Source organism: Streptomyces sp. NPDC051315 (assembly GCF_044455165.1).
Classification (GTDB): domain Bacteria; phylum Actinomycetota; class Actinomycetes; order Streptomycetales; family Streptomycetaceae; genus Streptomyces.
Genome location: NZ_JBITEN010000018.1, coordinates 57173 through 105905, shown reverse-complemented (window position 1 = coordinate 105905; position 48733 = coordinate 57173). Strand labels below are relative to the sequence as shown.

General features: G+C 70.8%; 35 protein-coding genes (1 of these 35 only partly in view). 22 read left to right on the top strand and 13 right to left on the bottom strand.

Annotated features, from left to right (window positions below):
• Nucleotides 1-230: 230 nt before the first annotated feature.
• Nucleotides 231-1010 (bottom strand): transcriptional repressor LexA, encoded by a 780-nt coding sequence (lexA, locus tag ACIBBD_RS29875; RefSeq protein ID WP_399422672.1) that lies wholly within the window; start codon nucleotides 1008-1010, stop codon nucleotides 231-233.
• 584 nt (nucleotides 1011-1594) lie between these two features.
• On the opposite strand from lexA, the gene nrdR reads away from it, so the two are divergent.
• Both nrdR and ACIBBD_RS29865 read left to right on the top strand, forming a co-directional pair.
• Nucleotides 1595-2164 (top strand): transcriptional regulator NrdR, encoded by a 570-nt coding sequence (gene nrdR / locus ACIBBD_RS29870; RefSeq protein WP_399422671.1) that lies wholly within the window; start codon nucleotides 1595-1597, stop codon nucleotides 2162-2164.
• Nucleotides 2165-2329: 165 nt separating this feature from the next.
• On the top strand, nucleotides 2330-5218 hold the full coding sequence (locus ACIBBD_RS29865; RefSeq protein WP_399422670.1) for a vitamin B12-dependent ribonucleotide reductase: 2889 nt from the start codon (nucleotides 2330-2332) through the stop codon (nucleotides 5216-5218).
• Nucleotides 5219-5369: 151 nt separating this feature from the next.
• On the opposite strand, the gene ACIBBD_RS29860 is transcribed toward ACIBBD_RS29865, so the two are convergent.
• Complete coding sequence (locus ACIBBD_RS29860; protein WP_399422669.1) at nucleotides 5370-5903, bottom strand: TerD family protein; 534 nt, start codon at nucleotides 5901-5903, stop codon at nucleotides 5370-5372.
• A 154-nt stretch (nucleotides 5904-6057) separates the two neighbouring features.
• On the opposite strand from ACIBBD_RS29860, the gene ACIBBD_RS29855 reads away from it, so the two are divergent.
• The 3 genes from ACIBBD_RS29855 to ACIBBD_RS29845 all read left to right on the top strand — a co-directional run bounded on the left by ACIBBD_RS29855 (nucleotide 6058) and on the right by ACIBBD_RS29845 (nucleotide 8360).
• Nucleotides 6058-6663 carry a YdbC family protein gene (locus ACIBBD_RS29855; protein ID WP_399422668.1) on the top strand — a complete coding sequence of 202 codons (606 nt, stop codon included), beginning with the start codon at nucleotides 6058-6060 and terminating at the stop codon, nucleotides 6661-6663.
• A gap of 119 nt (nucleotides 6664-6782) precedes the next feature.
• Nucleotides 6783-7442 carry a histidine phosphatase family protein gene (locus ACIBBD_RS29850; protein WP_399422667.1) on the top strand — a complete coding sequence of 220 codons (660 nt, stop codon included), beginning with the start codon at nucleotides 6783-6785 and terminating at the stop codon, nucleotides 7440-7442.
• Nucleotides 7443-7454: 12 nt separating this feature from the next.
• Nucleotides 7455-8360, top strand: coding sequence for an ADP-ribosylglycohydrolase family protein (locus tag ACIBBD_RS29845; RefSeq protein ID WP_399422666.1), 906 nt, complete (start codon nucleotides 7455-7457; stop codon nucleotides 8358-8360).
• A gap of 405 nt (nucleotides 8361-8765) precedes the next feature.
• Here ACIBBD_RS29845 and ACIBBD_RS29840 read toward each other — a convergent pair whose 3' ends face one another.
• The gene (locus tag ACIBBD_RS29840; RefSeq protein ID WP_399422665.1) at nucleotides 8766-10313 is read right to left on the bottom strand and encodes an MFS transporter; all 1548 of its coding nucleotides are present in this window, start codon (nucleotides 10311-10313) and stop codon (nucleotides 8766-8768) included.
• Nucleotides 10314-10500: 187 nt separating this feature from the next.
• Between ACIBBD_RS29840 and ACIBBD_RS29835 the strand changes: the two genes are divergently transcribed.
• The 3 genes from ACIBBD_RS29835 (at nucleotide 10501) to ACIBBD_RS29825 (ending at nucleotide 12626) form a co-directional block, all read left to right on the top strand.
• The gene (locus ACIBBD_RS29835) at nucleotides 10501-11124 is read left to right on the top strand and encodes a TetR/AcrR family transcriptional regulator (protein ID WP_399422664.1); all 624 of its coding nucleotides are present in this window, start codon (nucleotides 10501-10503) and stop codon (nucleotides 11122-11124) included.
• A gap of 93 nt (nucleotides 11125-11217) precedes the next feature.
• Complete coding sequence (locus ACIBBD_RS29830; RefSeq protein ID WP_399422663.1) at nucleotides 11218-11919, top strand: ribonuclease HII; 702 nt, start codon at nucleotides 11218-11220, stop codon at nucleotides 11917-11919.
• A gap of 68 nt (nucleotides 11920-11987) precedes the next feature.
• Nucleotides 11988-12626 carry a hypothetical protein gene (locus tag ACIBBD_RS29825; RefSeq protein WP_399422662.1) on the top strand — a complete coding sequence of 213 codons (639 nt, stop codon included), beginning with the start codon at nucleotides 11988-11990 and terminating at the stop codon, nucleotides 12624-12626.
• Between the two features lie 330 nt (nucleotides 12627-12956).
• Here ACIBBD_RS29825 and ACIBBD_RS29820 read toward each other — a convergent pair whose 3' ends face one another.
• The gene (locus ACIBBD_RS29820) at nucleotides 12957-13577 is read right to left on the bottom strand and encodes a hypothetical protein (RefSeq protein ID WP_399422661.1); all 621 of its coding nucleotides are present in this window, start codon (nucleotides 13575-13577) and stop codon (nucleotides 12957-12959) included.
• Between the two features lie 332 nt (nucleotides 13578-13909).
• Nucleotides 13910-16075 (bottom strand): RecQ family ATP-dependent DNA helicase, encoded by a 2166-nt coding sequence (locus ACIBBD_RS29815; protein WP_399422660.1) that lies wholly within the window; start codon nucleotides 16073-16075, stop codon nucleotides 13910-13912.
• A gap of 131 nt (nucleotides 16076-16206) precedes the next feature.
• On the opposite strand from ACIBBD_RS29815, the gene ACIBBD_RS29810 reads away from it, so the two are divergent.
• From ACIBBD_RS29810 to ACIBBD_RS29780, 7 genes are all read left to right on the top strand, one after another.
• Entirely contained in the window at nucleotides 16207-17967 is a 1761-nt protein-coding gene (locus tag ACIBBD_RS29810; RefSeq protein WP_399422659.1) for a DUF4192 domain-containing protein, read from the top strand.
• 781 nt (nucleotides 17968-18748) lie between these two features.
• Nucleotides 18749-20668, top strand: coding sequence for a glycogen debranching N-terminal domain-containing protein (locus ACIBBD_RS29805; RefSeq protein WP_399422658.1), 1920 nt, complete (start codon nucleotides 18749-18751; stop codon nucleotides 20666-20668).
• Nucleotides 20669-20799: 131 nt separating this feature from the next.
• Nucleotides 20800-21558, top strand: coding sequence for an NUDIX domain-containing protein (locus ACIBBD_RS29800; protein WP_399422657.1), 759 nt, complete (start codon nucleotides 20800-20802; stop codon nucleotides 21556-21558).
• A 285-nt stretch (nucleotides 21559-21843) separates the two neighbouring features.
• Nucleotides 21844-24303 carry an ATP-binding cassette domain-containing protein gene (locus ACIBBD_RS29795; RefSeq protein ID WP_399422656.1) on the top strand — a complete coding sequence of 820 codons (2460 nt, stop codon included), beginning with the start codon at nucleotides 21844-21846 and terminating at the stop codon, nucleotides 24301-24303.
• A gap of 162 nt (nucleotides 24304-24465) precedes the next feature.
• Nucleotides 24466-25353 (top strand): FadR/GntR family transcriptional regulator, encoded by an 888-nt coding sequence (locus ACIBBD_RS29790; RefSeq protein WP_399422655.1) that lies wholly within the window; start codon nucleotides 24466-24468, stop codon nucleotides 25351-25353.
• A 428-nt stretch (nucleotides 25354-25781) separates the two neighbouring features.
• Nucleotides 25782-27326: an RNA polymerase sigma factor gene (locus ACIBBD_RS29785; protein WP_399422654.1), complete on the top strand. Its 1545-nt coding sequence runs from the start codon at nucleotides 25782-25784 to the stop codon at nucleotides 27324-27326.
• A gap of 135 nt (nucleotides 27327-27461) precedes the next feature.
• Nucleotides 27462-28337 carry a serine protease gene (locus ACIBBD_RS29780; RefSeq protein ID WP_399422653.1) on the top strand — a complete coding sequence of 292 codons (876 nt, stop codon included), beginning with the start codon at nucleotides 27462-27464 and terminating at the stop codon, nucleotides 28335-28337.
• Between the two features lie 86 nt (nucleotides 28338-28423).
• On the opposite strand, the gene ACIBBD_RS29775 is transcribed toward ACIBBD_RS29780, so the two are convergent.
• Nucleotides 28424-28654, bottom strand: a complete 231-nt coding sequence (locus ACIBBD_RS29775; protein ID WP_053848812.1) for a hypothetical protein — start codon at nucleotides 28652-28654, stop codon at nucleotides 28424-28426.
• A 442-nt stretch (nucleotides 28655-29096) separates the two neighbouring features.
• Here ACIBBD_RS29775 and ACIBBD_RS29770 point away from each other — a divergent pair, with 442 nt between their 5' ends.
• The 3 genes from ACIBBD_RS29770 to ACIBBD_RS29760 all read left to right on the top strand — a co-directional run bounded on the left by ACIBBD_RS29770 (nucleotide 29097) and on the right by ACIBBD_RS29760 (nucleotide 33611).
• The gene (locus ACIBBD_RS29770) at nucleotides 29097-31220 is read left to right on the top strand and encodes a type IIA DNA topoisomerase subunit B (RefSeq protein WP_399422652.1); all 2124 of its coding nucleotides are present in this window, start codon (nucleotides 29097-29099) and stop codon (nucleotides 31218-31220) included.
• 199 nt (nucleotides 31221-31419) lie between these two features.
• Entirely contained in the window at nucleotides 31420-32022 is a 603-nt protein-coding gene (locus ACIBBD_RS29765; RefSeq protein ID WP_399422729.1) for a DUF485 domain-containing protein, read from the top strand.
• Nucleotides 32019-33611, top strand: coding sequence for a cation acetate symporter (locus tag ACIBBD_RS29760; RefSeq protein WP_399422651.1), 1593 nt, complete (start codon nucleotides 32019-32021; stop codon nucleotides 33609-33611). The genes ACIBBD_RS29765 and ACIBBD_RS29760 overlap by 4 nt, the downstream gene beginning before the upstream one ends.
• Nucleotides 33612-33689: 78 nt before the next feature.
• Here ACIBBD_RS29760 and ACIBBD_RS29755 read toward each other — a convergent pair whose 3' ends face one another.
• From ACIBBD_RS29755 to ACIBBD_RS29740, 4 genes are all read right to left on the bottom strand, one after another.
• Nucleotides 33690-34370, bottom strand: a complete 681-nt coding sequence (locus tag ACIBBD_RS29755; protein ID WP_399422650.1) for a response regulator — start codon at nucleotides 34368-34370, stop codon at nucleotides 33690-33692.
• Entirely contained in the window at nucleotides 34367-36031 is a 1665-nt protein-coding gene (locus tag ACIBBD_RS29750) for an ATP-binding protein (protein ID WP_399422649.1), read from the bottom strand. The genes ACIBBD_RS29755 and ACIBBD_RS29750 overlap by 4 nt, the downstream gene beginning before the upstream one ends.
• A gap of 240 nt (nucleotides 36032-36271) precedes the next feature.
• Nucleotides 36272-37210, bottom strand: a complete 939-nt coding sequence (locus ACIBBD_RS29745) for a sucrase ferredoxin (protein ID WP_399422648.1) — start codon at nucleotides 37208-37210, stop codon at nucleotides 36272-36274.
• Between the two features lie 164 nt (nucleotides 37211-37374).
• Nucleotides 37375-38631, bottom strand: a complete 1257-nt coding sequence (locus ACIBBD_RS29740; RefSeq protein ID WP_399422647.1) for a citrate synthase — start codon at nucleotides 38629-38631, stop codon at nucleotides 37375-37377.
• Nucleotides 38632-38730: 99 nt separating this feature from the next.
• Here ACIBBD_RS29740 and ACIBBD_RS29735 point away from each other — a divergent pair, with 99 nt between their 5' ends.
• Nucleotides 38731-39897 (top strand): citrate synthase/methylcitrate synthase, encoded by a 1167-nt coding sequence (locus ACIBBD_RS29735; protein WP_399422646.1) that lies wholly within the window; start codon nucleotides 38731-38733, stop codon nucleotides 39895-39897.
• A 434-nt stretch (nucleotides 39898-40331) separates the two neighbouring features.
• On the opposite strand, the gene ACIBBD_RS29730 is transcribed toward ACIBBD_RS29735, so the two are convergent.
• Together ACIBBD_RS29730 and ACIBBD_RS29725 are read right to left on the bottom strand one after the other, a co-directional pair.
• Nucleotides 40332-40571 (bottom strand): hypothetical protein, encoded by a 240-nt coding sequence (locus tag ACIBBD_RS29730; protein WP_392004422.1) that lies wholly within the window; start codon nucleotides 40569-40571, stop codon nucleotides 40332-40334.
• Nucleotides 40572-40818: 247 nt separating this feature from the next.
• On the bottom strand, nucleotides 40819-41376 hold the full coding sequence (locus tag ACIBBD_RS29725) for a DUF6082 family protein (protein ID WP_399422645.1): 558 nt from the start codon (nucleotides 41374-41376) through the stop codon (nucleotides 40819-40821).
• Between the two features lie 321 nt (nucleotides 41377-41697).
• Here ACIBBD_RS29725 and ACIBBD_RS29720 point away from each other — a divergent pair, with 321 nt between their 5' ends.
• Complete coding sequence (locus ACIBBD_RS29720) at nucleotides 41698-42828, top strand: CobW family GTP-binding protein (protein ID WP_399422644.1); 1131 nt, start codon at nucleotides 41698-41700, stop codon at nucleotides 42826-42828.
• Nucleotides 42829-43386: 558 nt separating this feature from the next.
• On the opposite strand, the gene ACIBBD_RS29715 is transcribed toward ACIBBD_RS29720, so the two are convergent.
• Nucleotides 43387-45843, bottom strand: coding sequence for a DNA topoisomerase (ATP-hydrolyzing) subunit A (locus ACIBBD_RS29715; protein ID WP_399422643.1), 2457 nt, complete (start codon nucleotides 45841-45843; stop codon nucleotides 43387-43389).
• Between the two features lie 399 nt (nucleotides 45844-46242).
• Here ACIBBD_RS29715 and ACIBBD_RS29710 point away from each other — a divergent pair, with 399 nt between their 5' ends.
• Complete coding sequence (locus ACIBBD_RS29710) at nucleotides 46243-47625, top strand: M16 family metallopeptidase (RefSeq protein WP_399422728.1); 1383 nt, start codon at nucleotides 46243-46245, stop codon at nucleotides 47623-47625.
• Nucleotides 47622-48733: the 5' portion of a M16 family metallopeptidase gene (locus ACIBBD_RS29705; protein ID WP_399422642.1), read on the top strand. 277 nt of this gene lie beyond the right edge of the window; the window shows 1112 of its 1389 coding nt (coding positions 1-1112); it begins with the start codon at nucleotides 47622-47624; its stop codon lies beyond the right edge, outside the window. The genes ACIBBD_RS29710 and ACIBBD_RS29705 overlap by 4 nt, the downstream gene beginning before the upstream one ends.

Here is a 48733-nt window from a genome sequence, read left to right as displayed (position 1 = left end):
CCGCACCGGCGCAACCCGCCGCCCCCGCGCCTCAGGCCCCGGCCCCGGCCCCGGCGGCTCCGGCCGCCCCCCCCCCCCCCGGGGCCGCGCCCCCCCCCCCCCCCCCCCCCCCCCCCCCACCCCGATGCTGTTCGAGACCGGTCGGGCACAGCACAGGGCCCCGGAACCGGCGCAGGGATCCCGGGGCCCAGTCAGGGGGGCGGATCGAGAAGGTCTGTCCGCCACCGACCTCATACGCGACGCAGTACGGCCACCACCTTGCCGAGAATCGTCGCGTCGTCGCCGGGGATCGGTTCGTAGGCCGCGTTGTGCGGGAGCAGCCACACATGGCCGTCCTCGCGCTTGAAACGCTTGACGGTGGCCTCGCCGTCGAGCATCGCGGCCACGATGTCGCCGTTCTCGGCGACCGGCTGGCGGCGGACGGTGACCCAGTCACCGTCGCAGATCGCGGCCTCGATCATCGAGTCACCCACGACCTTCAGCACGAACAGCTCACCGTCGCCGACCAGCTGCCGGGGGAGGGGGAAGACGTCCTCGACCGACTCCTCGGCGAGGATGGGGCCACCGGCGGCGATACGGCCGACCAGGGGGACGTACGACGCGGCGGGCTTGCCGGCGGTGTCCGTGGGCTGCACGGCGGCGGCCTGGTCGGAGCCACGCACCTCGTAGGCGCGCGGGCGGTGCGGGTCGCGACGCAGGAAACCCTTACGCTCCAGTGCCATCAGCTGGTGGGCCACCGACGAGGTGCTGGACAGGCCGACCGCTTGGCCGATCTCCCGCATGGACGGCGGGTAGCCGCGCCGCTGCACGGAGTCCCTGATGACCTCGATCACCCGCCGCTGCCGGTCGGTGAGGCCCGAGCTGTCCGCCCTGATGCCTGGAGGTCGGCCCGGCAGGGAGCGCTTGTGCCCCTCGGGATTGATGGCTTCGTTCATCGCATGCACCGGCTCGAGTCGGCCCTGGGAGCGGTCCTGGGCGGTGATGGTGGCACTGTCTGCGGTGGTGGTCACGTCGGCCCCTCTCGGTTGTCTCCCTGCTGGACAACGGTAGTTGGTTTCGAAAGGTTGCGCCAAACACACGTTCGAGTGAAAAAGCGTGAATCGCCTGACTTGATCATGTCTCTGGGTGTATGGCTGACGCGCTGACCGGCGGGCAAAAAGGCTCATTGTTGTACTCTTCACCGCCGAGGCCGACGACCTTGTGAGGTGTCGCCCCAGTCTGCCATCCGCCCTCCGGTCGACCGGGAACCGGGCCCCGCTCTGTGCGAGAGTCCCACCGCACCTCCTCGTGGCGCTCACGGTATCCCTGTGCGTGCCGCCGCGATACGGCCGTACGCGCGCGCGTGGACCCGTTTTTCGGGTGCTCGCCGTGACGGTGGAAGAGCACGGTGTGATGGCTGTGGCCGCGACACGCGATATGGCCTGGGTGTATGAGCCAGGCCCCATATCTAGTGGTTGGATGGCACGAGCAGCCCACAAGTTGTGGTCCCCCCGGTCTTCGCGTCCTCGGGGATCGCCTATGCTGGGGGCTGCTTCGAGGGGCCCGTGAGGTCCAGCGAGGTCATTGAGTCTGCTGTGAGGAGGGTTGGGAGTTCATGCACTGCCCCTTCTGCAGGCACCCCGACAGCCGCGTCGTCGACAGCCGTACGACCGATGACGGCACGTCGATCCGCAGGCGCCGCCAGTGTCCTGACTGCTCCCGTCGTTTCACGACCGTGGAGACGTGCTCGCTCATGGTGGTCAAGCGGTCCGGAGTCACCGAACCCTTCAGCCGCACGAAGATCATCAATGGTGTGCGCAAGGCATGTCAGGGGCGGCCTGTCACCGAGGACGCCCTCGCCCAGCTCGGCCAGCGGGTCGAGGAGGCGGTGCGGGCCACTGGAAGCGCCGAGCTGACCACCCACGACGTGGGGCTGGCCATCCTCGGCCCGCTGCAGGAGCTCGACCTCGTCGCCTATCTGCGATTCGCCTCCGTCTACCGGGCATTCGACTCGCTCGAGGACTTCGAGGCCGCCATCGCGGAACTCAGGGAGCAGACGGGACACCCCGCCGGGGACGACGACGACCGCGAGGACGCCGAAGGAGCTGTCGCGGGGGGCCAGGAAAGCGACGGCGGGCGCGGAGGGACCGTGCAGGTCCCCGAGCCCGCCCACGCCGCCGACTGACCGGAGGGCCGGGACCGGGCGGAGGTTCCGGATCCGGCCGGGCGGCGGCGGACGAAGACTTGTTGCGGGCGTGAGTCAGTGGGTTGCCCGCAGCACCAGACACAACACCGTGCCACGGGAACATCGTGGCATTTCAGGGCGTTTTTGCCTGTACAGGGAGGCGGCATGACAGAGACGGCGAGCGGTCCGGCACGAGGTTCCCGAGCGAAGGGGACCAAGGCCACCAAGGGGCTGCGTATCGAGCGCATCCACACCACTCCGGGCGTGCACCCGTACGACGAGGTGGCCTGGGAGCGCCGTGACGTCGTCATGACCAACTGGCGCGACGGCTCGGTCAATTTCGAGCAGCGTGGCGTCGAGTTCCCCGACTTCTGGTCGGTGAACGCGGTCAACATCGTCACCAGCAAGTACTTCCGGGGCGCCGTCGGCACCCCGCAGCGCGAGGTCAGCCTCAAGCAGCTGATCGACCGCATCGTGAAGACGTATCGGAAAGCCGGCGAGGACTACAAGTACTTCGCCTCGCCCGCCGATGCCGAGATCTTCGAGCACGAGCTCGCGTACGCCCTCCTGCACCAGATCTTCAGCTTCAACAGCCCCGTCTGGTTCAACGTCGGCACCCCGCAGCCCCAGCAGGTCTCCGCCTGCTTCATCCTCGCCGTCGACGACTCCATGGAGTCGATCCTCGACTGGTACAAGGAAGAGGGCATGATCTTCAAGGGCGGCTCCGGCGCCGGCCTGAACCTCTCCCGCATCCGCTCCTCCAAGGAGCTGCTCTCCTCCGGTGGCAACGCCTCCGGCCCGGTCTCCTTCATGCGCGGCGCCGACGCCTCCGCCGGCACCATCAAGTCCGGTGGTGCCACCCGACGCGCCGCCAAGATGGTCGTCCTCGACGTGGACCACCCGGACATCGAGGACTTCATCGAGACCAAGGTCAAGGAGGAGGAGAAGATCCGCGTCCTGCGCGACGCGGGCTTCGACATGGACCTGGGCGGCGACGACATCGCGTCCGTCCAGTACCAGAACGCGAACAACTCGGTCCGTGTGAACGACGAGTTCATGAAGGCCGTCGAGCAGGGCGGTCAGTTCGGCCTGCGGGCGCGGATGACCGGTGACGTGATCGAGGAGGTCGACGCCAAGTCGCTCTTCCGCAAGATCGCCGAAGCCGCCTGGGCCTGCGCCGACCCCGGCATCCAGTACGACGACACCATCAACAACTGGCACACCTGCCCCGAGTCCGGCCGGATCACCGCGTCGAACCCGTGCAGCGAGTACATGCACCTGGACAACACGTCCTGCAACCTGGCCTCGCTGAACCTGATGAAGTTCCTGAAGGACGACGGCCAGGGCAACCAGTCCTTCGAGGCCGAGCGCTTCCAGAAGGTCGTCGAGCTCGTCATCACCGCGATGGACATCTCCATCTGCTTCGCGGACTTCCCGACCGAGAAGATCGGTGAGAACACGCGCGCGTTCCGCCAGCTCGGCATCGGCTACGCCAACCTCGGCGCCCTGCTGATGGCCACGGGCCACGCGTACGACTCCGACGGCGGCCGCGCCCTGGCCGGCGCCATCACCTCCCTGATGACGGGTACGGCCTACCGCCGCTCCGCCGAACTGGCCGCGGTCGTCGGCCCGTACGACGGTTACGCCCGCAACGCCGACGCCCACAACCGCGTCATGAAGCAGCACGCCGACGCCAACGGCACGGCCGTCCGCATGGACGACCTGGACACCCCGGTCTGGGCCGCTGCCACCGAGGCCTGGCAGGACGTGCTGCGTCTCGGCGAGAAGAACGGTTTCCGTAACTCCCAGGCGTCCGTGCTCGCTCCCACCGGCACCATCGGCCTGGCGATGTCCTGCGACACCACCGGAGTCGAGCCCGACCTCGCCCTGGTCAAGTTCAAGAAGCTGGTCGGCGGCGGCTCGATGCAGATCGTCAACGGCACCGTCCCGCAGGCCCTGCGCCGCCTGGGCTACCAGGAGGAGCAGATCGAGGCGATCGTCGCCCACATCGCCGAGCACGGCAATGTGATCGACGCTCCCGGCCTCAAGCCCGAGCACTACGAGGTGTTCGACTGCGCCATGGGCGAGCGCGCCATCTCCCCGATGGGCCACGTCCGCATGATGGCCGCGATCCAGCCGTGGATCTCGGGCGCCATCTCCAAGACGGTCAACATGCCGGAGACGGCGACCGTCGAAGAGGTCGAGGAGATCTACTTCGAGGCCTGGAAGCTGGGCGTCAAGGCCCTCGCGATCTACCGCGACAACTGCAAGGTCGGCCAGCCGCTCTCCGCCAAGAAGAAGGACGTGGAGGAGAAGAAGGCCGAGGAGCCCGCCGCCGTCGAGACCAAGGTCGAGAAGGTCGTCGAGTACCGCCCGGTCCGCAAGCGCCTCCCGAAGGGACGTCCCGGCATCACCACGTCCTTCACCGTCGGCGGTGCCGAGGGCTACATGACCGCCAACTCCTACCCGGACGACGGTCTCGGCGAGGTCTTCCTGAAGATGTCCAAGCAGGGCTCGACCCTCGCGGGCATGATGGACGCCTTCTCCATCGCGGTCTCCGTCGGCCTGCAGTACGGCGTGCCGCTGGAGACGTACGTCTCCAAGTTCACCAACATGCGCTTCGAGCCGGCCGGTATGACGGACGACCCGGACGTGCGGATGGCCCAGTCGATCGTCGACTACATCTTCCGCCGCCTGGCGCTGGACTTCCTGCCCTTCGAGACGCGCTCGGCGCTCGGCATCCACTCCGCCGAGGAGCGTCAGCGTCACCTGGAGACCGGTTCCTACGAGCCGGCCGAGGAAGACGTGGACGTCGAGGGCCTGGCCCAGTCGGCACCGCGTCAGACGGACCTGAAGGCCGTCGCCACCCCGAAGGCCGAGATCGAGGCGACCCAGCCCGCCCCGAAGCAGGCCCACACCAGCGCCGAGCTGGTGGAGATGCAGCTGGGCATCCAGGCCGACGCCCCGCTCTGCTTCTCCTGCGGTACGAAGATGCAGCGGGCCGGTTCCTGCTACATCTGCGAGGGCTGCGGCTCGACCAGCGGCTGCAGCTGATCCCAGCGGTGCCGGCCAGGGGTGAATGACCTGGCACAGGGCGGTGGAGCCGGCATACGGCTCCACCGCCCTGGTCCGTGTTCTGCGCCCGGCGCGGGTTCATGCCCGGCGCCGGGGGCGGGAATGACCGACCCCGGCGCCGGGGAGGGCGTCACGACCGGCGCAGTTCGCCCATGATCCTGGTGAACGACGCCGGGTCGTCCTCGAAGCCCTGGACACCGGAGCGGAACGACCACCCGTCGGACGAGACGCGCACGAACTCCGCGACCGTCGCCGCCGTCGCGCCCAGCACCCCGCCGAAGTCGTCCACGGCCAGGTCGGTGTAGCCCTCGCGGATGCGGACGGCGGGGTTGAGCACGCTGACGAAGGTCCGGCGCTCGGAGTGCTGCTGGATGACCACACCGACCACCACGCGCGCGTACCGGGCGTCCAGGCGATGGAGTTCCACGGTCAGGACCTCGTCCCAGCCGAAGCCCTTGCCGTCCTTGCTGTCCCGGTTGAGATGGATGGTGCCGTCGGGGGAGCGGCTGTCGAAGTGCACCACATAGGCGGGGGCGCCGTGCGGGTCGTCCGTCAGGTAGGTCGCGGCCACTATGTCCAGATCGGTGGGTGGTTGCCCCGAAGGACTGGGGTCCCACTTCAGCGCTATCTCGACCTTGTGGATCCCCTTGTTGAGGCCGTTCACCGGACTCCCCTCCCCGTTCGCCGTCTGCCGTCGCCCCGAACTGCCCGCTCGTCAGGGCCGGTTGTCCATCCTGCCACGCGAGCGTGCACGCCCGCACGACTGCTTCGCGGCGGAGAGTGACCGACGCCACGCCCGGTGGCCTTACCATGGCGCGGTGCTGGTCAAGTGGATTCGCTGCACCGTGGTGGACCGCCGCGGTTTCGAGCGGGGGCAGCGAAAGTGGGCGGGGCTTCTGGGGGAGCCGGGATTTCGGGGACAGGGCGGGGGCTGGAGCAGGGGGCGGCCCTCCGTCGCGCATGTCTTCGCCTTCTGGGAGAGCCGTGCCTTCTACGACTCCTTCATGGCGCGCTCCCACGACCGGCTCGCGGCGGCGCAGGCGGGCACCTTCAAGGACGCGCAGGTCCGCCTGTTCGACTACCGCTTCGACGTGAAGACGGGGTTCGAGCCACGGTTCACCGACTCGGACCTGCTGCGGGTGGCCCTGTGCCGGGTCCACGAGGAACGGGCCGAGCACTTCACGCTGATGCAGGAGAAGGTGTGGAACCCCGCCATGGCCGGTTCGCCCGGCATGATCCGCGGCTTGTTCGCGGAGGCGCCGGGGCACGAGTTCCTGGTGCTGTCGATGTGGCGTTCGGAGGCCGAGCACGGCAAGTACCGCACCGAGCGCGTGGAGCGGCTCGCGCTGCGCGCCCAGACCGAGGCGGACATCTCCTCCCTCACGGGAGACATCGTCGAGCTCGAACCGACCTGGATAGTGTGAGAAAAAAACTCACTATTTGTGTGCACTTGTGTGCCTCGTGGTGCAGGATCCGTGTGACCTACGCTGTATGGAGGCTGTCTGAGTGCTCGATCAGCCGCTACCCGATCTAGGGTTTTGACATGGCACGACCACGGCGCATCGTCCTTGTCCGACACGGGGAGTCAACGGGCAATGTTGATGACACCGTCTACGAGCGTGAACCGGACCACGCACTGGGTCTGACCGAGCGGGGCCGCCGGCAGGCGGAGGAGACGGGTAGGACACTGCGGGAGCTCTTCGGCCGCGAGCGGGTCAGTGTGTACGTATCGCCCTACCGGCGCACCCATGAGACCCTGCGCGCCTTCCACCTCGACCCCGACCTCATACGGGTGCGCGAGGAGCCCCGGCTGCGCGAGCAGGACTGGGGCAACTGGCAGGACTGCGACGACGTCCGCCTGCAGAAGGCCTACCGGGACGCCTACGGCCACTTCTTCTACCGTTTCGCCCAGGGGGAGAGCGGAGCCGACGTGTACGACCGGGTCGGCGGCTTCCTGGAGAGCCTGTTCCGCAGCTTCGAGGCCCCCGACCACCCGCCCAACGTGCTTCTCGTGACCCACGGCCTCGCCATGCGCCTGTTCTGCATGCGCTGGTTCCACTGGACGGTCGCCGAATTCGAGTCGCTGTCGAATCCGGGGAACGCCGAGATGCGGATGCTCGTTCTGGGAGACGACGGCAAATACACTCTTGACCGGCCGTTCGACCAGTGGCGAGATCCGGAGCCGTACGGGATCACCGGATAGAGTGGCAGAGCGATGACCGCTGACTCCTCTCCCGACGGGCGCCTGGAGCGCGCCCTCGCCAGCCTGCGCGGACTCGCGGTGGGGGACGCGCTGGGCTCGCAGTTCTTCGTGCCGGTCCACTACCCGCTGCTGAAGCGCCGCGAGCTGCCACCCGGCCCCTGGCAGTGGACGGACGACACGGAGATGGCCTGCTCCGTGGTCGCTGTCCTGGCCACCCACCACCGCATCGACCAGGACGCCCTGGCCCGTTCCTTCGCGGAGCACCATGACTTCGACCGCGGCTACGGTCCAGCGGTCAACCGGCTGCTGAGGCTGGTCAGGGAGGGCGGCGACTGGCGTGAACTGTCCGCCGCGCTGTTCAACGGACAGGGTTCCTGGGGCAACGGCGCCGCGATGCGGATCGCTCCTCTGGGTGCCTGGTACGCCGACGACCCCGAGCAGGCGACCCACCAGGCGGAGATCTCCGCCTATCCCACGCATCAGCACCGGGAGGCCGTGGTCGGGGCCATGGCGGTCGCGGCGGCCGCCGCACTGGCCGGATCGCCCGGCGGCCCGCCGAGCCCCGAGACGCTCCTGGACGGCGTCATCGCGCTCGTCCCGAAGAGCGCCGTGGGCGCGGGCCTGCGACGCGCCCGGGACATGCTCGACTATGGCGATGCTGCCACCGTCGCGGCCGTGCTGGGCTGTGGACGGCGTACGACGGCGCATGACACCGTCCCCTTCGCGCTTTGGTCCGCCGCTCGCTCTCTCGGCGACTACGAGAAGGCGTTCTGGACGACCGCCCAGGTCGGCGGGGATGTCGACACGACCTGCGCCATCGTGGGCGGAGTACTGGCGTCGGGGAAGACGGGCACGCCCCCTAGTGCTTGGGTGGAGCAGGTGGAGGCGTTCCCCACGTGGGTGCCGGCGTCCGCGTGACGTCGCCGCGCCCAGCCGGGTGCGCCCGAGGGGCCGGCCGGAGGTGTGCGTAGCCGCTTCAAAGCGGGCGTCACCGCACCGATGGAAACTCTCCGTGTCTGGCGGGAACTCTGTGTGAGCGGTCGCGCGTTGTCCGGACATCCGCTGTGCGAGGTGTGAGCTGCGCAGGGGTGACCGAAGAGGTGCGGGCGGGTGCGGGAGAGGTATGGGGGGTGGGCCGTGCGGTGCGTGCTGTTCGAGACCGTGCCGTGGTGGGCGATGGTGGCGCGGATCCTGCGGGGTGCGGCCAGGGCGGGGCGGGCCACCGTCACGCCGCTGTGGGGTCCGGGACGGCCGGGCGGCCGCGGACGGGCACGCCGGATGCCCGTCGGCGACAGCTCACGGCCGGCCCGTGACGCCGTGTTGTCAGCCGGCCATGGGTCCCGCCGTTCCCGACAGGGCCTCCAGGTCGCTCTTGCGGACCCGGATGACCAGCCAGGCCGTCACCAGGGCGAGTGCGGCCATCGCGGCGGCCGGGACGAAGGCCGTCGAGATGCCCTGCGCGAGTACCTCGTGCCCCCACGGAGCGGGGAGTTGGTGCGTCTTGGCGAATTCGGCCTGCTGCTCCGTCGATCCGTGTGCGAGGAAGTCCGGCAGCTGCTTCTCCGCCTCGTCCTTGCTGGCCGAGCCGAAAACGGTCGTCAGAATGGCGAGCCCGAGGGAACCGCCCACCTGCTGGGTGGCGTTGAGCAGGCCCGACGCGGCACCCGCCTCGTGCTGGGCGACACCCGAGACCGCCGTGACCGTGGCCGTCACGAAATTGAGGCCCATGCCGAACCCGAACACCAGCATCGGCCCGAGCACCCCGCCCACATAGGAGCTGTCGGGCCGGATGAAGGTCTGCCAGACGAGACCGACCACCACGAGGGTGGAGCCACCGAGCATGAACGGTTTGGGGCCCAGGGCCGGCAGGAACCGCTGCGACAGGCCCGCGCCGACCACGATCGCGACGGTGACGGGGAGGAAGGCGAGCCCGGCCTTGATCGGGCTGTAGCCCAGCACGTTCTGCACGAACAGCACGATGTAGAAGAACATGCCGAACATGGCAGCGGCGAGGCTCAGCATGATCACGTACGTACCGGAGCGGTTGCGGTCGGCGAACATCCTCAGTGGAGTGATCGGCTCCTTCGCCCGCATCTCCGTGAACACGAAGGCGACCAGCAGGACCAGCGCGGTACAGAAGGCCCCGAGGGTCAGCCCGTCTCCCCAGCCTTCCTCCGCCGCGCGGATGAAGGCGTAGACCAGGGAGGCCATACCGACCGTCGAGGTCAGCGCACCCGCGATGTCGAAGCGGCCGGGGTGGCGTTCGGACTCGCTGATGTACAGCGGAGTGAGGACGGCGATGAGGACGCCGATCGGCACGTTGACGAACAGCACCCAGCGCCAGTCGAGCCACTCGGTGAGCATGCCGCCCGCGAGCAGACCGATCGCGCCGCCACCCGCCGACACCGCGGCGAAGACACCGAAGGCCCGGTTGCGTTCCGGGCCCTCGGGGAATGTGGTGGTGATGAGCGCCAGCGAGGTGGGCGACGCGATGGCGCCACCGACGCCCTGCAGGGCGCGGGCGGCCAGCAACTGCCAGGGTTCCTGGGCTATACCGCCCAGGAACGAAGCGAACGTGAAGAGCAGGATGCCGGTCAGGAAGGCCCGGCGCCGGCCGAGGATGTCACCGGCCCGTGCGCCGAGCAGCAGCAGACCGCCGAAGGTGAGCGTGTAGGCGCTCACCACCCAGGTGAGGTCGGTGGTGCTGAACCTGAGCGCTTCTTGAATGTGCGGGAGCGCGATGTTCACAATCGTCGCGTCGAGCACCACCATGAGCTGGCACGCCGCGATGACGGTGAGCGCGATGCCGGGATGCCCCTCCCGGCGGGCCGCACCTGGTTTCTGGTCCTGAATCAACTGAGAGGTCGTCACTATGGGTCCCCCACACATGCGTTAGTGAACGATGTCGTTCACTGTCGCGCCAACGGTAGTGAGTCCCCAGTAGTGAACGCAAGCGTTCACTTGAGGTGCCGCCCATCGGTGGGTGTCTCGTCGCTGCCGCACGGCGTCTCGCCGCTCCCCGCACTCCCCGCCTCTACTGCTTGCTGGAGACACTCGGATGGTTACTTCGCGCTGGACGGCCGCCCCCGCTCGGGCCGCCTCCTCCCGCCGGCGCGGCGCCGTACTCGAACGCGCGATCCTCGATGCCGCCCTGGAGCAACTGGGCACCGTCGGCTGGAACGGCCTCACGATGGAAGGAATCGCGGCCGGAGCTCAGACCGGCAAGGCCGCCGTCTATCGCCGCTGGGCGTCCAAGGAGGATCTCGTCGCGGACGCCCTGCGCGCCGGACTGCCTCGGCTGGATGCCGCACCGGACTTGGGGAGCGTGCGCGAGGACCTGGTGGTGCTGTGCCGCAAGGCACGCGACGCGATGTTCTCCCGACCTGGCTTCGCCGTGCGTTCGATCATTCACGAATGCGACCCATCGCAGGCAGAGCGCTTCCATGCGCTGATCTTCGAAGGGGTGGTCGAGCCGACCGTCAAGCTCCTGCATGAGGTCATCAGCCGCGGAATTGAGCGCGGCGAGGTTCATCCCGGCGCGGCGAACGGGTACGTCCTGGATGCCATCCCGGCCATGATGATGTACCGATCAAAGATGTGCACCAGTGAATGGAGGGATCGGGATCTCGAGGAGATGGTCGACCAGCTCATGCTGCCGCTGCTGCGGCCGGATGCCGGTTGAGCGGTGTTGGGACGCGGTCGTCGCCGACCGGGGAGCGGTAACGGGAAACCGGGGTGTCGCGAGGGGATCCCGGCGGCGTACCCTAAGGGCGCCATGCCGTACGAACCACCTACTCACACCGTCGAGCGCTCCCTTCGCGCCACGACCGGAGCGAAGATCATTGCCGGTGTCGACGAGGTGGGCCGCGGTGCGTGGGCCGGTCCCGTCACCGTCTGCGCGGCGGTCACCGGACTGCGCCGGCCTCCCGTAGGCCTCACCGACTCCAAACTCCTCTCCGTGAAGCGTCGCAATCAGCTCGCCGCGGAACTGGAGAAGTGGGTGACGTCGTACGCCCTGGGCCACGCCTCCCCGGAGGAGATCGACGACCTGGGGATGACGGCCGCGCTCCGGCTCGCCGCCATACGCGCACTGGACGCCCTTCCGATCCGCCCTGATGCGGTGATCCTCGACGGGAAGCACGACTACCTCGGCGCTCCCTGGAGGGTCCGCACGGTGATCAAGGGTGACCGGTCGTGCGTGGCGGTCGCGGCGGCCTCGGTGATCGCCAAGGTTCAGCGCGACAAAATGATGGCCGAACTGGGTATCGACCATGCAGACTTCGGTTTTGCGGACAACGCCGGGTATCCGTCGCCCGTGCACAAGGCCGCACTGCAGGAGCGGGGCCCCACCCCGTATCACCGGTTGTCATGGGCGTATCTTGATGCGCTGCCCCAGTGGCGGCACCTCAAGAAGGCCCGTAGCTGGGCGGACGGAAGCGTTCCGGAGATCGAGGGTCAGCTCGGCTTCGATTTCTGACGATTCCGCTCGCACGCATGTGCCACCCGCTGGCGCGAGCCGCACCAAGGTTTGATAAATAACAGCCCATGCCTCTCATTCCCGAGGAGCCTCAGATTCACGAGAGTGCCCAGGGTCCCCGCGCCACTCCGGCCAGCGGCCGCACCGCGCCGACCCCTCGACCCGTACCCGGTCCCCGTCCCGCGGCTCCGTCGCGTCCCGGTCGGCCAGGCCCCGTCCGGCCCGCGCCCCCGGTGCAACGCTCGCCGCGCGACGTCGCCGCCAAGCCCGGGCCCTCGGCCCCGGCCGCCCCTGCCGCTTCCGCACCCGCCTCGGCGACTCCCCAGGTCCAGCTGATCCCGGCCTCGGCCGACGGCGCGCTGGATGCCGCCGAGGAGGCCGTGGACCTGCTCCTGGACTCGGGCCGCGCCCCGGGCGACGTGCTGGTGATCACCACCGGTGAACAGCATCCGTGGGCCGCCCACGAGCTGTCCTTCGGCGAGGCGTCCTACTGGGCGCAGCACGACGCGGGAGACGACGTCTTCTACGCAGACGCCGCCGTCGCGGACCGAGCAGGCGCGCGCCCCGTGGTCGTGGTCGCCGTGAACGGCGGTCCCGCCACCGCTGCGGCCACTGCTCTGCCCCTGGCCCACAAGCGGGCCGACGCCCTGTTGATCGTCTGTGGTGACCCGCAGCAGATCAACGCGGTGTTGGGCGCGGGCGTCTGAGCCGGTCCCGGTTACCCGGGAGAAGACCGGGTTCGAGGAGGCGTCGCTGCTGCGGCACCTGCACAGTGGGTCTTGGCGTGCGCGGACGACGGACGTCTCGGCGCGCGCACCTCGGCACGCCCCGAGGCGGGCGCGACGGCGCCCGGCGGGGCGCCGCGGGAGTGCCCCAGTGCGCGGCCGTCGTACCCGCCTCGGGGCATGCCGGCGCGTGCGGCGATGCCTGCCGCTCTGCCGCTTTTGGCACTCCCTCGGGGCTTCTCTCGCCCTTCCGAGGGCCGCCATGCCCGCCGGATCGTGTGCTCGGCTTGTCCCGCCGTCCCGCCGTCCCGCTCAGCGGGCGGCCGCGCGGCGCAGAACCTCCGAGGCGGCGCCACCTGTCCTCGGTATCGGGGGCGGCGCCTCGGACAGGGCGAAGGGCTCCGGTGCCGAATCCGCGTTGGGCCGGCGGCCTCCACGCCCCTCCCCGAGGACCTGCCAGCCGTCCCGGGTCAGCGTGATGTATGCCCCACAGCGCAGACCGTGCAGGGTGCAGGCGTCACGAAGACCCCACATCCAGGCGCCGTCCTCTTCCGTCCAACGCGCGTCGCCCTCACGGCAGTAGAGCAGCACGGCGGTGCGTACCGGCGTGCGGCGCCGCAGGTCGTGGGGGATGACCCGGCGCAGTTGGGCGAGCAGTGCGTTGCGGAACATCCAGCCGTCGGCCGAGGCCTGGCGCCGGGTGAACGAAGCGCTGGCCAGCAACCGCTCGTCAGGGTCGAGCACGGCCACCACCGCCGTGGAGGGTCTGGGCCGATGGCGTGCGTGCAGCCCGCTGACGACCTCTCGCGGGTTGCGCAGCAGCGGAATGCCGGCCGCGGCCCACTCGGCAGGCTCGAGCAAGCGGTTGGCGGAAGCGGCGGACGTGGACGTCGACAACGATGCCGCCGAGGACGGAGCAAATCCGAAGGTCACGAGCCTCCCTTCGGCTACGGCCCACACAGCGGGCGGGTCGGGTTCGGGGGGAGTGCACACCGCAGCAAGGCCCTACCGGACCACGGACAAGCCATGCGGGGAGCGGAACTCAATTCTTCCTGTCGAACTTGGTTGCGGCAACGAGCAATTGGGGCCACCGACCTTTATGTGGTGGTGCGTGTCTTATATCCCTACCCAATGATGATGCGGTGACGCGCGTGTCCGCCGGACATGCCTCGTTCACTTTCTGTCGTAGCGGTGTTCCCCGACATGGCGGCCGAACACATGGTGAGCCGTCGCGCCGGCCCTCTGCGGGGGCGCTGCGTGAGGGGTCAGCCCTGCACTGCCAGGACCAGGGGCAGCACCGCCTGCGCGCCCGCACGTCGGAGCATCCGGGCAGCGACCGCGAGTGTCCATCCGGTCTCGGTGTAGTCGTCCACGAGGAGCACGGGGCCCTGGGCCTCGGACAGTGCGGTAGCGAGTGCGGGCGGCACCTCCAGCATCCCGTCGAGCGCCTTGAGGCGTTGGGCGCTGTTGCTCCGGGAAACGGGAGAGGCCTCACCGGTGTACTCCACCGTGCCCAGCAACGGCAGCCGGCCGACGTCCGCGATGCGCGCTCCCAGGGAGTGGATCAGCCGCGGCCGTGCACGCGAGGCGATGGTGACCACGCCGACCGGGCGGGGCTGTGCGTCTGCCGCTCCCGAGGCCCAGCCACCGGGGCCCTTGGCCCAGTCGGCCAGCACACCCACCACGGCTTTTGCCACGTCGTCCGGGACGGGCCCGTCGACAGCCTGGGCAGCCAGCATCGGGCGGAGCCGATTGCCCCAGCCGATGTCCGACAGACGCCCCAATGCCCGCCCGGTCGCCGCCTGTTCACCGGCGGGAATGCGTCCTTTCAGTTCCATGCCGATCGCGGGGAGACCCGTCGGCCACATCCGGCGCGGCTCCACCTCGACGCCCGCACGGCCCAGGTCGACGCGGGCGGCGTCCAACGCCGTCGCGGACGTCTCGGCCGTGTGGCGCGCTCCCGCGCAGTTGTCGCAGCGTCCGCAGGGCTTGGCTCCCTCGTCGTCGAGTTGGCGCTGCAGGAACTCCATCCGGCAGCCGGTCGTCGACGCGTACTGCCGCATCGCCTCCTGCTCGGCCCTGCGTTGCCGTGCCACCCAGTCGTACCGCTCCGCCTCGTACGTCCAGGGCTGCCCGGTCGCGATCCAGCCGCCCTTGACCCGCTTGACCGCCCCGTCGACGTCCAGCACCTTCAGCATGGTCTCCAGGCGGGAGCGGCGCAGTTCCACCAGGGGTTCCAGCGCGGGCAGCGACACGGGGCCGTTCGCGCGCGCGAGGACGTCGAGCGTGCGGCGCACCAGCTCCTCCGACGGGAAGGCGAGCGACGCGAAGTACTCCCAGATCGCCTCGTCCTCCTTCCCCGGCAGCAGCAGCACCTCCGCGTGCTCGACGCCGCGTCCGGCACGGCCCACCTGCTGGTAGTAGGCGATGGGGGAGGAGGGCGAGCCGAGGTGCACGACGAAGCCCAGGTCGGGCTTGTCGAACCCCATCCCGAGGGCGGACGTGGCGACCAGGGCCTTCACCTTGTTGGCGAGCAGGTCGTCCTCGGCCTGCTGACGGTCGGCGTTCTCCGTCCTGCCCGTGTACGAGGCGACGGTGTGCCCGCGCTGCCGGAGGAAGGCGGTGACCTCTTCGGCGGCGGCCACGGTGAGCGTGTAGATGATCCCGGACCCCGGCAGCTGGTCGAGATGGTCGGCGAGCCAGGCCATCCGGTGCGCCGCGTCCGGCAGTCGCAGCACGCCCAGCGTGAGGCTCTCGCGGTCGAGCGGGCCGCGCAGCACCAGGGCGTCCGAGGTGCCACCAGTGCCGAGCTGTTCCGCGACGTCGGCGGTCACACGCGCGTTGGCGGTCGCGGTCGTCGCGAGCACGGGCACCCCTGGCGGGAGGTCGGTGAGCATGGTCCGCAGCCGCCGGTAGTCCGGGCGGAAGTCGTGACCCCAGTCGGAGATGCAGTGGGCCTCGTCGACCACGAGCAGTCCGGTGGTGGCGGCCAGTTCGGGCAGGACCTGGTCGCGGAAGTCCGGGTTGTTGAGCCGTTCCGGGCTGACCAGCAGGACGTCGACCTCGCCTGCGGCGATCTCGGCCTGGACGGTCTGCCACTCCTCGGTGTTCGAGGAGTTGATGGTCCGGGCGTGGATACCGGCCCTGGCCGCGGCTTCGACCTGGTTGCGCATGAGGGCGAGCAGCGGGGAGACGATCACGGTGGGACCCGAGCCGCGTGCCCGGAGCAGTGAGGTCGCCACGAAGTACACGGCGGACTTTCCCCAGCCCGTGCGCTGGACGACCAGTGCCCGGCGCCGCTCGGCGACAAGCGCCTCGATCGCCCGCCACTGGTCCTCGCGCAGTCGGGCCGAGCCGGTGGCGTCGCCGACGAGACGGGCGAGGACGGCATCGGCGTCGGTCCTGAGATCCGCGTTGCTCGTGTGCTCCATGCGTCCCATACAACAGGACGGCACTGACAATCCGGTCATCGACGACCGACGCTCGATCGATTTGACGTGTCCCTGGTCGGACTTATCCACAGGCTCAAGCGGAATCCGGCGATCCGCGAGATCGTCGCCACATGACGAATCACAGCGAAACGACGGGACCCTTCGAAAACGGCGACATGACCGGCGATGACGGATGTGACGGGTCTGCGTCGTACGACGACCGGGCCGCGCACGAGGGCAGTGCCCCGTACGACGGACGCTTACCGTACGACGGAGGCCCCGTGCACCAGGTCACCCTGCGCACCCCGGCCGAACTGGCCGACGCCCTGCCCTACCTGCTCGGGTACCGGCCCGAGGACAGCATCGTCCTGGTCGCCCTGCACGACCGGGATGGGCGGGGCCGGTTCGGAGGCCGGGCCCGACTCGGCATTCCCACCAATCCGGACGACTGGGACGCCGTGGCCCGACAGCTGGCACAGGGGCTCGTGACGGGCAGCGAACGCCGGGGTGCCCGTCCCGCGCAGATGGTCGCCTACCTCTGCCAGGAACCGGCGAAGGGTGAGACGGGCCGGCGGGTCATGGAACGGCTGCAGCCGTTGGCCCAGCAGCTCCGGGTCGAGTGCGGCCGGCTCGACATCCCCGTGATCGAGGCACTGTGCATCTCCGACGGCCGCTTCTGGTCGTACTGCTGTGCGGGCCGGGGCTGTTGCCCGGTCGAGGGCGTGCCGATGGGCCTGCCCGGCACCTCCGTGCTGGCCGCGGCGGCCACCTACGCCGGAATCCAGGTCCGAGGCACTCTGAGGGAGTTGCGGGCCCGGCTGCTTCCCCTGGAGACCGGCGCCGCGCTGGAACAGGAGATCGCGCTCGACACCGCCAGCATGGCGCTGGTCCCCCGGATCCTCGATGACGCAGGCCGAGCGGCCGTGGCGGAGGAGACGGTCGCCCTGGCCGGGCGGGTCATGCGGCGCTTCGCCGAGGCAGCGCCGGTGACCGGAACCCTCATGGCGGACCACCGCGACGACGAGCTGCTCGCACCCGACGAAGCCGCGGCTCTCATCCTCGGCCTCCAGGACCGGACGACGCGTGATCGCGCGGCCGAGTGGATGGAGGGAGACGAGGCCGCTCCCGCCCTGCGCCTCTGGCGCGCGCTGGCACGCCGCTGCGTCGGCCCCTACGCAGAGCACGCGGCGGCACCTCTCACGCTCGCCGGGTGGGTCGCCTGGTCCACCGGCGACGAGCTGGAAGCCCGTGAGGCCCTCGCCATGGCCTTGGGCGCCGACCCCGGTTACCTGTTCGCGCGCCTCCTGCACCAGGCGTGCAACGAGGGCCTCGACCCGGAGTCGGTCCGGGGCTGCCTGCGCGCCGGGCGCGACGGCCGCGGGCGGAGGGCCGAGGCCGAGTGGCCGCCCGGGGACGAGAGCGAGGCGGGCGCGGAAGCGCCATGGGGGGCGGACGTGCCCTACGGCGCGCAGGACGCCGTAGGGCTCGACGGAACCGACGGGATCCGTGGGCGCGACGAGGGCGGCGAACCTGGCGCTTCCGGCCGTCCCGCCGCAGCGCACGACGTCGCGGCGGCGGCCCTGCCCGGCGCGACCGCACCGGAGGCCGGGCCGGCGCCCGCGCCCACGGCGGGCCGCCGGCGTCGCCGCACCCGTTCCGAGGGTGCCACCGGCGGTGTCCGGCGAGCGGAGGCAGCCGACGGCGACGAGCGGCGACCTGACGCTGTGCGTCCCCGTACGTCGGTCCGTGGCACGCGGCCCGTCCCGCCCGGCCGAGGCGAGTCCCGCCCCCGCACCCGCGCCGTGGGCCGGGCCCCCGCACGGCGCCCCGGCAACTGTGCGGGAGGTGGGCGGGACGACAGCGGTGAGACCAGGAAGAAGGAGAAGGGGTGAGGCCAGGGACAAGGGGGAGCGCCTGCCGGTACGGCGCTGAGCATGGAAGGGCGATCCGGGCGCTGCCGACCACCGCGTGCGCTACCCGACCGTGCCCGCACCCGACTGGCACCGCGACCGTCACACCACCGGGCGACGTCCCCGTGCCGACGGATGTCGTCGACGGCTGCACGGCGGTCCTTCCTCAATACGGCAGGTGACCGGACGCCAGGTGACCGGATGGGGCCGACAGCGCCGGGCCGCCGCCTGCGGCGGTTCCAGCCGCGCGGCCATTCGTGGGGCCCTCGGGCCCCGGCCGTGACCTGGGGGAGCCCCGCTCCGTTCACCTGAGTGGCGGAATGCCTGTACGGAGTGTGCCGCCGCAGCGCACCCGCCCTGCCGGAGCCTTGCGCCGGCGTCGACCCTGCCCGAGGCGCACAGAGAGCCGAGAAGTCACCGCATGCATCAGCCGACTCCGCCCTCCGCCGCCGAAGGACGCTCCGCCCTCGACAGGCTCGTGCCCCTCCCCGGGGTTGCCGGTGCCGACCGGCCGCCGACGGAGCCCGGGCCCGGACGTCATGGGACCGGATCCCCGGGACCCGACGACACCCGGCGCGCCACGCCCCCCGCCGGACCGGAGGGAGCCGCCCGCTCACCTGCGGATCAAAGGGCCCGTGGTGGCTATGCCTTCCCACCGCCCGGCACAGCGGGTCGTCCCGCTCCCGGCCCGCCCCGTGGCGCCGCACCGCCGGCCACGCCGGCACCGCGCCGCTCCCCCGACCTGCCTGCCGTCCACACGGCGATGATCTGCGTTGCCCTGCCGGGCCTCGCCATCTCCACGGAGCAGGGGCAGCTGACCGGGCGCGGACTCGAGGGGTTCTACCGGGCGGGGCGGCGGATCCTGTCCCGGTGCCAGATGCGGGTGGCCGGGCGTGAGCCGCTCGTGGTCCAGTCCCGGATGACCTCCGCCGACCGGGCTCGTTTCGTCGGCACGCTCCGGGCCACACCGCACGGTGGCCCGGACCCGGACGTCGTGGTCGAACGGACCCGATCCGCGGACGGTACAGAGCGGATCACGCTGCACAGCGCCGCCGCACGGCCGCTGCGCCTGCCGGTGGAGGTGGCCCTCGGCACGGACCTCGCCGACCTCGGGGCGATCGCGGCCGGCGCCGTCGGCCCCGAGCTGCCCGCCAGCGTGCACGATTCCGGGTTGCGATGGTCCGGCGCCGCAGGGACCTCGTACGTCACCGCCGACCCTGCGCCCGCGGACGCCCTGGCTTGCGCCGGACTCCTGCGCTGGGACTTCGACATGATGCCCGGCAGCAGCGTGACCGTGGAGCTGAGAGTCCGCCTGGACGGCGCGGGTCCGCTCCGGGCCGTGGGCCGTGCCGCGACGAACCCCCTGGCTCCCGCACGGGCCACGGGAGACGACCACCGTGTTCCCATGCTGCTGAGCACGAGCATCGAGGACCTGCTAGCCCTGCTGGTGCGCGACCCCGCCCACCCGATGGACACGCACCTCGCAGCGGGAGCACCGTGGCGCTGCGGTCTGGCGCCGGCCGAGGCGCTCGCCGCGGCCCGTATGACGCTGCCCCTCGGCACCCGTCTCGCCGCGGGCACGCTGCGCACCCTCGCCCGCACCCAGGTGACGGGCCAGGGACCGCACGCCGGTCTGATCCCCGGTCCGCGGCGGGACGCGGGCGCACACCTCCCGCCGGGGTGCACCGCCACGGAGGCGACGCTGCTGTTTCCGGTGGTCCTGGCGGAAGCCCGCCGATGGGGACTGCCCGACCAGGAGACGGAGGAACTGCTGCCGGCGGCCGAGCGGTGCCTGACCTGGCTGCGAGCCGCTGTCGGACAGGGCGCCTACCTGCCTGACCCCCAACCCGGTGGGCCCGTGCGCTGCGAGACCCAGGCCCATGCCCACCGTGCGGCGCTGCTCGGCGCCGACCTGCTCGACGCCTGTGGCAGGCCGGGGGGAAGCGAGCTGCGGGACCGGGCTCGGACACTGAGGGCCGCGTTCCGTCAGGACTTCTGGATCGACGACCTGGGCGGTGGCCGGCCCGCCGCCGCCCGTACTCCGGACGGGCGACCGGTGCCACACCTGGGCGCGACCGCCGTCCACCTGCTCGACACAGGACTGCTGGGCGGTGGCGAGTTCGCCTCAGGGCTGCTGGACAGCGTGCAGACCGAACAGCTCGCCCGGCTCCTCGGCAGCCCGGTCATGGACTCGGGCTGGGGGCTGCGCGGGCTGGGCGCCAAAGAGGCGGGCCACAATCCCTTCGGTCACCGCAGCGGCGCCGTACGGGTCCACGAGACGGCGATCGCCGTCGCGGGCCTCACCGCCGCGGGCTACGAGAAGGAGGCCGGCGCGCTGCTGCGGGGCCTACTGGCGGCGGCCGAGGCCTTCGGCCATCGCCTTCCCGAGATGTACGCGGGAGAGCAACGCACCGAGGGGAGCGCTCCGCTGCCCCACCCGGCCGCCTGCCGCCCCGCCGCCACCACGGCGGCCGCCGGGGTCCTGCTGGTGACCACCCTGACGGGCATACGCCCCGACGTTCCGGCGGGAACCGTCACCCTGCGCCCCATGCCCAGCGCACCCCTCGGCGAGATCGGCGTGACCGGACTGCGGGTCGCCGGCGCCCCGTTCTCCGTACGGGTCAGCCGGCTCGGTCTCGCCATGGTGGAGGAAGCGGCTGACGGACTGCAATTGGGAGTGTGACCTCGTATGACGCGGAACCGGGCGACAGCCGGGGCCGAGTGGTGACAACCGCGCCGCACCCGAGTGGATCAGCCGCCGAAGCGACCGATGGAGGGAGTGTTTATCGTCAGGAAGACGACTATGATCGCCGCATGCCCTACGACCCGTCAGCCTTTCCACCCTTCGCCGTCACCGTGGACCTGGTCGTGCTCACCGTGCGCCGCCATGCCCTGTGTGCGTTGGCAGTGCGCCGGGGCGAGCCGCCGTTCCAGGGCCGGTGGGCCCTCCCGGGCGGCTTCGTACGGGCCGACGAGGACCTCTCCCAGGCGGCGGCGCGCGAACTGGCCGAGGAGACCGGGCTGACCGCCCACGACCCGTCCACCCCGGCCCAGGACAACGGCGCCCACCTGGAACAGCTCGCCACCTACGGTGACCCCGAGCGTGACCCCCGGATGCGTGTCGTCAGCGTTGCCCACCTGGCACTCGCCCCCGACCTGCCCGCTCCGCGAGCCGGCGGCGACGCCAGCAACGCCCGCTGGGCGCCGGTCGAGGAACTGCTGCAGCAGGGCGGCTACGGCCGTGACGGCGAACCGGTCGCACCGCTCGCCTTCGACCACGCCCAGATCCTCGCGGACGGGGTGGAACGCGCCCGCTCCAAGATCGAGTACTCGTCGCTGGCGACCGCGTTCTGCTCCACCGAGTTCACCGTCGGCGAGCTGCGGCGCGTCTACGAGGCGGTGTGGGGCGTGGCGCTGGACCCGCGAAACTTCCACCGCAAGGTGACGGGCACCCCCGGCTTCCTGGTCCCCACAGGAGGCACCACCACGCGGCAGGGCGGCCGCCCTGCCCAGCTCTTCCGGGCGGGCGGCGCCACCCTGCTCAACCCGCCGATGTTGCGTCCCGAGGTGTGACCTCGGGGTGTGACGGGGACGGGGCGTACCGACCGACTGACCGACTGCCCGCCCGTCAGCCGCCGCGGGCCGCGAAGCGGCTGACGGCCCTTGGCGGCCACACACTTGGCGCGTTGCGCGAGCCGGGCTGACACGCGGTCGTGGCTTCCCTCGCGCGTCCTGGCCACGCTCCGAGGCCTGGTCTCCCGTTCGGGACGACGGGTCGACGCCATAGGCGACGATCGCGCCCGCGCGACAAGTCGCGCTATACAGGAAAAACGGACATAACGCGCTATCTTGCTACGGGTGATCCAGGCCTTCGGACTGACCAGCAATCCCCGCAAGGAGCTTCCGCCCGCCCTCGACGACGTCTCCTTCGAAGCGCGTGCCGGTCGCGTCACCGTGCTGCTCGGCGCGCCGGGCGCGGGCAAGAGTACAGCGCTGAGACTCATGCTCGAACTCCAACAGGGCCGTGGCCTCACCTACTTCAGAGGACGCCCCCTGCACCGCATCGCCCATCCGTCGCGCGAGGTGGGCGTCCTCCTCGGTGACGTGCCGGGGCATCCCGCCCGCACCGTCCGTGGTCACCTGCGCATGCTGTGCGCGGCCGCGGGCGTCCCGGTACGGCGGGCCGACGAAGTCCTCGAGGTGGTCGGTCTCGTCAGCCTGCGGGACGAGCGCCTCGGCACGCTCTCCCGCGGCATGGACCGCCGGCTCGGACTGGCCTGCGCCCTCCTCGCCGACCCGCACACCCTCGTGCTCGACAACCCGGCCGACGGGCTCTCCGAGCGCGAAAGCCGTTGGCTGCACGGCATGCTGCGTGCGCACGCGGCCCAGGGTGGGACCGTCCTGTCGACCACGGCCGACCCCAAGGAGGCCTCGCGCATCGCCGACCGGGTCGTCACCCTGGACCAGGGCAGACTCGTCGCAGATCAGGAGGCCGGCGATTTCGCCCGCACCAGGCTGCGCCCCCGCGTCGCCGTCCGCAGCCCCCATGCCGTCCGTCTGGCCGCCCTGCTCACCAAGGAAGCCCGTACCGCGCACCGTTCCGTCGAGGTGGTGCAGGAGGGCGGCAACCGGCTCTCCGTGTACGGCAGCACCTGCGCCGACGTCGGTGAGACGGCGTTCCGGCACGGCATCCTCGTGCACCAACTCGCCGACGAAGTGGGCGACATGGGACCGGGAGCCGGAGAGGACGGCACGGAGAGCCAGGACGAGGGCCGTCTGCTGAGTGAGGCTCGGGAAGTCGTGGTCGTCGGCGCGAGGCACGCGTCGGAGGCTGGGCAGCGGCCCATGTCGGTGCCGCACCAGCCGATGGATCCGGCGGCCGGTGGCGCACGGGCTTCCGAGGGCGAGACCGACGCAAAGGCCCCTGCGTCGATTGCCGACAGCGCGACTTCCGGTTCCGACGATGCGCGCCCGGCCCTCGCCCCCGCCGTCGCGGATGATCGATCCGTCGCAGATGCTCGATCCGCTGCGGAAGACCGATCCGCCGCCGACGAATGCCTCTCGGAAGACCGATCCGCCGCCGACGAATGCACCACCGAAGGCCGATCCGCCGCCGAAGATCGACCCACCGCCGAAGATCGATCCTCGACCGAGGCTCGACCCACGGCCGACCAGCCCCAGCCGATTGCAGCCGGCGAGGCGCAGCCCACCGTCACCGACGATGCCCAGCCCACGGTCGACGGCGAGGCCCAGCCCACCGTCACCGGCGAGGCGTCGCCCTCGCCTGCCGACGAAGTGCAGCAGCCGTCCGGTGGCGAACCAGGGCGGCCCTCCTCCGGTGCGGCGAGGCATCCCTCCTCCGGTGAACCGCAGCCCGCCACCGGCCCAGCCCTGCCCGCCGCTGCCTCGCCCGACACCCCGCACCCCCCTGTGGACGCCGTCCCCGGCCAGGCCTCCCGACCCTCGAACAGGAAGCCCGCCCGCCCCGCTCCGGCCCGTACGCTCGGCGCCCTGCCGGCCCTCCCGCCGCCCATCTCCGTCCGCCCCGCTCCCAGCCCCCTGCGCCCCCTCCGCTACGAACTCCGCCGTGCCGCCGGCATCAGCACCGGTTTCCTCACCGGCGCTGCCGTGCTGCTCGTCTCCGCCGTGACCACCCTTCTCCTGGCCCGCGTCGGCCACACGTCACAGCCGCGACTGCTGGCCGCCTGGCCCGTGGAACTGCCGCTGCCCCCGGCGGCGCTCGGTGCGGGGTTGGTCGGCGCGCTCGCCTTCGGTGACGAGTTCCGCCACCCCGCCCTGGCCGTGGACCGCGGTACCGTGCCCCGCCGACTGGGCCTGCTGACCGCGAAGCTCCTCGTCACGGCGCTCACCGGGCTGATGCTGGCCTTCCTCACCGTGGGCTGCAATGCCGAAGTGCTCTATCTCGTCTACGGACGGGAGTTCGCGAAGGTTCCCTCGGACTGGCCGCAGCTGAGCGCGAGTTGGATCGCACTCGTGATCGGCTGCGCCTGGGCCGGTGTCCTGGCGGCGGGTCTCTTCCGGTCCACCACGGCCGGGCTCGCCGCGGTCGTCGGGGTGCCGGTGGTCGGCGTACCTCTCGTACAGAAGGTCGTGGAGGGAGCGTCCGTGCGGACGGCGGCCGGCTTCTCGGTGCGGTTGCGTGAGGTGTTCCTGCTGCAGTGGCCCTTTGGTGGAGAGCGCTATCTGGCCGCTGCGGTCCGTGTGCTCGCCCAACCCGTGGGCGGTGCGTTGGCGTTGGCTCTGACCGCCCTGCTGTGCGCGTATCTGATCACTACCATGCGTAGCAGGGTTCGATGACGACCGCCCGTGCCCGTCCGATCCCAGCACGTGCACAACTCCGCGCAGAAAGCCCATTTCTTTCCGATAAGGCGTCAATTGCGACGGCGTGAGCGATCACCCTTTCGTGTGCTTTTCACCAAAGACCTCAAGGGAGTTGGGAGCGGCGCCGACAAAGGATCCGTGAGTACCCTTGCGCACACCATGATGACCGCCGCCCGCTCCGCCGACTCCGGTCTGGCCGGCCCGGGCGAACTCGACCGCTACCCCTACGCCGAGGCTCCCGCCGTCGACCGCGTCGGAGCCCCCGTCTGGGAGGGTGCAGACCCGGAGCTGGGCCGTGTGGGCCGGCGTGCCGCGGGCAGCCGCGGGCGCGGGCTCCACGGCCAACTCGTCCAGCAGCTGGGCCAGATGATCGTTTCCGGCGATCTGGGTGCCGACCGCCCGCTCGTGCCCGAGGAGATCGGCCAGCGCTTCGAGGTCTCCCGCACCGTCGTCCGTGAGTCGCTCCGGGTACTGGAGGCGAAGGGGCTGGTCAGTGCCCGTCCGAACGTCGGCACACGCGTGCGTCCCGTGAGTGACTGGAACCTTCTCGATCCGGACATCATCGAGTGGCGGGCCTTCGGTCCGCAGCGCGACGACCAGCGGCGCGAGCTGAGCGAGCTGCGCTGGACGATCGAACCGCTCGCCGCCCGCCTCGCCGCCGGGCACGGCCGGGAGGACGTACAGCAGCGGCTGGCCGACATGGTGGAGATCATGGGGCACGCGATGGGGCAGGGTGACGCGCTGACGTACTCCCGGGCCGATGCCGAGTTCCACTCACTGCTCATTCAGCTCGCGGGCAACCGCATGCTGGAGCACCTTTCCGGGATCGTGTCGGCCGCCCTCCAGGTGTCCGGTGGCCCCGTCACGGGCTGTGACCGGCCGAATGAGGCATCCCTGGCGCATCACGGCAGGATCGTCGACGCCCTCGCCGCGGCCGACGGCGCCGGGGCGGAGTCGGCCATGCGTCAGCTGCTCACCGTCCATCCAGAGGTGGAGCGCGTCGTTCCGGCGCCGCGCGAGCACTGAGCTCACACCCCCGGGCGGTGCGGTCGGGTAAGGCTTCCCCACCTGCGTCTTTCCTCGATCGGCGCCTCGCCCTCCCGTCGGACCCCGCAGACCTTGAACACGGGCCTGCGGGGTCCGGCGGTGCGTCGAGGCGGGTTGGGTCGCTCTGGCATGGGTAGACGTCGCGGGTGACCTTATCTGCCCGTGTCTGACCTTTTTGAGTGCTTACGGGGTGTGACTCGGGCCACGAAGATTGGGCGTAACGCTTGTGGAAACAACGCGATGACCTAAGAGGTGACAGCCGCGGAGGGAATACGGACGCCGTACAAGGCGCTGTGGAACTTCCCGGCCCCCGCCCGCGCCGTCGGCCCATCCCCAGGCCGGTGGTCGGCTCCTGTCCGCAGTGGACGGGGCCGGAAGCCGTTTTCCAACGTTCCGAGAGGTTGTTCGTGTCGGCCAGCACATCCCGTACGCTCCCGCCGGAGATCGCCGAGTCCGTCTCTGTCATGGCGCTCATTGAGCGGGGAAAGGCTGAGGGGCAGATCGCCGGCGACGATGTGCGTCGGGCCTTCGAAGCTGACCAGATTCCGGCCACTCAGTGGAAGAACGTACTGCGCAGCCTCAACCAGATCCTCGAGGAAGAGGGTGTGACGCTGATGGTCAGTGCCGCGGAGCCCAAGCGCACCCGAAAGAGCGTCGCAGCGAAGAGTCCGGCCAAGCGCACCGCCACCAAGACGGTCGCGGCGAAGACGGTGACCACCAGGAAGGCCACCGCCGCCAGCGCGGCCGCCCCGGCCGCACCCGCTGTGGACGACCCCGCAGAGGAAGCCGCCACCGCGAAGAAGGCGGCGGCCAAGAAGACGACCGCCAAGAAGGCGGCGACCGCCAAGAAGGCCGCCCCCGCGAAGAAGACGGCGGCCAAGAAGACCACCGCGAAGAAGGACGACGTCGAGCTCCTTGAGGACGAGGTCCTGGAGGAGGCACCCAAGGCGGGCGACGAGCCCGAGGGTGCCGAGAGCGCCGGCTTCGTACTCTCCGACGAGGACGAGGACGACGCCCCAGCGCAGCAGGTCGCTGCGGCCGGCGCCACCGCCGACCCGGTCAAGGACTACCTCAAGCAGATCGGCAAGGTTCCCCTGCTCAACGCCGAGCAGGAGGTCGAGCTCGCCAAGCGCATCGAGGCCGGCCTGTTCGCCGAGGACAAGCTCGCCAACGCCGACAAGCTCGCTCCGAAGCTCAAGCGCGAGCTGGAGATCATCGCCGAGGACGGCCGCCGCGCCAAGAACCACCTCCTGGAGGCCAACCTCCGTCTGGTGGTCTCCCTGGCCAAGCGCTACACCGGTCGCGGCATGCTCTTCCTGGACCTGATCCAGGAGGGCAACCTCGGCCTGATCCGCGCGGTCGAGAAGTTCGATTACACCAAGGGCTACAAGTTCTCCACGTACGCCACCTGGTGGATCCGTCAGGCGATCACCCGCGCGATGGCCGACCAGGCCCGCACCATCCGTATCCCGGTGCACATGGTCGAGGTCATCAACAAGCTCGCGCGTGTGCAGCGCCAGATGCTCCAGGACCTGGGCCGCGAGCCCACCCCGGAGGAGCTGGCCAAGGAGCTCGACATGACCCCGGAGAAGGTCATCGAGGTCCAGAAGTACGGCCGCGAGCCCATCTCGCTGCACACCCCGCTGGGCGAGGACGGCGACAGCGAGTTCGGTGACCTGATCGAGGACTCCGAGGCCGTCGTCCCGGCCGACGCGGTCAGCTTCACGCTCCTGCAGGAGCAGCTGCACTCCGTCCTCGACACCCTGTCCGAGCGCGAGGCGGGCGTCGTCTCCATGCGCTTCGGTCTCACCGACGGTCAGCCGAAGACCCTCGACGAGATCGGCAAGGTGTACGGCGTCACGCGGGAGCGCATCCGCCAGATCGAGTCCAAGACCATGTCGAAGCTGCGCCACCCGTCGCGTTCGCAGGTGCTGCGCGACTACCTGGACTAAGTCGCAGCCGAAGGACGACACCGAAGGCCCGGTCCCCGCCAGGGAGCCGGGCCTTCGGCATCGGTACGCGGGTGCGCGACGCCATGAGGTGTCTCACTCTGAGTGTCCATCGATCACTCCCGAGTGAGGAGCGCTATGCGTCGTCCCTTTGCCCGGGCCCTGGCCCGGCCGCTGGTTCTGGCGGCCGCAGCCATGGCAATACCGCTGGTCTCCGCCGCACCGGCGGCCTCCGACGGCATCGTCGTCGGAGGCTTCCCGGTCGATGTCTCCACCAGCCCCTGGACCGTCGCGCTGTCCAGCCGTGACCGGTTCGGCGGTATGAGGTCGGGGCAGTTCTGCGGGGGCGTGGTGGTCGGCCCGTCCACCGTGCTCACGGCGGCCCATTGCATGAGCGGGGAAGTACTGGGGTCGACACGGGCGGCCGACCTGCGGGTCGTCGCGGGGCGCACGGACCTCTACTCGGACACGGGCCGAGAGATTCCGGTGGGGCAGGTCTGGGTGAATCCCGCCTACGACAGTTCCACCAACTCAGGAGACTTCGCGGTGCTCAAGCTCACCGAGGTGCTGCCGCAGTCCTCGGTGATCGGCATGGCCGCCGCCGGCGACCCGGCGTACGCACCCGGGACCGAGGCCACCGTGTACGGCTGGGGCGACACCACGGGGCACGGCTCCTACGCCCACCGCCTCAGAGCAGCCCGCCTCCATGTGCTGGCCGACCGCCTCTGCGAGGCGGCGTACCCCGGACCGGACGACGGTACGTATACGGCGGAGACCATGCTGTGCGCCGGAGAGACGCAGGGCCGCCGGGATGCCTGCCAGGGCGACAGCGGCGGACCGCTGGTCGCGCAGGGCCGGCTGATCGGACTCGTGTCCTGGGGGAGCGGCTGTGGGCGGCCGGGGCGCCCTGGGGTCTACACGCGTGTGTCCGACCTTCTGCGGGCACTGCGCTGGGAGACCGGCTCACGGGAGCTCACAAGCCTGCCCGACCGGCCCGAGCGCCTCTTCGCGTAACGAGTGCGGGCGGCCGCCCCTGCGAGCAGGGGCGGCCGCCCACGTGCCGGCCTGTGCCGGATCTGGCTCGTCGTGAACGCGAACGGTCAGCGCTCTTCTTCGGAGGCGGATGCAGGAACGGCGGTCAGCCGCTCCGTCTCGTCCTGTATCTCAGCGGCGATCTTCTTGAGTTCCGGCTCGAACTTGCGGCCGTGGTGGGCGCAGAAGAGCAGTTCTCCGCCGCTGAGCAGGACGACGCGCACGTACGCCTGTGCGCCGCAGCGGTCGCAGCGGTCAGCGGCCGTCAGCGGGCTCGCGGGGGTCAGAACAGTAGTCACGTCGCCTCTTCTCTAGCTCGACGAGCTGTCGTACCAGGGTCAACATCCAACCAGCCCCAAAACGTTCCCGCTCGTGGCTTCTCCTCGAAAAAATCTTTCGAAGTGGCCGTCTGCTGCCGGTTTGGCGGCGAATGTGCCGTATTGCGTGTCTGATGTGTCTTACGGTTTCGCGCTGTCGGTCATGGTTCCGTCCTCCCGGCTGGATTGCCGGTTTGTTCATGAGGACGTGCCCGGAGCCTAAATGGTTCATGCCTCGAAGGGAACGTGACATGTACTTCACTCCATCGAGGGATCGAACACTCATACGACTCTGGACTAGTCTGCCTTCAGACGAGGGTGGCGTTACAACGGCTCTACCAGGCCTCGGTACCCTCTTGGCGGCGACCGAAGCCGCGCCCTTCCCCACTAGGGCCCAACTGAAATTCAGCGAGGAGCGAACCGCGTGACCGCCGAGACGTCCGTGCCGTCCACAGCGCTGCTGGCAGGAGCAGACCGGGACGGTTCCAACTACACCGCGCGGCACCTGCTCGTCCTCGAAGGCCTCGAGGCCGTGCGCAAGCGCCCCGGTATGTACATCGGCTCGACCGACAGTCGAGGCCTGATGCACTGCCTCTGGGAGATCATCGACAACTCCGTCGACGAGGCTCTCGGTGGTTACTGCGACCACATCGAGGTGGTCCTCCACGACGACGGCTCGGTGGAGGTCCGGGACAACGGCCGGGGCATCCCGGTCGACGTCGAGCCCAAGACCGGCCTGTCCGGCGTCGAGGTCGTCATGACCAAGCTGCACGCCGGGGGCAAGTTCGGAGGCGGCTCGTACGCCGCCTCCGGCGGTCTGCACGGCGTCGGCGCCTCCGTGGTCAACGCCCTGTCCGCCCGCCTGGACGTCGAGGTCGACCGCAGCGGGCACACGCACGCGATCAGCTTCCGCCGCGGGGTACCCGGCGCGTTCGCGGCCGACGGGCCGGACGCCAAGTTCGAGGCCAAGGGTGGCCTGCGCAAGGACAAGAAGATCCCCAGGACCCGCACCGGCACGCGCGTGCGGTACTGGGCCGACCGCCAGATCTTCCTGAAGGACGCCAAGCTCTCCCTGGAGACCCTCCACCAGCGGGCCCGCCAGACCGCGTTCCTGGTGCCCGGCCTGACCATCGTCGTCCGTGACGAGTACGGCCTCGGCGAGGGCGGCAGCAAGGGCGAGGAGTCCTTCCGCTTCGACGGCGGCATCAGCGAGTTCTGCGAGTACCTGGCCACCGACAAGCCCATCTGCGACGTCCTCCGCCTCACCGGGCAGGGCACCTTCAAGGAGACGGTCCCGGTCCTGGACGACCATGGCCAGATGACGCCCACGGAGGTCACGCGCGAACTCGGCGTCGACGTGGCGCTGCGCTGGGGTACGGGCTACGACACGACGCTGCGGTCGTTCGTGAACATCATCGCCACCCCCAAGGGCGGCACGCATGTGGCCGGTTTCGAGCAGGCCGTCACCAAGACCCTCAACGAGGTCCTGCGCGCGAAGAAGCTGCTGCGCGTCGCCGAGGACGACATCGTCAAGGACGACGCGCTCGAGGGACTGACAGCCGTCGTCACCGTCCGTCTCGCAGAGCCGCAGTTCGAGGGCCAGACCAAGGAGGTCCTCGGTACCTCGGCGGCCCGCCGGATCGTGAACACCGTGATCTCCAAGGAGCTCAAGGCGTTCTTGACGTCCACCAAGCGGGACGCGGCGGCCCAGGCACGGGTCGTCATGGAAAAGGCGGTCGCGGCGGCACGTACGCGTATCGCGGCCCGGCAGCACAAGGACGCGCAGCGCCGCAAGACGGCCCTGGAGTCCTCGTCCCTGCCCGCCAAGCTCGCCGACTGCCGCAGTGACGACGTCGACCGCAGCGAGCTGTTCATCGTCGAGGGGGACTCCGCGCTCGGCACGGCGAAGCTCGCCCGGAACTCCGAGTTCCAGGCGCTGCTGCCGATCCGCGGCAAGATCCTCAACGTCCAGAAGTCCTCCGTGACCGACATGCTCAAGAACGCAGAGTGCGGCGCGATCATCCAGGTCATAGGGGCGGGGTCGGGCCGGACCTTCGACATCGACGCGGCCCGCTACGGCAAGATCATCATGATGACCGACGCCGATGTGGACGGCTCCCACATCCGCACCCTGCTCCTGACGCTGTTCCACCGCTACATGCGGCCCATGGTCGAGTCCGGCCGGGTGTTCGCCGCCGTGCCGCCACTGCACCGCATCGAGCTCGTCCAGCCCAAGAAGGGCCAGGACAAGTACGTCTACACGTACTCGGACCGTGAGCTGCGCGACAAGCTCATGGAGTTCCAGAGCAAGGGCGTCCGGTACAAGGACTCCATCCAGCGCTACAAGGGCCTCGGTGAGATGGACGCCGACCAGCTGGCCGAGACGACGATGGACCCGCGCCACCGCACGCTGCGCCGCATCAACCTCTCCGACCTCGAAGCGGCGGAGCAGGTGTTCGACCTCCTCATGGGCAACGACGTGGCACCCCGCAAGGAGTTCATCTCCAGCTCGGCGGCGACGTTGGACCGGTCGCGCATCGACGCGTAGTGGCTGCGCCGGGCCTGGCGTGGCCAGGGCTGCTGCGTGCCCTCGTCCGAGGACTTCGGCTCCGAGGGCTGCGGCGGGTCTGGCCCTGCCCCGGAGTGGTGTGACCGCCGACGGGGTAACGGGGCCCGTGGTCACCTGATGGGGTGAAGAGCGGAGGGAAGAAGAGTCAGAGATCTTCCCGTTCTGTCCATCCTTGGGCATGCAGTCAAGTAACGGCCGTACCGGTGGAAGCCGGGACGGTTCCGCAAGTTCGGGCGACCATGGGCAAAACCACGGGGCGTCATTCCACGGGGCGTCATTCTCCGACGCCCCGCGGGACGTCCGGTACGCGGATCCGTGGTACGAAACGCTCGCCTCGGGCTGGGGCGAGCCGGACAGTCCAGGCGCTACCGGCATTACCGGCCCTCCGGGCACGTCCGCGGCGGACCTCCCGGCGGCACGGCGGGAGCGGGAGGACGCCGCCGTGGCTACGGCCCAGGTCTACCTCGAGGTGCAGCGCAGTGCGGCCTTCCAGGAGGTGCGCAGCCGGTACCGACGGTTCGTGGTCCCGGCGGTCGCCGGCTTCTTCCTCTGGTACGTGGGCTACGTCGTGACCGCGACGACCGCGCCCGGTCTCATGGCACGTCCCGTGGCGGGCGCGGTGAATGTGGCGTTGCTCGCGGGTCTCGGGCAGTTCCTCAGCACGTTCCTGCTCACCTGGGCCTACGCCCGGCACGCGCGGCTGCGCAGGGACCGTGCGGCGCTCGACGTGCGCTGGCAGACGCAGGAGCTGACGCGCGAGGCGCGAGGGGGTGTGGCGTGACCGACAACCATCAGACGTTGGCGCTGCTGCTGTTCAGCGCCTTCATCGCGGTCACCCTCGGGATCACGACATGGGTGAGCCGGAAGCGCCGTGGCTCGGCGGAGGAGTTCTATGCCGGCGGCCGGTTGTTCTCGCCGATGGAGAATGGTTTTGCCATCGCGGGCGACTACATGTCGGCCGCCTCCTTCCTCGGCATCTCCGGGCTCATCGCGCTCTTCGGCTACGACGGGTTGCTGTACTCGGTGGGCTTCCTGGTGGCGTGGCTGGTGGTGCTGTTCCTCGTGGCCGAACTGGTGCGCAACTGCGGGCGGTTCACCCTCGCCGACGTGGTGGCCGCGCGGATGCGTGAGCGGCCGGTGCGGATCGCGGCGGGAACCTCCTCCGTCACCGTGTCCGTTCTCTATCTGGTGGCGCAGATGGTGGGTGCGGGAAGCCTGGTCGCGCTGCTCCTCGGGCAGACCGGCGAGGCGGCCCGGGCCTGGGCCGTCATCGGTGTCGGTGCGCTCATGGTGATCTACGTGTCGTTGGGAGGGATGCGGGCCACCACATGGATCCAGATCGTGAAGGCAGTGCTGCTGCTGGGCGGCACTCTCGCGCTCACCGTGCTGGTCCTGGTCCGCTTCCACGGTGACTTCGACCGACTGCTGCTCACGGCGGCGGAACGCAGCGGGCACGGCGCCGCGTTCCTCGCACCTGGGCTGAAGTACGGCGGGGACTGGACCGCGCGCTTCGACTTCATGAGCCTGGGGCTCGCGCTGGTACTGGGTACGGCCGGGCTTCCGCACATCCTGTCCCGGTTCTACACCGTGCCGACCGCGCGGGCCGCCCGGCGTTCCGTCGTCTGGTCGATCGGGCTGATCGGCGGCTTCTACCTGATGACGATCGTCCTCGGCTTCGGCGCGGCGGCGATCGTCGGACCCGACGCCGTACGCAGGTCGAACGCGGCCGGGAACACGGCGGTGCCGCTTCTGGCCCTCGATCTGGGCGGCGGGGCGGGCTCCACGGGGGGAACGGTTCTGTTCGCGATCGTGGCGGCCGTCGCCTTCGCCACCATCCTCGCGGTGGTCGCGGGCATCACGCTCGCCTCCTCGGCGTCGGTGGCGCACGACCTGTACGCGTCCTTGAGGCGCAAGAACACCGAGCCGCGCAGCGAAGTGGCGGTGGCGCGGATCGCCGCCGTGGGAGTCGGCGTGGTCGCCATCGGTCTCGGTCTGCTGGCCCGCGATCTCAACGTCGCCTTCCTCGTGGGGCTCGCCTTCGCCGTCGCCGCGTCCGCGAACCTCCCGGTCCTGCTGTTCTCACTGTTCTGGCGGGGCTTCACCACGCGGGGCGCCGTGTGGGCGGTGTACGGCGGACTGATCCCCGCGCTGGTGCTGGTCCTGCTGTCGCCGGTGGTGTCCGGCAGCCCTCAGTCGCTCTTTCCCGAGCTCGACTTCCAGGTCTTCCCGCTGCAGAACCCGGGCCTGGTCTCGATCCCGCTGGGCTTCCTCGCGGGCTGGCTCGGCACGGTCACCTCGGCCGAGGTCGCCGACGAGGCCAAGCACGCGGAGACCGAGGTGCGGTCGCTGACGGGGGCGGGCGCCGTCTAGGGGGCCGGGCCCCGATCGTCGTAGGACGGGGCGCCCAGCGGCCGGCGGGGTCCGTCTCGCCTCCGCCGGCTCGGGTGCTCAGGCGCGGGTCGCCCACACGTAACGGTGTTCCGGGCGGCCCGCGTCGCCGTACTTCAGGGTCAGGCGGGCTCTGCCGGTGCGTTCCAGGAGCTTCAGGTAGCGCTGTGCGGTCTGGCGGCTCACGCCGGTCCGGTCGGCGATCTCCTGGGCCGACAGGGGCCCTTCGGCGTTCATCAGTGACTGGCGGACCAGTTCGGCGGTGGTGGGGGAGTGCCCTTTGGGCAGCCCCGGCTCCGACGGCGCGGACAGCGCGCCGAAGATGCGGTCGACGTCGGCCTGTTCGGCCTCGCCGCCGCCGTCGAGCGTGCGGCGCAGCTCCGCGTACGCCTCCAGTTTGGCGCGCAGGCCCGCGAAGGCGAACGGCTTGACCAGGTATTGCAGGGCACCCTGCCGCATCGCCGCCTGCACGGTCGAGACGTCCCGCGCCGCCGTCACCATGATCACGTCCGTCTGGTGGCCGCGGCGGCGCATCTCCTGGACGACCTCCAGACCCGTCTCGTCGGGCAGGTAGTGGTCCAGCAGGACCAGGTCCAGGCGGGGGATCATCTCCAGCTGGCGCAGTGCCTCGGCCGCGCTGTGCGCCTCGCCGGCGACGTGGAAGCCCGGCACCTTCTCGACGTAGGCGGCGTTGACCTGGGCGACCCTGGTGTCGTCGTCCACGACCAGGACCTCGATCATCGGGACTCCTTCTCGCTCTTCGTGGATGCGGCGAGGGCGGGTTGCGGATCGGGCTCGGCCAGCGCCTCGGGCAGTATCACGGTGAACTCGGCCCCGCCGCCCGGCGCTTCACCGACCGACGCGCTGCCCCCCTGCCGTTCGGCGAGCCGGCGCACCAGGGACAGGCCGATGCCACGCTTGCCGTGCGCCGGCGGCTTCTTCGTGGACCACCCCTCGGTGAAGACCGATGCGCGATGCTCCGGCGGGATGCCGGGGCCCGTGTCCCGGACCCGCAGGACGGCGGTGCGGCCCTCGGCGCGCAGTTCGATCTCCACGCGCGCGTTCCGCGTGCCCGCGACGGCGTCCAGGGCGTTGTCCACCAGGTTGCCGACGACCGTGACCAGCCCGCGCGGGTCCACCAGCCGGTCGGGGAGCCGGGTGCGGTCCGACACCCGCAGGGCGACGGCGCGCTCGGCCGCGACGGTCGCCTTGCCGACCAGCAGGGCGGCGAGCAGCGGGTCCTCGATCTTCTCGGTCACCTGTTCGGCGGTCGCCCGGTGATCGCCGACCACCTCGCCCACGAAATCCACGGCATCGTCGTACATCTCCAGTTCGAGCAGCCCGAGGAGTGTGTGCATGCGGTTGGCGTGCTCGTGGTCCTGGGCTCGCAGAGCGTCGATGAGGCCGCGCGTCGAGTCGAGTTCGCGGCCGAGCTGTTCGAGCTCGGTGCGGTCACGCAGCGTCGCCACGGCGCCGCCGTCGTCGGTGGGCATGCGGTTGGCGACCAAGACGCGCTGCCCGCGGACGGTGAGCAGGTCGGTACCGGTCACCCGGCCGGCCAGGACGTCGGCCGTACGGCCCTCGCCGAGTGCCTCGTCGGGCGAGCGGCCCACTGCCTCGTCCCCGATGCCCAGGAGGCGCTGTGCCTCGTCGTTGAGCAGGCGGATGCGTCCGGCGCGGTCCAGGGCGACGACGCCCTCCCGGATGCCGTGCAGCATCGCCTCACGCTCCGCCAGCAGCGCGGAGATGTCGGAGAAGGCCAGGTCGCGGGTCTGCCGCTGGACCCGTCGGGAGATCAGCCAGGCGGCCAGCGCGCCCACGGCGAGTGCGCCGCCGGCGTACGCGAACAGCCCCGGGATCGCGTGGATCAGCCGGGCCCGCACGCTGTCGTACTCGATGCCCACCGAGACCGCCCCGATGATCTTGTCGTCGCTGTCGCGCAGGGGGACCTTGCCGCGGGCCGAGCGGCCCAGGGTGCCGCTGTCGATCTCCATGACGTTCCTGCCGGCCAGTGCCTGGCTGGGGTCCGTCGAGACGTGGCCGCCGACCTCCCTCGGGTCGGTGTGCGACCACCGTGTGCCGTGGAGGTCCATCACCACGACGTACTCCGCGCCGCTGGCCTTGCGGATCCGCTCCGCCTCCCGCTGCACGGGCCCGTCGACGGAGGGTGGTGTGTTCTGCAGGTCCTCGGCGATCTGCGGCACCGCGGCGGTGGTCTGGGCGATGGCGAGCGCGCGGCGCATCGCCTGGTCGTCCAACTGGTTGCTGAGCGGGGCGAGGAACAGTCCCGTCGCGAGCACCACGACTCCGGCGGCGATCGCCAGCTGCATGAGCAGCACCTGTGAGAACACACGCCGGGGCATCCCGAGGCGAAGGCGACGGACAGGGGGAGTGGGGCTCATACCCATGACGGTACGTGGACGGGCCGGTCCAGCCGTAGGGGTGTGTGGTGCGGATCTCTTGATCCGTTCGAGAGGAATCAAGAGGAGTCAAGAGGAAACGGTTCGGCGGTGACTTGGCCGTACCGTGGGGCCGGGCGGCACCATGAGCTGGAGCGACGCCGTGGGCCGGGTCGGCGCCGTGAGCCCGGAGCAGTTGTCCCCGACGCCGGCGGGGCGATGAGGTCGATCGCGGGGAGTGGCTCAGCTCGCCATTGCCGTCGCCAGTTCGCGCACCGCCACCACGTCCATCCGGGCCGGTGCGCCCAGGACCGTCGCTCCACAGCTCTCCGGACGCGGTGGCAGGGACGCGCCCTGCGCCACGACGACGCTCCAGTGCCGGCCGTCGGCGTGTGCGACGGTCACCTCCCAGCGGGGCGCCTCGCCGTGGGTACGGACCACGCCGAGGGCCTCTGCCGCGTACTCGCCGGTCGCCGCGCGCACGGCCAGCTCCGCCGCCTGGCCGGGCCGTTCCCAGGCCGAGCTCCCGCGGCAGCCCTCCAGGACGATCCGTCCCTCCTGCACGCCGTGCAGGGCCTCCTTGACGCTGTGTGCCGCGGCCCGGCCGTAGGCGTAGCCGTGCGGCAGGACGAGCAGAGTGGGGGAGAAGCGGTGACCACCCAGATGGGTGACCTCCCAGACACCGTCCACGCCGGAGGCGGCCAGTTCCGCCGCGAGGGGACGGCCCAGCAGCGCGCAACAGCGGTCACGCTTGCCGTTGGTGCAGACGAGGGCGAGCGGGTCGCCGGTGTGGGGACGGCCCTGGAGCGCGGCGTCGAAGCTGTGGTGGTCGCCCCGGCCGAGCGCGGCGAAGTCGAGGTCCAGCAGTCGGCTCGGGTCGCCGGTCGTGGCGCTGCGCAGCCACACCCGACCGGGGACGGTGTGGGCCGCGTACACCTGGCGCACGCGTGGAGTACGGCAGTCCGCGTGCCGTCCCGGGCGCCGGATGAGCGCGACGCGGACGCCCGTGTCCTGGGCAGCCGCCTCCAGGGCGCGGCCGAGTGCGGGGTCCAGGTGGCTCGACACCAGTGCCTTGGCACCCCAGGGGCCGGGCTGTTCCAGCAGGAGCCAGGTCCTCGCCGTGGGCGCGGTGCCGGACATGGGCTCGTCCAGGTCCCGCGAGACGGCCGTGCACGTACTCACAGAGGTGAGCCTAACCTGACTTCGCCCCACGTGACTGACCGTCGGCCGCGTGTCCTGCCTCGCACGCACGCGCGCGCGTGCCGTACCGGGATACGGGTGTCGCGCTCTGTCGATACATCACACCAGGTCAGGGGGGTGTACGGTGCGGGTGGGGTGCGGCGGGCCTACTCCGGCAGCGGCTGGGGAGGCATCGGTCCCACGTAGTGTCCGCTGGGACGCATGCGCAAGGGCCGCTCCGCGTACTCCTCCAGGGCGTGGGCGATCCAGCCCGCCGTACGGGCCACGGCGAACACCGTCTCGCCCGCCGTGGCCTCCATGCCGCAGGACGCGGTGAGGACGGCGAGCGCGAGGTCGACGTTGGCGTGCAGCGGGCTGTACCGGGCGGTCGTGGCGACGATGTCGCGGGCGGCGGCGAGGGCGGGCGCGGCTTCGGGAACCTCCTCCAGGAGAGCGAAGAGAACCCGCGCGCGTGGGTCCTCTCCCGGGTAGAGGCGGTGCCCGAGCCCCGGGATGCGGCGGCCGGCCCGCAGCTCCTCGGCGACGACGGGAGCGGCCGAGCCCTGGTCGAGCACCTCCTGCACGAGCCGGTGGGCGAGCCCGCTCGCCGCGCCGTGCAGCGGGCCCTCGAGCACCCCGAGCCCCGCGGAGACGGCCGCGTAGGCGTGGGCGCGAGCGCTCGCGGCGACGCGGACCGCGAGCGTGGAAGCGGCCAGGTCGTGGTCGACGAGCAGCCCGAGGGCCGTGTCCAGGACGTGCAGCGGCGCCTCGGCGGCGGGCCGCCAGCTGAGCCGCCCCCACAGTCGCTGCGCCAGGGCACCGCCGTCCCGATGGGTGCGCTGCTTCGGCGGCAGGGCGGCGACGAGGGTCGGAATCAGCGTGCGCGCGGTGCCGAGCACGGAGGCCTCGGACAGGTCGAACCGGAGGGGGTCCGCGGCCGCGGCGGCGATCGCGGCGACCCGCAGGCGGTCGGCGGGGCCGGTGTGTTCCGGCAGCGCGTCCACGGCGCGGCGGGCGGCCTGGACGGAGGTCTCGGGCGCGGTGAAGGTGACCCCGGGGCGCATCCGGCCGGTCCACAGCCACTCGGCGACCTCCTCGTAGGAGTGCCGGGTTGCCAGCTCGGTCGCGTCGACGCCGCGGTAGTAGTACCGGTCCTGGTCGATGAAGGTGACGCGGGTGCGCACGGACAGCTCCGCACCCGATGCCGGGGCCCCGCTGATCTCGCGCCTGTTGCGCCGCGCGAGCGCCTCGACCTCCTTGGCGTCGAACGTGCTGCCCCGGCCGTTGGGCACCCGCTGACTGCTGAGCTGTCCCCGGCTGACGTACGCGTACACCGTTTCGGGTTTCACGCCGAGCAGATCGGCGGCCTCCTTGGTGGTCAGACGTCGTTCCGGGTGGGTGGGGCCGGGCTCGTGGTCGCGCATGGGGATCACCGTATCGGCAGAGCTGTTGAGTTGATTCAATCAACATTGACAGATGATCGGTCAGTCATCCACATTCGAATCAATTCCAGGGAGGTCGTCATGTCCGTCAACAGGTCCGCACCAGCACTCATCGAGGTACCGCGAGGGCTCGCGGGAGTCGTCGTCACCGATACGGAGGTCGGCGACGTCCGGGGGCGCGAGGGCTTCTACCACTACCGCCAGTACTCGGCCGTCGACCTGGCGCGGTCCCGCACCTTCGAGGACGTCTGGCACCTGCTCGTGTACGGCGACCTGCCGGACGCGCGGCGCAGCGCCTCCTTCGCCGCCGAGACCGCCGCACTGCGTCACCTGCCCGACGGGGTCCAAGCCGTACTGCCGGCGATCGCGGCGGCCGGGGCCGGTGCGAACCCGCTCGCGGGAATGCGGACGGCCCTGTCCCTCCTGGGAGCCGCGCAGGGTTTCCGACCGGTGTACGACATCGGCGCGGACCAACGCCGTGAGGACGCCGTCGCGGCTGCCGCGGCCGTGCCGACGCTACTGACGGCGCTGCACCGGCTGGGAAAGGGGCTCGCACCCGTCGGGCCGCGCGAGGACCTGTCCTACGCGGCGAACTACCTGTACATGCTCACCGGCGTCGAACCCGGGCCGGAGCGCGTTCGGGCCATTGAGCAATACTTGATCTCAACCATTGATCACGGCTTCAACGCCTCCACGTTCACCGCCCGCGTCATCGCGTCGACCGGCGCCGATGTGGCGGCCTGTCTGGTCGGAGCCGTGGGTGCGCTGTCCGGGCCGCTGCACGGCGGCGCGCCCAGCCGGGCGCTGGACACCCTGGACGCGATCGGCACCCCGGACCGCATCGATGCCTGGATCCGCGAGCGCGTCCTCGCCGGCGAGCGCATCATGGGCTTCGGCCACGCCGTGTACCGCACCGAGGACCCGCGTTCCCGCATGCTCCGCGAGATCGCCCAGAGCTTCGGGGGCCCGCGGGTCGACTTCGCCGTCGAGGTCGAGCGACATGTGGAGGCGATCCTGGCCGAACTGAAACCGGGCCGGGAGTTGCACACCAACGTGGAGTTCTACGCGGGCGTCGTCATGGAACTGTGCGGTCTGCCCCGGGAGATGTTCAGCCCCACCTTCGCGGCGGCGCGGGTCGTGGGCTGGAGCGCCAACCTCCTGGAACAGGCGCGGGACTCGAAGATCATCCGTCCGGTGGCGCGCTACGTGGGGCCGGTGGCGCCGGTGGTGGTGCCGAGCGCGGCCTGAGGAAGTGCGAGGTGCACGAACTGCAGGGGCGCGTGCGCCCGGGAACCGGCCCCGGTGTATGGACCGGCGCGTGGATCCGGCCCGGTCTGGGGGAGCGGCCCGTGAAACAGGCCCTGGCCTGAGGAGTGGCCCGTGGAAGCGGTCCGTGGGACCAGTCCCGGCTTGAGGAAGCGGCCCGTGGAAGCGGTCCGTGAAACCAGTAGCGGCCCGGGGAACCGGCCCCGGCCGGGGGAACCGGTCCCAGCGGGGAAACCGGCCCCGGCCGGAGGAACCCGTCCCCCCGGAAACGCGGAAGGTCCGGCACCTCACGAGGTGCCGGACCGGCGAGTGCGCACGTCACCCGGACCGGTCGGCCCGACGGCGTGCTCCGGGCTTCTTCAGGAGCCCGGAAGGTGCGTCCAGGTGCCGCCCGCAGGTCAGGGACATGGCCTCGCTCACACGTCGGGGATGTCGGCCTTGGCGCGAATCAGCGTTTCACGGGTGATGACCACGATGCGTTCGTAGTCGGCGCGTGAGGCGTCGGAAGGAAGCCCGGCATCGAGCGCCTCGGTGGCGTCCGTGCCGATGACGGCGAAGTTCCCGTCGGCCAACTCGAAGATGTCGGGGCAGTTGCCTCCTCCCGTGCTCCCCCGCTGGCTTGGGGGCACACCGATCCGACGGATGATCTGACTCACTGTTGGTTCCCTCTGACTTTCAAGGCTGAACAGGGTTGAACAAGGCTGGAAGAGCTTGCGCACGACGGCTGCGGGGCGATCGGGGCGGCCCTGTGGGGCGCGTTCGTCATCCGGCGGCGTGAGCGATGATCTTATGGAGTCGCCTACGCGATCACGTGTGAGTCAACCCCAGCAGCGTCTGGGACAACGTGACACTTCATCCGTTCGTTATGGGCCGACGGCGTGATTCTCGGGCCGCGCGCCGGGTTTACTCGCTCGGCGGTTCGCCGACCACCCACCACTCGTCGACGTCGGCCTCCTCGAGCCGGTGCAGGAGGCCGTCGACCATCCGCCCGAGGTCGGCCTCGTCCGAGTCGTCGGGCAGCGTGGCCCGCTGGCCCTGCGTCGCGTACCAGTACTCCCGGACGACGGGGTTCTGCAGCAGGCCCCGGACGCGTCCGTAGAACTCCTCGCGCGTGAGATTGCCGATGCGGTAGTAGAAGAGCAGGTTCGTGTAGAGGGCGTTCGCGAAGAGGTACTGGCGTCGTTTCTGTGGCGAGGCGGGGACTTCGAAGATGTCCAGCACCTCAGCCAGTTCGGGACTGTCGATCGCCTTGCTCAACAACTCCCAGTGCAGCCGCTGCTGGTGCGCCAGGTTGGCGTGGTGCTGGGCGGACGCCATCTGTTCGATGCGTTCCAGCCGTGCGTGCAGTGCCTTGAGGGTGTGCCGTTGCGCGGCGAGCGTGACGAGGGTCCCGGCCGCCAGGCCGAATCCCGCTGCCGCGACGGGCCCCAGCCTCCGTACCCGCGATTTCCGTGTGGCCATGTCAACCCCCGAATCAGGCGACCCTCAGCCGGTCGTCGCGTGATGCGGGTGGAGTGACGGGGACCGGCGAGCGGTGGGCGGCGCTTGCCGTCTCCCAGAGTGCCGAGCGGCTCTGATCGGCGGGGAGGCGGAGAGGAGGCGCACGGAGGGAAGTGAGGGTCGCACGCCACGGCGCCTTGCCCAACGTCTGCCCGGCAAGTGCTGCTAACAATCGTTCACTTCGCGGTGATTCTTCCGGCTCGTATCCTGGGTCGTCATTCAATCCTCGACCGTGCGCCGGTTGCGAGCCGGTGCACGCGTAGGTGCCAGGGAGGTCGCACGTTGACGCAGAGCCGCAGTCCGCAGCAGATCCCGGTCGTCGTTCTCGCCGGATTCCTCGGCTCCGGCAAGACGACGCTGCTCAACCACCTCCTCCACCGCGGCGGCGGCAGCCGCATCGGCGCGATCGTCAATGACTTCGGGGCCATCGAGATCGACGCCATGGCCGTGGCCGGTGCCCTCGGCGACTCGACCGTCTCCCTCGGCAACGGCTGTCTCTGCTGCGCCGTCGACGCCGGCGAGCTCGACGTCTACCTCGAACGGCTCGCCCGCCCCTCCACCGGCATCGACGTCATCGTCATCGAGGCCAGCGGCCTGGCCGAGCCCCAGGAACTCGTACGGATGGTGCTGGCCAGCGAACACCCGGGGATCGTGTACGGCGGACTCGTCGAGGTCGTCGACGCCGCCGAGTTCGACGAGACCCGCACGAAGCATCCCGAGATCGACCGGCACCTGGCCCTCGCCGACCTCGTCGTCGTGAACAAGCTCGACCGGACGCCCGACGCCGACCGCGTCCTCGGGCTCGTCCGCTCCCTCACCGACCGGGCCGCCGTCGTCCCCGCCACCTACGGCCGGATCGACCCCGAGTTCCTCTTCGACTGCCGGCCGAGCGAGGAGCGGGTCGGGCAGCTCTCCTTCGACGACCTGCACCGCCAGGACGACCAGGGGCACGACGACCACGGGGAGCACAGCGGCCACCTGCACACCGGCTACGACAGCCTGTCCTTCACCTCCGCGGTCCCCCTCGACCCGCGACGGCTGATGGCGTTCCTCGACAGCCGCCCCGAGGGTCTGTACCGGATCAAGGGGTACGTCGACTTCGGCCCGTACGACCCCGGCAACCGGTACGCCGTGCACGCCGTCGGCCGCTTCCTCCGCTTCTACCCCGAACCCTGGGGACCCGCCGAGGAGCGCCTCACCCAGCTCGTCCTCATCGGCGCCGGCATCGACGCGGACGCCCTCGGCAAGGAGCTGGAGGCATGCCGGATTGATGCCCCGCACGCCGACGAACACGGCATGTGGGGCGTCCTGCGCTACGTACAGGACCCCGGCGAACGGGATGAGGATGCCTTGGCCCAGGTCTGCACGAACCCTGTCCCGGAAGACCTCCCCGAAGACTTCCCGGAGGCTTAGGGAGCGTCCTGTCGATCACCGGTCGAGCCGGAGGGGAGTCCGGATCGCGAGCAGACCCCGGTGTCCTGAGCCAGAGGTGCGGGGACCACCCGGACATCTCCGACTCAGGACACCGGAGTGGCCTGTGGGATCTTGCCGGGGCACGGCCCCCGGCACACGCGTCGGCCGCCTTGTCGGCGGCTGACGACTCCCCACGCTCCCCACGCCCGCCTGCGCTCCCACGGGGGGACTCCCATCGCGCCGACGCCCTTCTCGCGTCGAGGCCCTCCTCCGTTCGCAGCCGCACGCACCAAACCCCGCTCGCAGCCGTACGCGTCGAACCCCGCTCGGCCGCCACGGTCAGCCTCGACCGAGAGGCACCCCCGCTCGAAGCCGACCCGATCCGCCGGTCAGGCCCTTAGTGCTCCGGACAAAAGGGGCGCCCGGCTCGCGACGCCTGGCACGCACGTTCGCCGCGTTGCCGAAAGGCTCTGGTGGCTCCGCCACAAGGACCTTCCGGCGCCTTGCGATCGCACGCACCGGACGCCGCGAGCTGGACTCCCCTTTGGTTCGGAGCTCCTAGACCGGCCCCGCCACCACGGCCACCGTCTTCGCCAGCGACACGCCCGAGCCGTCGCGGCGCGGGTCCATCTCCGGGAGTTCGGCCGGGGTGCCGTTCTTCTGCGCGGCCCGCGCCGGGGCGGCACCCGCCCAGGCCAGGGACAGGCAGTCCTCGCCCTTCAGGAACCGCTGGCAGCGCACGCCGCCCGTGGCGCGGCCCTTGCGCGGGTACTGGTCGAACGGGGTCAGCTTCGCCGTCGTCTGGACGGAGTCGTCCAGCGTGCCGCGCGAGCCCGCGACCGTGAAGACCACCGCGTCCGCCGCCGGGTCGACCGCCGTGAACGAGATCACCTTGGCGCCCTCGGTGAGCTTGATGCCTGTCATACCGCCCGCGGGACGGCCCTGCGGGCGCACCTGCGAGGCCTGGTAGCGCAGCAGCTGTGCGTCGTCCGTGATGAAGACCAGGTCCTCCTCACCGGTGCGCAGCTCGACCGCGCCGACGATCCGGTCGCCCTCCTTGAGGGTGATGACCTCCAGCTCGCCCTTGTTGGACGGGTAGTCGGGCACCACGCGCTTGACGACGCCCTGCTCGGTGCCCAGCGCCAGCCCCGGGGAGGACTCGTCCAGGGTGGTCAGGCAGACCACCGTCTCGTCGCCCTCCAGGGAGACGAACTCCGCCAGCGGGGCACCGCCGGAGAGGTTCGGCGCCGACGCCGTGTCCGGCAGCTGCGGCAGGTCGACGACGTTGATCCGCAGCAGGCGCCCCGCCGAGGTGACGGCGCCGATCTCCCCGCGGGCGGTGGCCGGCACCGCCGAGACGATCACGTCGTGCTTGGTGCGCTTGGCGTCCGCGTCCTCCGCGAAGGGCTCGCTGTTCGCCGTGCGGGCCAGCAGACCCGTCGAGGAGAGGAGGACGCGGCAGGGATCGTCGGCGACCTGGAGCGGTACGGCGGCGGCCGGGGTGCCCGCCGACTCCAGCAGGACCGTGCGGCGCTCGGTGCCGAACTTCTTGGCCACCGAGGCCAGTTCGGTCGAGACCAGCTTGCGCAGCTCCGCGTCCGACTCCAGGATCCGGGTCAGCTCGGCGATCTCCTCGTTGAGCCTCTCCTTCTCCGCCTCCAGCTCGATGCGGTCGTACTTGGTCAGACGGCGCAGCGGCGTGTCCAGGATGTACTGGGTCTGGACCTCCGACAGCGAGAAGCGCTCCATCAGGCGCTCCCTGGCCTGCGCGCTGTTCTCGCTGGAGCGGATCAGGCGGATGACCTCGTCGATGTCGACGAGCGCCGTGAGCAGGCCCTCCACCAGGTGCAGGCGGTCGCGCCGCTTGGCCCGGCGGAACTCGCTGCGGCGCCGGACGACCTCGAAGCGGTGGTCGAGGTAGACCTCCAGGAGCTCCTTCAGGCCCAGCGTGAGCGGCTGGCCGTCGACCAGCGCCACGTTGTTGATGCCGAAGGACTCCTCCATCGGGGTCAGCTTGTAGAGCTGCTCAAGGACCGCCTCCGGCACGAAGCCGTTCTTGATCTCGATGACCAGGCGCAGGCCGTGCGCACGGTCGGTGAGGTCCTTGACGTCGGCGATGCCCTGGATCTTCTTCGAGCCCACCAGGTCCTTGATCTTGGCGATGACCTTCTCGGGGCCGACGGTGAAGGGCAGCTCCGTGACGACCAGGCCCTTGCGGCGGGCCGTCACGGTCTCCACCGACACGGTGGCGCGGATCTTGAAGGTGCCGCGGCCCGTCTCGTACGCGTCCCGGATCCCGGAGAGGCCGACGATCCGGCCGCCGGTGGGCAGGTCGGGGCCCGGCACGTGCCTCATCAGGGCGTCCAGATCCGCGTTCGGGTAGCGGATCAGGTGGCGGGCGGCCGCGATGACCTCGCCCAGATTGTGCGGCGGCATGTTGGTGGCCATGCCGACCGCGATGCCCGAGGCGCCGTTGACCAGCAGGTTGGGGAAGGCGGCCGGCAGCGCCACCGGCTCCTGCTCCTGGCCGTCGTAGTTGGGCGCGAAGTCGACGGTGTCCTCGTCGATCGACTCCGTCATCAGGCTCGTCGCCGCGGCCTGACGGCACTCGGTGTACCGCATGGCGGCCGGCGGGTCGTCGTTGCCCAGCGAGCCGAAGTTGCCGTGGCCGTCGACCAGCGGCACCCGCATGGAGAAGGGCTGGGCCATGCGCACCAGGGCGTCGTAGATCGACGCGTCGCCGTGCGGGTGCAGCTTGCCCATGACCTCGCCGACGACGCGCGCGCACTTCACGTAGCCGCGGTCGGGGCGCAGGCCCATCTCGTTCATCTGGTAGACGATGCGGCGGTGCACCGGCTTGAGACCGTCGCGGGCGTCCGGCAGGGCGCGGGAGTAGATGACCGAGTACGCGTACTCGAGGAAGGAGCCCTGCATCTCGTCGACGACGTCGATGTCGAGGATCTTCTCCTCGTACGAGTCGTCGGGCGGCGGGGTCTTCGTGCTGCGGCGGGCCATCGCTGCCGGCTCCTCCTGTTTTCTGGTCGCTCGCCTACGGGACCTTCACGTCGGTGTCGAGGGGGCGACCGCGCTCAAGCCTTCGGGGCTCGGCGCATTCGCCCTCTCGACACCGACGCGTTCCTTCGGCTCGCTCTGGCTGAAGCGTGTGACGGGTCTGACGCGGACCATTGTGGACCGTGGCACTGACAGTGCGGGCCACGCCCCGGGCCTGGGCGTCCGGCCCCGGCCGGAGGGGCACCTCCTCCACGGCTGCCCGCAGGCTACGCGATCTCGCTCTGGGCGTACGGCGCCCGGGAACTTCGCCGACGCTCCGCGCGCTTGCATACAGTGGCAGGACCGGCAGGAAAACCGCGGTTTCGACGACCGCGTCCGCGATCGGAAGGGACGTACATGCCCATGGGTCACACGGCCACAGCCCAGGCAGGCTCCGGGGGCCTGACAGCGACCGAGCACCGCCTGGCCAACGGCCTGCGCGTGGTGCTCTCCGAGGACCACCTGACCCCGGTCGCGGCGGTGTGCCTCTGGTACGACGTCGGTTCGCGCCACGAAGTCAAGGGGCGTACCGGTCTGGCTCACCTTTTCGAACACCTCATGTTCCAGGGCTCCGCCCAGGTCAAGGGCAACGGCCACTTCGAGCTGGTCCAGGGCGCGGGAGGCTCGCTCAACGGCACCACCAGCTTCGAGCGCACCAACTACTTCGAGACCATGCCCGCCCACCAGCTGGAGCTCGCCCTCTGGCTGGAGGCCGACCGCATGGGCTCGCTGCTGGCCGCCCTGGACGACGAGTCCATGGAGAACCAGCGCGACGTCGTGAAGAACGAGCGCCGCCAGCGCTACGACAACGTCCCCTACGGCACGGCCTTCGAGAAGCTGACCGCCCTCGCCTACCCGGACGGCCACCCCTACCACCACACCCCGATCGGGTCGATGGCCGACCTGGACGCGGCGACCCTGGAGGACGCGCGCGCGTTCTTCCGCACGTACTACGCGCCCAACAACGCGGTCCTCTCGGTCGTCGGCGACATCGACCCGGAGCAGACGCTCGCCTGGATCGAGAAGTACTTCGGCTCGATCCCCGCCCATGACGGCAAGCCCGCTCCCCGTGACGGCACCCTGCCCGACATCATCGGCGAGCAGCTGCGCGAGGTCGTCGAGGAGGAGGTCCCGGCCCGCGCCCTGATGGCCGCCTACCGCCTGCCGCAGGACGGCACGCGCGCGTGCGACGCGGTCGACCTGGCGCTCACCATCCTCGGCGGCGGCGAGTCCTCCCGCCTCTACAACCGGCTCGTCCGCCGCGACCGTACGGCGGTGGCGGCCGGCTTCGGCCTGCTGCGGCTCGCCGGGGCTCCCTCCCTGGGCTGGCTGGACGTGAAGACCTCCGGTGACGTCGAGGTGCCGGTCATCGAGACCGCCATCGACGAGGAGCTCGCCCGCTTCGCCGAGGAGGGCCCCACGGCCGAGGAGATGGAGCGCGCCCAGGCCCAGCTGGAGCGCGAGTGGCTGGACCGTCTCGGTACGGTCGCCGGCCGCGCCGACGAACTCTGCCGGTACGCCGTGCTCTTCGGTGATCCGCAGCTCGCCCTGACCGCCGTCCAGCGCGTGCTGGACGTCACGGCGGATGAGGTGCGGGAGATCGCCCAGGCCCGTCTGCGTCCCGACAACCGGGCCGTGCTGGTCTACGAGCCCGTCGAGAGCGCGGAAGGCGCCGAGAGCGCCGAGAACGCCGCAAGCACCGAGAACACCGCCGACGAGGACGAGAACGAGGAGGCGGCCCAGTGACCGAGCTCGCCACGATGGACTTCCACCCCCAGCCGCAGGCGGGCGAGGCCAGGCCGTGGGCGTTCCCCGCCCCCGCGCGCGGGACGCTCGACAACGGCCTGACCGTTCTGCACTGCCACCGCCCCGGCCAGCAGGTCGTCGCCGTCGAGGTCCTCCTGGACGCGCCCCTGGACGCCGAGCCGGCCGGCCTCGACGGCGTCGCCACGATCATGGCGCGGGCCTTCTCCGAGGGCACCGACAAGCACTCCGCCGAGGAGTTCGCCGCCGAGCTGGAGCGCTGCGGCGCGACCCTCGACGCGCACGCCGACCACCCCGGCGTCCGCCTGAGCCTCGAGGTGCCGGTCTCCCGCCTGGCCAAGGCCCTCGGGCTGATCGCCGACGCCCTCAGGGCGCCCGCGTTCGCCGACAGCGAGGTCGAGCGGCTCGTCCGCAACCGTCTCGACGAGATCCCGCACGAGCTGGCCAACCCCTCCCGGCGGGCCGCCAAGGAGCTCTCCAAGGAGCTGTTCCCGGCCACCGCGCGCATGTCGCGCCCCCGCCAGGGCACGGCGGAGACGGTCGAGACCATCGACTCGGCGGCCGTCCGCGCCTTCTACGAGAAGCATGTCCGCCCCGCCACGGCCACGGCCGTGGTCGTCGGCGACCTCACGGGGGTCGACCTGGACGCGGTCCTCGGCGACACCCTGGGCGCCTGGACGGGCTCCTCGGCCCAGCCGCGGCCGGTGCCGCCGGTGACCGCCGACGACACCGGCCGGGTCGTCATCGTGGACCGTCCCGGCGCCGTCCAGACGCAGCTGCTGATCGGCCGCATCGGTCCCGACCGGCACGCGCGCGTGTGGCCCGCGCAGGTGCTCGGCACGTACTGCCTCGGCGGCACCCTCACCTCCCGCCTGGACCGCGTCCTGCGCGAGGAGAAGGGCTACACCTACGGGGTGCGCGCCTTCGGGCAGGTCCTGCGCTCAGCGCCGGACGGCACGGGCGCCGCGATGCTCGCCATCAGCGGCTCCGTCGACACCCCGAACACCGGTCCCGCGCTGGCGGACCTCTGGCAGGTGCTGCGCACCCTCGCCGCCGAGGGCCTCACCGACGCCGAACGCGACGTCGCCGT

What these genes read in the sequence shown, in the direction of transcription:
- ACIBBD_RS29865 (WP_399422670.1), top strand. Translation starts at nt 2,330, where the DNA reads ATGACAGAGACGGCGAGCGGTCCGGCACGAGGTTCCCGAGCGAAGGGG.
- ACIBBD_RS29810 (WP_399422659.1), top strand. Translation starts at nt 16,207, where the DNA reads ATGACGAATCACAGCGAAACGACGGGACCCTTCGAAAACGGCGACATG.
- ACIBBD_RS29830 (WP_399422663.1), top strand. Translation starts at nt 11,218, where the DNA reads ATGCCGTACGAACCACCTACTCACACCGTCGAGCGCTCCCTTCGCGCC.
- ACIBBD_RS29740 (WP_399422647.1), bottom strand. Translation starts at nt 38,631, where the DNA reads ATGCGCGACCACGAGCCCGGCCCCACCCACCCGGAACGACGTCTGACC.
- ACIBBD_RS29850 (WP_399422667.1), top strand. Translation starts at nt 6,783, where the DNA reads ATGGCACGACCACGGCGCATCGTCCTTGTCCGACACGGGGAGTCAACG.
- ACIBBD_RS29715 (WP_399422643.1), bottom strand. Translation starts at nt 45,843, where the DNA reads ATGGCCCGCCGCAGCACGAAGACCCCGCCGCCCGACGACTCGTACGAG.
- ACIBBD_RS29710 (WP_399422728.1), top strand. Translation starts at nt 46,243, where the DNA reads ATGGGTCACACGGCCACAGCCCAGGCAGGCTCCGGGGGCCTGACAGCG.
- ACIBBD_RS29825 (WP_399422662.1), top strand. Translation starts at nt 11,988, where the DNA reads ATGCCTCTCATTCCCGAGGAGCCTCAGATTCACGAGAGTGCCCAGGGT.
- ACIBBD_RS29815 (WP_399422660.1), bottom strand. Translation starts at nt 16,075, where the DNA reads ATGGAGCACACGAGCAACGCGGATCTCAGGACCGACGCCGATGCCGTC.
- ACIBBD_RS29780 (WP_399422653.1), top strand. Translation starts at nt 27,462, where the DNA reads ATGCGTCGTCCCTTTGCCCGGGCCCTGGCCCGGCCGCTGGTTCTGGCG.
- ACIBBD_RS29765 (WP_399422729.1), top strand. Translation starts at nt 31,420, where the DNA reads ATGCAGTCAAGTAACGGCCGTACCGGTGGAAGCCGGGACGGTTCCGCA.
- ACIBBD_RS29755 (WP_399422650.1), bottom strand. Translation starts at nt 34,370, where the DNA reads ATGATCGAGGTCCTGGTCGTGGACGACGACACCAGGGTCGCCCAGGTC.
- ACIBBD_RS29800 (WP_399422657.1), top strand. Translation starts at nt 20,800, where the DNA reads ATGCCCTACGACCCGTCAGCCTTTCCACCCTTCGCCGTCACCGTGGAC.
- nrdR (WP_399422671.1), top strand. Translation starts at nt 1,595, where the DNA reads ATGCACTGCCCCTTCTGCAGGCACCCCGACAGCCGCGTCGTCGACAGC.
- ACIBBD_RS29805 (WP_399422658.1), top strand. Translation starts at nt 18,749, where the DNA reads ATGATCTGCGTTGCCCTGCCGGGCCTCGCCATCTCCACGGAGCAGGGG.
- ACIBBD_RS29735 (WP_399422646.1), top strand. Translation starts at nt 38,731, where the DNA reads ATGTCCGTCAACAGGTCCGCACCAGCACTCATCGAGGTACCGCGAGGG.
- ACIBBD_RS29750 (WP_399422649.1), bottom strand. Translation starts at nt 36,031, where the DNA reads ATGAGCCCCACTCCCCCTGTCCGTCGCCTTCGCCTCGGGATGCCCCGG.
- ACIBBD_RS29725 (WP_399422645.1), bottom strand. Translation starts at nt 41,376, where the DNA reads ATGGCCACACGGAAATCGCGGGTACGGAGGCTGGGGCCCGTCGCGGCA.
- ACIBBD_RS29835 (WP_399422664.1), top strand. Translation starts at nt 10,501, where the DNA reads ATGGTTACTTCGCGCTGGACGGCCGCCCCCGCTCGGGCCGCCTCCTCC.
- ACIBBD_RS29845 (WP_399422666.1), top strand. Translation starts at nt 7,455, where the DNA reads ATGACCGCTGACTCCTCTCCCGACGGGCGCCTGGAGCGCGCCCTCGCC.